We start from the raw sequence: 55712 nt of genomic DNA, 5'->3' as shown, positions 1-55712 counted from the left end.
CCGCCATGCGGCACCACCACCATCGGCAGCGCGCGCTTCGGCGGCCCCGGCGGCACGGTCAGGAACCCATGCAGGGGCCGCCCGTCACGGGCCTGCAGGGTAATGGCGCGTACGTCGGCACTCTGCGCCGGATCGATCCAGTCGCTGCGGCTGATCAGGTGCCGCGCGTGCTTGCCTACGGTGTCATACAGGTAGAAATCACCCGGGTTGCGGCCCGACCAGGATTCCACCAGGACGGTGCTGGCGTCGCGGGTGCTGGAGGTGATGTACACCGGAGCACCCAGCGCGGTTTCCAGGCTGCGATACAGCCGCGCATCCTCCGAGGTCTCATCGAAGAAGCGCGTGCGTGGGGTACTGCCCAGGAACAGCGCGCCCACCGGCACCTGGGTACCGGGGCGGTGGATGATGCGTGCGGGGTCGGCGATCTCATCGCGCAGAACCGTTCGCCGCTCGTTGCTCTGCGGGTCCCAGCTGACGATGACGTCAGGGCCCTCGGCCTGCTCCACCTGCAGATAGGCCAGGCGGCCGTCGGCCGAGAATCCAATGGCCGCTTCGTTGCGCTGGTTCGAAGCCTCGTCGTGCAACAGTACCCATTCGCTGCTGGCACCCGCGCGGTAATACAGCTTCTTTCTGTAGTCAGGTCCGACGCCGTAGGCGAAGCGCACTTCGCCTTGGGCATCGGTGGTAAAGGCAGCCTGAGCGATCGGCGCGCGTGCGACCGCATTGCGGCGACCGGTGCTCACGTCCATGCGTTCGATCTGGGTGGCAGCGTTGTCGGTGAACGGAGTGACCGCCACCAGCACATTGCGATCGTCGTCCTTCAACTCATCGGTGAGGAACGCCGCCACCATTCCCGCAGGCTTGACCTTGATGTTGGTACCCAGACCGGTTTCGGCGGTGCGGTAGCCAACCAGCAGTTCTCCGCCCTTGCCGTTCGCGTTGATGCCGAACAGTTCGCCGGTGGGCGCAGGTCGATCCAGTACACCCAGCTTCTGCGCCATGCCCACCAACAGGCGTTCATTGCTTACCCAATCGAAGGTGTGGGCGTGGTTGTTGCGGGGTGGGCGAAAGGTCCCGACCATCTTCATGTCGGCGATCCGGTAGATCGCCAGCGCGGTGCCCGCCTCGATCGGAACCGTCGCGGCTACGTACTCGCCGCCCGGCGAGATCTTGATGTCGGCGAATGCTTCCTGCCGCAGATAGCGGTCCAGATCGACGACGCCGGTACCCGCCGACGCCCCGCCCACCACCGCGCACAACAGCGCGGCAAGTACAGTCCTGCGCATCCTTCCCCCTTCCCGCCCCGGACACCCCGTCCAGGTCGGCCGATTCTAGACAGGCGAGCGACGCATCCGCCAGATGGGCAGAAAAAACAACGGCACCGTTGCCGGTGCCGTTGTTACCACTACCTTGGAGAGAGAGTCAGGACGTGGGTTCGGGGGGCGTGCGCCGGGTCAATGAACCCCGCGCACCGCCAGAGTGAGGGCCAGGATGCTGAGGATCACCGCGATGGTGCCGTCCAGCACGCGCCAGGTGCTGGGCTTGGTGAACAACGGTGCCAGCAGGCGCGCGCCCAGGCCCTGCGCGGTCAGCCACAGGCAGCTGGCGGTGACCACGCCGGCGGCGAAGGCCATGCGCGCATTGCCGAAGTTCTCGGCGATCGAACCGATGACCATCATGTCCAGCCAGAAGTGCGGGTTGATCAGCGAGAAGCCGACCGCCGCCATCAGCACCGCACGGCGGCTGCCGTCATCGCTGTCGGCTTCGCCCATGCCGCCGCCGCCGGCGATCGCACGGCGTGCCGACTTCATCGCATACCAGGCCAGGAAGGCCACGCCAGTCCAGAGGACGGCGCTGGTCAGCCACGGCAGCGCCGTGGTGAGCGTGCGCAGGCCGGCCACGCTGGCGAAGATGAAGATCGCATCGATGGCCGCGCAGGTGGCCACCACCGGCACGATGTGCTTGCGCAGGATGCCCTGACGCAGGATGAAGGCGCTCTGGGCGCCGACCACGGCAAACAGGCCGATGCCGGTAGCCGCACCACTGAACCAGGCACCGAGGCCGGTGCTGGCGGAGATGACCGAGAACATGGGATTCACTACCTTGTCTTGCTTGGGGGGAGCGGTGCCTCGCGAAGGCGGACAGCACCGGAACGGGCGCCATTGTCGCGCCGCAACATAGAAAAGACGAGCTAAACTTACTAAACCAACATTAGCGGAACTTAATCTCCATGCGCATCGACCATGCCCAGCTGCGGGCCTTGGCTGCGGTGATCCGCGAAGGCAGCTTCGACCGTGCCGCGCAGTCGCTCAACGTCACCCCCTCGGCCATCTCGCAGCGGGTCAAGGCACTGGAAGACCGCATCGGCCGGCTGCTGGTCAAACGTGGCACGCCTGCGACCGCCACCGCCGAAGGCCAGCTGCTGGTGCAGCTGGCCGAGCAGACCGCCCTGCTGGAGCACGACGCCCTGCACCGCATGGGCCTGGCCGACGAGGACCTGCCGCAGGCCAGCATCCCGGTGGCGGTGAACCACGACAGCCTGGAGACCTGGTTCCCGCAGGCCGCGCAGCAGTTCGCGCAGGGAACCGGCACCACCCTGGACCTGCGGGTGGAAGACCAGGACCACACCGTCGAACTGCTGCGCCAAGGCACCGTACTGGGCGCGGTGACCACCCTGGACGAGCCGGTGCAGGGCTGCCAGATCCACGCGCTGGGCAGCATCCGCTACGCCGCGACCTGTACGCCGGAGTTCCGCGAGCGCCATTTCGCCAAGGGCGTGACCGCGCAGGCGCTGGCGCAGGCACCGGTGCTGGTGTTCAACCGCAAGGACGACATGCAGTCGCGATTCGCCCGGCGCATGGCCGGCGCCGACCTGCCCAGCACCGCGCCGACCTGGTGGATTCCCTCCACCCGCGCCTTCGTGCAGGCCAATCTGGGCGGGCTCGGCTGGACGATGAATCCACTGCCGCTGGTGAAGCGGCATCTGGATGCAGGACGGCTGGTCTACGTGCGGCAGCGCGCGTGGGAAGACGTGCCGCTGTACTGGCAGCACTGGAAGGGCGACGTGCAGACCATGGCCCTGCTGACCCGGGCGGTGCTGGACGCCGCCTCGGCACTGGTGCAGCGCAGGCGCTGAGAAGAGGGCACCGAGGGGATCAAGTCCTTCTTGCCACAAACGACTTGATCCCTACGTCCCCTTTTTGTGCAAGCATCGGCGCAACCGACGAGGGGGCTGGCTGATGGAAACCGAACCGGTATTCCTGCATATCCGCGTGGTGATGGGGATCATCCTCGGCCTGTCCATCACCACCCTGCTGAAGGGGTTGGCGCAGATCATCGAACACCCGCAGCGGCGTGGCTGTTCGGCGCTGCACCTGTGCTGGGTGATGTGGACGCTGGTGTCGCTGGTCACCTTCTGGTGGTGGGAATTCCGCCTCGTCGAAGTGCACCGCTGGACGTTTGAAACCTATCTGTTCGTGATCACCTACAGCGCGACCTGGTTCCTGCTGTGCGCGCTGCTGTTTCCCGACGACCTGCGCGACTACGGCAGTTACGGCCACTACCTGATGCAGCGGCGACGCTGGATCTTCGGGGTAATCGCGATATTGACGCTTCTGGACCTTGTGGACACCGCGATCAAGGGAGGAAGCCGATGGCGGCTGCTGGGCGATGCCTACCCGTTGCACACGGCGCTGATGCTCATCGTTGCGGCGCTGGGATGGCATCTGCGCAGCGCGCGCATGCAGCTGGTGCTGGCCGCAGCGACGCTGGCCTATCAACTGGGTTATTTCGCGGCGGAATACTTCACCATCGGCAGTGATTGAAGACCGCCGCCGTCTCCATCCAATCTCCATGCAGGTCGTCCACACTCATGCGGTTCCGTTCGACCCCAGGTTTCCCATATGACGATCCACTACCGCGATGCCCTCCCCGATGATGCCGCTGCCTGCATCGACCTGCGCGGACGCACCCGCGAGAACGCCTTCAGCGCCGCGCAGCTGGCCGAACTGGGCATTACCGGGGAGAGCTGGGCCGCAGGCATCGCCGATGGCGATTCGATTGGCCGCATCGCGTGCGAGGGCGAGCGGATGGCCGGCTACTGCTTTGCCGACCGCGAAAGCGGCGAGGTGCTGGTGCTGGCCCTGCTGCCGGAATTCGAGAACCGCGGCATCGGCCGGCAGCTGCTGCAGGACGTGGTCAGCCTGGCCCGCGATGCCGGCCACACCCGCCTGTTCCTGGCCTGCTCGGCGGACCCGCGTTCGCGCTCGTATGGCTTCTATCGGCATCTGGGCTGGAAGGCGACCGGCGAGATCGACGAGGCCGGTGACGAGATTCTTGAGCTGTCTTGACGCGCGGCGCTGGAAACAGCCGCCGGGCATGGCCCGGCGAGACCGGGGATGGGGTCGAACGCGCAGGACGGATGCTGCGTTGCATCAAAATCGGACCAGAAGCGGTTAAAATTGCCCCTGGAATGCTGCAAGGCGTTGTTTCTTCACGCTCTTTCTCTGCTTCTTGCGCATCCTGACCCCTTCCCCCCGCCAACGATTCCGCCCCCATGAAGAAATTTGGCAAGGCCCTGCTCGCCCTGCTCGTGCTGCTGTTGCTGGTCGCCGCACTGTTCCTGTACTGGCCGCTGACCCAGCGCTCGGTGCCCGCCGCGAGCAACGACAAGCCCGTCGATGTCGTGCTGGTCGGCGCCGGCATCATGAGCATCACCCTGGCCACCTACCTGCAGGAACTGCAGCCGGACTGGAACATCCAGGTCTACGAGCGCCTCGACGGCGTCGCCGGTGAAAGCTCGGACGGCTGGAACAACGCCGGCACCGGCCACTCGGCATTCGCCGAACTGAACTACACCCCGGAACTGCCCGATGGCAGCATCGAGACCAAGCGTGCGGTCGGCATCGCCGAATCGTTCGAGGTCTCGCGCCAGTTCTGGTCGCACCAGGTGAAGGAAGGCCGGCTGAGCCAGCCCAGCGACTTCATCAACCCCACCCCGCACATGAGCTTCGTCTGGGGCGATGACAACATCGCCTACCTGCACAAGCGCCAGCAGGCGCTGGTGAAGAATCCGCTGTTCTACGGCATGCAGTACTCCGAAGACCCGGCGCAGATCAAGCAGTGGGCACCGCTGCTGATGGAAGGCCGCGACCCGAAGCAGAAGGTCGCCGCGACCTGGATGCCGCTGGGCACCGACGTCAACTTCGGCGTCATCACCCGCCAGCTGACCGCCGGCCTGCAGCACAGCCCGAACTTCGGCCTGCACCTCAACCATGAGGTCAGCGCCCTGCGACAGAACGCGGACAAGAGCTGGAACGTGACGGTGAAGGATCTCAAGGCCGGCACCGAGTCCACCACCCACGCCCGCTTCGTGTTCATCGGAGCCGGTGGCGCTGCGCTGAAGCTGCTGCAGATGTCGGGCATCCCGGAATCGAAGGACTACGCCGGCTTCCCGGTGGGCGGCCAGTTCCTCGCCTTCCAGGGCCAGGACGTAACGTCGCGCCATGGGGTGAAAGCCTACGGCATGGCTGAAACCGGTTCGCCGCCGATGTCGGTGCCGCACCTGGATGCGCGCAAGCTGGATGGCAAGCCGGTGGTCCTGTTCGGGCCGTTCGCGCTGTACAGCACCAAGTTCCTCAAGCATGGCTCGTGGTGGGACCTGTATTCGTCGGTCAACCACAACAACGTCGGCCCGATGCTGGAAGTGGGCAAGGACAACCTGGACCTGGTGCAGTACCTGATGGGCCAGGCGCGCCTCAACGACGCCGATCGCCAGGCCGAACTGGTCAAGTACTTCCCCAACGCCAAACCGGGCGACTGGAAGCTGGTCACCGCTGGCCAGCGCGTGCAGATCATCAAGCGTGATCCACTGAAGGGCGCGGTGCTGCAGTTCGGTACCGAGATCGTGACCGACAAGGACCACACCCTCGCTGCGCTGCTGGGCGCCTCGCCGGGTGCCTCGACCTCGCCGCCGATCATGCTCGACCTGATGGCCAAGGCCTTCCCGGAACAGATGAAGGCCGGTTGGGAAGCGCGCCTGCGCGAGATCGTGCCGTCGTACGGCCGCAAGCTCAACGACAGCGCTGCGCTGACCAACGAGATCCGCACGCTGACCAGCCAGACCCTGCACCTGCCCTACCTGGAGGTCCCGGTGGAAGCAGGTACGACGCCGGCCCTGGCACCAACGGCCGCGCCGGCCCCGGCGCCGGCCAAGGAAAAGCGCAACGCCAACGAGGAACTGCAGGCGCTGTAAGCCTGCGCTTCCCATTGGACGGAAACGGACGGCCACCTTCGGGTGGCCGTCTTCGTTTGTGCAGCCCCCACCTGTAGAGCCGAGCCTGCGCTCGGCTACTCCTCGCGGTTGCCGACAGCCGAGCATGGGCTCGGCTCTACAGAAATCCCTTCCACACGTCGCAAAGCCGCTGCGCAATGACGCGAATTGTAATGTTGTTAAGAATTATTTACATTTGCGTCCTGCACAGTGGCCGCGCCGCTCCCAGATGGACCTGATGTGCCCGAAGCCGCCGCCCGGGTGCTGGACGACTGTTGCCGCCCCTTCCCCGCCTTCACGCTTCGAGCCCGCCATGTCCCTGACTCTCCGTACCCGCCTGCCCCGCCGTGCGCTGCTGCCGGCTGCCCTGCTGTCCTCCCTCGCCGTGGCTGCACCGTCGGCGTTCGCCGAGGTCGCCTCCGACGCCTCCGACGCCAAGACCCTGGACCGGGTGAGCGTGCGCGCCGAACTGTCCGCGCCGCCGTCCAGCACCACCCGCCTGCCGATCACCCTGCAGGAAACGCCGCAGTCGTCCACGGTGATCGGTCTGCAGCGCCTGCAGGACGAATCGCTGTTCAGCCTCAACGACGTGATGCGCAATGTCACCGGCGTCAGCGTGTCCTTCTATGACACCCAGCGCCCGCTGTACTACGCGCGCGGCTTTGCCATCACCGATTTCCAGGTGGACGGCATTCCCACCTACAGCGGCTCGACCAACCAGGAATACGACACCGCCTTCTACGACCGGGTGGAAGTGATCCGCGGCGCCAACGGCCTGCTCAGCGGCGCCGGCGTGCCGTCGGCCACGGTGAACCTGCTGCGCAAGCGCCCGGGCAAGGAGTTCGACGCCTCGTTCTCGGTCAGTGCCGGCAGCTGGGACTACCGCCGCATGGAAGCGGACGTGACCGCTCCACTGACCGCCGATGGCCGCTTCCGCAGTCGCGTGGTCGCCGCCTACACCGACCGCGATTTCTATTACGACCGCTACAAAGAGAACAAGATGGCCGGCATGGCCGTGCTGGAAGGCGATGTGACCGACAGCACCACGGTCACCGTCGGCTACCAGACCCAGGACAACAACCCGGTGGGTTCGACCTGGGGCACCGTGCCGTTCTTCGACAGCAAGGGCAACTTCGCGCATCTGCCACGTTCGACCAACCTGGCGCCGAAGTGGAGCTACTGGCAGCGCGAGACCAGCACGGTATTCGCCAACCTGGAACAGCGCTTCGGTGAGAACTGGCTGTTGAAGATCAACACCGCCTACACCCGCGGCAACGTGCAGAACATGCGCCTGTACGGCACCGGCAATCCCGATCCGGTGACCGGCGCGGGCATCTACCTGCGCACCGCCGCCGGCGATTCGGAAGACACCCGCCGCAACGTCGACGCCTACCTGACCGGCACCTTCAACCTGTGGGGCCAGGAGCACGACGTGACCGTGGGCGCACAGTGGGCCGACCTGGAAGGCACCACCAACACGCTTGCGCTGAACTACCCGCGCGACTGGGCGCGCTGCGGCAGCGAACGCTGCTACTACATCCCCAACGTGCACACCTGGGATGGCGACATCTCCGAAGTGACCTACACCCTCACCGGCGCGCGCCGCGTGGCCAAGACCACGCAGAGCGGCTTCTACCTGGCCACCCGCCTGCGCCTGGCCGACCCGCTTGCGCTGATCGCCGGCGCACGCCTGAGCCGCTGGCAGACCCAGACCCGCGCCTACAACGCGGCCGGCGCCTACACCGCCACCAGCGGCGCGTACAAGGTGAGCGATGAAGTGACCCCGTACGTGGGCCTGGTGTACGACATCACGCCGAACGTGGCGGCCTACGCCAGCTACACCGAGATCTTCAACCCGCAGAACTACAAGGACCGCAACGAGAACCTGCTGGCACCGGTGCAGGGCTCCAACCTGGAAGCCGGCCTGAAGACGCAGTGGTTCGACGGCCGTTTGACTGCCAACGCAGCGATCTTCGAGGCCAAGCAGGACAACTACGCGGTGCGTGACATGGGCGTGCCGGAAGGCTCACTGAGCGACGGCAGCTCGGCCTACATCGGTGTCAACGGCACCAAGGCGCGCGGCTGGGAAGTGGACGTCAACGGCGAGATCCTGCCGGGTTGGACGGTCAACGCTGGCTATACCCACGTCAAGGTGACCCGTGCGGCCACCGACCTGCTGTACGCCAACCCTGCCGAAGACCTGCTGCAGCTCAACACCCAACTGCAGCTGCGCGGCGCGCTGGAGCGCCTTAGCGTGGGTGCCGGCGTGCAGTGGCAGAGCAAGGTGCAGGGCTACAACATCCCCTACCCGGTGGGCGCGGGCACCACGGTGACGGTGAACCAGCCGTCCTATGCGCTGGTGCAGTTCAACGCCAACTATCGCATCAGTGACAACTGGACGGCGACGCTGAGCGTGCGCAACGCGCTGGACAAGACCTACTGGGCCAACCTGGACTACAACAACTACGGCGAACCGCGCTTCGTGGCGGCCAGCCTGCGCTGGAAGTTCTGAGGCGCGCAGCGGAAACGGTGGGTGCCGACCGGTGGTCGGCCGACGCTCCGCCGCGACCAACGGTCGTGGCCCACCTGAATGGGCCCGCCTCTGCGCGGGCCTTTTCTTTGTTGCGCTGCGGGTTGCACATGCCTCCATAATTATGGCGTAATTATTCCAACGCCATTCGGAAGTCCGTCGATGAACCCGAGCTGGGACACGCTGGAGCGGGGCCGCCAGGCGCGGCTGGAACGCGCCGCGCCATGGGCCAGGGGCCACGAGGTGGCGGCCGCCGATGTCGCCGAGCTGCTGCACGCACTGCTGGAGCCGGGCGACAAGGTCTGTCTGGAAGGCAACAACCAGAAGCAGGCCGACTTCCTTGCCCAGGCGCTGGCCGACCTCGACCCTGCACGCGTGCATGACCTGCACATGGTGCAGTCGGTGCTGTCGCTGCCCTCGCACCTGGATGTGTTCGAGCGCGGCATCGCCTCCAGGCTGGACTTCTCCTTCTCCGGGCCGCAATCGGTGCGGCTGGCCAACCTGGTGGCCGAAGGGCGCATCCAGATCGGTGCCATCCACACCTACCTGGAACTGTTCGGCCGCTACTTCATCGACCTCACCCCGCGCGTGGCACTGGTCGCGGCGCAGGCCGCCGACCGCCACGGCAATCTCTACACCGGCCCCAACACCGAAGACACACCGGTGATCGTGGAGGCCACCGCATTCGGTGGCGGCATCGTCATCGCCCAGGTCAACGAGATCGTCGACACCCTCCCCCGCGTCGACATTCCTGCCGACTGGGTCAACTTCGTGGTGCAGGCGCCGCGCCCGAACCACATCGAACCGCTGTTCACCCGCGACCCGGCGCAGATCTCCGAGATCCAGGTGCTGATGGCGATGATGGCGATCAAGGGCATCTATGCCGAGTACGGGGTGAACCGGCTCAACCACGGCATCGGTTTCGATACCGCGGCCATCGAACTGCTGCTGCCGACCTACGCCGAATCGCTGGGCCTGAAGGGAAAGATCTGCCAGCACTGGGCGCTCAATCCGCACCCGGCACTGATTCCCGCGATCGAATCGGGCTTCGTCAAATCAGTGCACTCGTTCGGGTCGGAACTGGGCATGGAGAAGTACATCGCCGCGCGCGGGGATGTGTTCTTCACCGGCGCCGACGGTTCGATGCGCTCCAACCGCGCGTTCTCGCAGACTGCAGGACTGTATGCCTGCGACATGTTCATCGGCTCCACGTTGCAGATCGACCTGCAGGGCAACAGTTCCACCGCCACCCGCGACCGTATCGCCGGTTTTGGTGGTGCACCCAACATGGGCTCTGATGCACGCGGCCGCCGCCATGCCAGCGACGCCTGGATCAAGGCGGGGCAGCAGGCCGCGCGGCCGGGCGAGATGCCGCGCGGGCGCAAGCTGGTGGTGCAGATGGTGGAAACCTTCCGCGAGCACATGGCACCGGCCTTCGTCGATCGCCTCGATGCCTGGGAGCTGGCCGAACGCGCGGCCATGCCGCTGCCGCCGGTGATGATCTACGGCGACGACGTCAGCCATGTGCTGACCGAGGAAGGCATCGCCAACCTGCTGCTGTGCCGCAGCCCGGAAGAACGCGAGCAGGCGATCCGCGGCGTGGCCGGCTACACCGCCGTCGGCAGGGGCCGCGATCGCGCGATGGTGGAAAACCTGCGCGACCGTGGAGTGATCCGGCGCCCCGACGATCTCGGCATCAACGTGCGTGACGCCAGCCGCGATCTTCTTGCCGCACGTTCGGTGAAAGACCTGGTGCGCTGGTCCGGCGGTCTGTACGACCCGCCCAAGCGCTTCCGCAACTGGTAAGGGGCACGCGATGGAAACCCTCGACTATCGATTCGACGGCACGACGCCTGTGCACTTCCCCACCGATGCAGTGCTGGTGGGCGTACTGGCCTCGGGCAACCTGGAAATCCTGCTGGAACCGGCCGACCTGGACGGTGCGATGACGGTGCGCATCATCACCGCCGCGCGTGGCTTCGGCACGGTATGGCAGGCGGTGATCGCCGACTTCGCCCAGCGTCACCCCCTGCGCGATGTACGCGTGTCGATCAACGATGCCGGCGCCACACCGGCCGTGGTCAGCCTGCGTCTGGACCAAGCGGTTGAGACCCTGCATGCCGGAGGCCAGCCATGACGCTTGCACAGCGCAACAGCTATTACGAAGCCGATGCCCGCGCGCGCATCGCCGGCCTGCTCGATGCAGGTTCGTTCCACGAATTTCTCGGCCCTGCCCGACGCGCGATCAGTCCGCACTTGGCGCAGCTCGACCAACCGGCCGCCTTCGACGATGGCATCGTCGTCGGCGAGGGTCGCCTGCGCGGCAAACGCGTGCTGGTGGCCGCGCAGCAGGGGGAATTCATGGGCGGCGGCGTGGGCGAGGTGCATGGCGCCAAGCTGACCGGCCTGCTGCGCCGCGCGGCAGACACCCATCCCGATGGCGTGCTGCTGCTGCTCGATACCGGTGGTGTGCGCCTGCACGAAGCCAACGCCGGCCTGATCGCCATTTCCGAGATCATGCGCGCCACCTTGGGTGCGCGTGCGGAGGGGGTACCGGTCGTGGCGCTGATCGGCAGTGGCAATGGCGCCTTCGGCGGCATGGGCATCGTCGCCCGCTGCTGCAGCACGGTGATCATGTCCGAAGAGGGACGGCTGTCGCTGTCCGGTCCGGAGGTGATCGAGACCGTGCGCGGCGTGGAGGAATTCGATTCGCGCGACCGCGCATTGGTGTGGCGGGTGACCGGCGGCAAGCACCGCTATCTGATCGACCAGGCGCAGGTGCTGGTGCCCGATGCGATCAGCGCGTTTGCGCAGGCGGCCTTTGATGCGCTGCAGCCGGACACCGCAAGCACCGACACCGACGCGGCACTGGCCGCGTTGCAGGCACGCCACGCCGCATTGAAAGCGCGCGTGGAGGCATGGGGCGACTGCAACGATGGCCTGCAGATCTGGGCACGCCAGGGCGTAGCGGACCCAGAACGCCTGGCGCTGCTGGAAACCGATGTCTTCCTTGCTGCCACCGCTCACCGGAGCCTGCCATGAGCATGCCATTGACTACTCTGCTGGACGCGCTGTTCCCGCGTGGCCATGCAATCGCGGTGAATGATTCGGTACTGACCGGAACAGCGACCACCGACGACGGCGAGGTGACCGTGATCGGCACCACCGACAAGATCGAAGTAGGCGTGGACCACGCCCTGGTGCTGGCCGATACGGTGCTGGCCAGCACCGCTGCACATCCGCAGCGTCCGATCGTGATGCTGGTCGATACCGCCGGCCAGCGGCTGGCGCGCCGCGATGAACTGCTGGGCATCAACGGCTACTTCGCCCACCTCGCACAGACCCTGGACCTGGCCCGCCGTCGTGGTGCGCGCCTGGTCACGCTGGTCTATGGCGAATCGGTCAGCGGCGGTTTCCTGTCATTCGGGTTGATGGCTGACCACATCCATGCCCTGCCCGATGCGCAGGTGCGGGTGATGGACCTGCGCGCGATGGCAAGGGTGACCAAGCAGCCGCTGGAAAAACTGCAGGCGCTGAGCCTGACCTCGCCTGTGTTCGCGCCGGGCGTGGAGAACTACGTGGCGATGGGCGCAGTGCAATCGCTGTGGGATGGCGACCTGGCGCGTCACCTGCTGGACGCACTGCGCGCACCCGCCGACGGTGACCATCGCGCCGCGCTTGGCGCCGAACGGGGTGGCCGTACATTGGCTGCGCGGGTGGCCACTGCAGTGAGCCAGGGCAATGCCTGAGCGGCCCGCCCGGCATACGCTGGTCTGGCTGTCGGTCGATGCCGATTGGCGGGCCGACGTACCCACGCACGAGCCGCGCCTTGCCGCGTGGCTGGCGCACGGCTTCCCTGCCGTAGTGGCACGTCGTGCGGCGGATGATCCCGATCCGCGCCTGCGACTGGGCGTTCCACTGCCACCGGCCGAAGGCAAGCAGAGGCTGTCATTGCGCGTACCGCTGCACGATGTCGCTCGCATGCACGCACCGCCGGCATTGAGTGAGCTGCTGGCGGCAGGCGACGCCGTGGTTCCGCAGGCGTGGCAGCAATCGCTTCACGACCTGCAGGCACTGGCCCCGGCCCATGTGTTCGGCGCCTTCGCTTGGCAATGGCTGACCACCCTGCCCTACGTGCATGAGCGTTCGGACATCGACCTGCTATGGCAGGTGACCGATGCCGCGCAGGCCGAGGCGCTGATCGCGCAGTTGCTGGCATGGGAGACCCGCCATCCGCATCGCCTTGATGGCGAGCTGTGCCTGCCCGATGGTGGCGCGGTGAACTGGCGCGAACTTGCCGGCCGCAGTCGCCAGGTGTTGGTGAAGCGCTTGGACGGAGCCGCATTGGAAGCGCGCGATACGCTGTTCGCCACGCGCGAGGCGATCGCATGATCGCCGCCCGCAAGCCGTTGCCTGCATGTGGCGCAGTGGTCGACAGCGCACGCCTGGGACGGCTGGCCATTGCCAGCCTGCACACCGAGCTGGCCTGCGCCCCGAAACCTGGCCTGGTCACGCCGTTCAACAGCGGCAGCCATGACGACATGGATGCCAGCACCTTCCTGCGCAGCCTGTTCGCCCTGCGCCACTACTTCACTGCGGTGGCAAGGGCCGGTGCCGCGGGGGCACCCTTCACGGTGCTGCGCGATCACGGTATTGCCGCCGAAACGGCCATGCGGGCCGCCACCGGCGGCATCAACACCCATCGCGGTGCGATCTTCAGCCTTGGCTTGCTGGTGGCCGCCGCGGCTGGGTGCCGGCGCGTGCATGGCCATGCCGTATCCGGCGCGCAGGTGTGCCTGGCGGTCCAGCAATGGAAAGACGCGCTCATCGCGGCGCCACTGGACCCGCACAGCCCGGGACAGCGCGCGCGTGCACGTCATGGGGTCAGCGGCGTACGCGAGCAGGCTGCCGCGGGTTACCCGGTGCTGCGCGAACTGGCCCTGCCCACCCTGCGCCACGCGCTGCACAGCGGCCTGCCGCGCGACGCCGCGCTGTGCCACACGCTGATGCAACTGATGGCGCAGGTGGACGATCTGAACCTGCTGCACCGTGGTGGCGCCGAGGGCCTGCGTTGGGCGCAGCAACAAGCAAGCGCATTCCTTTCCTCGGGCGGCGCCTTCGCGCCGGACTGGCGCATGCGCCTGCAGTCCATGGGCGAAGCCTTCGTGATGCGTCGGCTCAGCCCGGGTGGCAGTGCCGATCTGCTGGCCTGCGCCTGGTTCCTGCTGCAGCAGGAGGGTGCATGAGCCTGGCCCTGCTCTGCCCCGGACAAGGTGCGCAGCATCCGGCGATGTTCGACCGCGTGCGTGGCATCGCCGTTGCACGCGCGGTACTGGACGCGGCGGGCGACGTGCTGGGACGCGACGTGTTCGCTGCCGCGGCCGCCGACGACCGCTTCGACAACGCACAGGCGCAACCACTGCTGTGCGCTGCCACCATCGCGCAATGGCATGTCCTGCGCGACACCCTGCCCAGCCCGATCGTGCTGGCCGGGTACAGCATCGGCGAACTGGCGGCGCATGCCGTCGCCGGTAGCTTCGACGCTACCACCTGTCTTTCGCTGTCGGCCCAGCGCGCGCGCCTGATGGATGCTGCCAGTCCCGCCGGTGCGGGCATGCAGGCCATCCTCGGCCTGGATCGACAGACGCTCCAGCCGCTGTGCGACACGCACGGCGCGCACGTGGCCATCGCCAACGGCGCAGACCACTTCATCGTTGGCGGCACGCAGCAGGCACTGCGGTCGCTGGCCGCTGCCGCGCACGAGCGGGGTGCGGAGGTACGCCTGCTGCCGGTGCATGTGCCGGCGCACACGCCACTGTTGTCGGCGGCAGTCGAACCGTTCGCCGCAGCGCTGCAGGCCACCACCCTGCATGCTCCTCGCCTGCCACTGCTGGCCGGCATCGATGCACGGCCGGTACGCGACACCACGACGACGGTGCATACGCTGTCCGCGCAGCTGGCGCAGACCATCGAATGGGCACAGGTGATGCGCCAGGCATTCGAGCGCGGCGCGCGTGTGTTCCTGCAGCTGGGCCCGGGCAACGCGCTGGCACGCATGATCGCGCCGGCCTATCCGTGCTGCGAGGTGCGCGCGATCGAGGAATTCCAGAGCCTGGACGGCGCGGCGGCGTGGGTCCGCAGCGCGCTGCAGCGGCTGCAGTAACGGGTTTGAGCAGTAGCGGGTTTGAGCAGTACGTAACGCGCAGTACGTAACAGGCCCTACCCCGGGATGGCGGGCTTCCATCCGTGCAGTACGCGAATCAGGTGTCTGGGAGGGCGCATGACTCCACAAATTGCAACGATCATCGGTCTGGTGATCATGTTCATCGTCGCCACCGCGATGCCGATCAACATGGGTGCCGTCGCCTTCGCGCTGGCCTTCATCGTCGGCGGGCTCTGGGTCGACATGGGAGGCAAGGAAGTCCTCGCTGGCTTCCCGGGCGACCTGTTCCTGACCCTGGTCGGCATCACCTACCTGTTCGCCATCGCGCAGAAGAACGGCACCATCGACCTGCTGGTGCACTGGGCGGTGAAAGCGGTACGCGGCCATATCGTCGCCATCCCGTGGGTGATGTTCGTGATCACCGCCGTGCTGACCGCCTTCGGTGCGCTGGGCCCGGCCGCGGTGGCGATCATCGGCCCGGTCGCACTGCGCTTTGCCAAGCAGTACCACATCAACCCGCTGATGATGGGCCTGCTGGTGATCCATGGCGCGCAGGCGGGTGGCTTCTCGCCGATCAGCGTGTACGGCAGCATCACCAATGGCGTGGTGCAGAAGGCCGGGCTGGAAGTCACCGAAATGGCCGTGTTCCTGACCAGCCTCGGCTTCAACTTCATGATGGCGACGATCTGCTTCTTCGCCTTCGGCGGCATCGCGCTGCTGCGTCGCGGTTCGATCACTGCGGCGGGCACGGTCGGCACCGCGGAACTGGCGATGGCCGGTGGTCCGCAGGCCTCATCGCGGCAGTTCGCCATTGAAGGCCACGGTGCGCTGGTCGCGGCCGGTGGTGGCACTCTGTCCAACGATCCGGTGGCACTGGATGCGGTGGGCCTGACCCGCGAGCGCCTGTTCACCCTGATCGGTCTGCTCGGCCTGGGCGTTGCGGCACTGATCTACAACCTCAACGTCGGCCTGGTTTCGATCACCGTTGCCGTGGTGCTGGCACTGCTGTCGCCGCAGAGCCAGAAGGGTGCGGTGGATGGCATCAGCTGGTCCACCGTGCTGCTGATCTGCGGCGTGGTCACCTACATCGGCGTACTCGAACATGCCGGTGCCGTCGACTTCATCGGCCACGGGGTTTCCAGCATCGGCATCCCGCTGCTGGGCGCGCTGCTGGTCTGCTACGTGGGGGGCATCGTCTCCGCATTCGCCTCGTCGGCAGCGGTGCTGGGTGCCACCATTCCGCTGGCCGTGCCGTTCCTGATGCAGGGCCATCTCAGCGCCGCTGGCGTGATCTGCGCGCTGGCCGTGTCCTCCACCATCGTCGATGTCAGCCCGTTCTCGACCAACGGCGCATTGGTAGTGGCCTCGGCCGCGAAGGAAGAACGCGAAACGCTGTTCCGCCGCTTCCTTGTCTACAGCGGCCTGGTGGTGGCATTCGGTCCGCTGCTGGCCTGGCTGGTGTTCGTGGTGCCGGGCTGGATGTAAATGCCTGCGGTAGTGCCGGTCGCTGGCCGGCACTACCTGGCGTTACACTTTGTGCATGGCCATTGCTCCCGCTCCGCGTACTCCGAAGAAGCGCGCCCCTCTGTACGAAGAGGTGGCCGAGCACGTGCGCGAGCGGATCTACGACTACCGCCTGCCCCCGGGCGAGTGGATCGACGAGCCGGCGTTGTGCGAGGAACTGGGTATCAGCCGCACGCCGTTGCGCGAGGCACTGAAGCTGCTCGCCGCCGAAGGCCTGGTGCAGATCGATGCGGGCCGCGGTGCGCGGGTCACCCGATTGACGCTGGAAGACCTCAACCAGCTGTTCCCGGTGATGGCGATGCTGGAAGGACGCTGTGCGCATGAAGCGGTCAAGCACATCGACGACGCCGGCGTGCAGCAGCTGGAAGAGCTGCACGCGGCGATGGAAACGGCGGCCGCAGACGGCAACATCGCCGAGTACTACCGCAACAACTACCTCATTCACGAGACGGTGCAGCATTACGCCGGCAACCCGTGGCTGATCCGCATCACCCACGACCTGCACCGCATCCTGAAGATGCACCGTGGCCGCCAGCTGCTGGCGCCGGGCCGCACCGCGCAGTCGCTGGCCGAACACCGCGAACTGATGGAGTGCTTCCGCCAGCGCGATGCCGCGGCCGCCGAACGCACGATGGAACGGCACCTGCTCAGCCAGGGCCAGGCCCTGGCCGCGTATGTGGCCAGCGGCGGATTGCTGAACGTGCCCGCGCCGTTGCCGACCGAAGGCGGAAGCTGAGTTCATGGGGTTGCCGGCCAGCGGCCGGCACTACCAGGGCGAGGCCAGGTCACGGTAGTGCCGGCCGCTGGCCGGCAACCAGGAACCTTGCGTCAATCGCCACCGCCACAGCTGCCGCCGTCACCGCCCCCACCGCTGTCGCCGCTGCCGCAGTCCGAGCTGCTGTAGCTGTGGTGGCTGTTGCTGTCGCCGGAATAGCCGCCGGAGAAATCGGCGGGTCCACCGCCACTGCCATCGCCCCGCGCGGGTGAGCCATCGGCGGTGGCCATCGCCATGCACACGATCGCGCCGACCAGCGGCAGCAGCCACACCACCAGCAGCTGCCCGGCGCGGCTGCTGACGGGAAGGTCGTCGCGCCCCAGCACCACGAAGCTGGCCACCAGGTTCAGCCCCAGCACCAGGGCAATCAGGACGAGGGTCACAGCCAGCATGGCGCAGCTCCTTGCGACGGGTTTGGGCCCGCAGACGATACCACCGCCGCCGGTTGGCCCTGCCTGTCATGAAGATGGGACAATGTAGGGCGCGCCGGCCTGCCCTAGGGGCCGCCGGCCCCCCTGCACCACACGGAAGAAGAAGAACAACAACATGCTGAAAGTCATTTTCGATACCGACCCGGGCGTCGACGACGCGCTGGCGCTGCTGTACCTGCACAAGCATCCGCAGATCGACCTGATCGGGGTCACCACCACCTTCGGCAATGCCTCGGTGGCGTCGACCACCCACAACGCGCTGTTCCTGAAGCAGGCCTGGGGTTTCACCGCCCCGGTCTCGCGCGGCGCCGAAGGCCCGCTGCAGCCCGAAGCCACCCCGGAAGCCTGGCCGGTGCACATCCATGGCCACAACGGCCTGGGCAACCACCCGGTGCCGGAGGCCCTGGATGTGGCCGCCGACGGCCGCCCGGCCCACCAGCTGATCATCGACCTGGTGCGCGCCCATCCGGGCGAAGTGACCCTGGTGGCGGTCGGCCGCATGACCAACCTGGCGCTGGCCCTGCAGCAGGCTCCGGACATCGCCGGTCTGGTGCGCGGCGTTGTGCTGATGGGCGGTGCGTTCCACGTCAATGGCAACATCACCCCGGCCGCCGAGGCCAACATCTGGGGCGACGCCGAAGCGGCTGACATCGTGTTCACCGCCCATTGGCCGGTCACCGCCATCGGCCTGGACGTGACCACCCGCGTGGAGATGAACCGCGACGGCCTGGACAAGCTGGCCGCCATCGGTGGCGCCGATGCCGAACTGGTCCGCGCCCTGTCGCAGGACTACGTCGACTTCTATCTGCAGGCCGGCCACAAGGGCATGGTCGTGCACGACTGCTGCGCCTGCATCGCCCTGACCCGCCCGGAGCTGTTCCAGTTCGAGCGCGCCAGCGTGCGCGTGGCCACCGACGGCGTCGCCCGGGGCATGACCATTCCCAAGCCGGAAGGCATGGGCTTCGGCCCCAGCGTGTGGGACGGCCACGTGCTGCAGTCGATTGCCATTGGCGTTGATGCGGCTGCGGTGCTGGCCGACATCGAGCAGACCCTGAAGGTCTAAGCGCTCACTGCCCGCCCCGGGACACGGGGCGGGTCTCCGGCAACGTCCACAGCACCGGCAGCACCATCACCGCCACCAGCGCGATCATCGCCCCCGGCGCCGCTGCCCAGCCACTGCGTTCAACCCACCATTGCGCCAGCCACGGCGTCGCCCCGCCAAACACCGCGGTGGCCATGGTTACCCCCAACGCCAGTCCGCTGACCCGGCCCTCGCCCGGGAACTGCTCTGCCGTGGCCGGTGCCGCGACGGCACTGATGCCGCCGGCCACACAGGCCAGCACCACCGCTGCGAGCACGATGCCCAACGGCGCGGCGGACGCCATCCAGCCGAACATCGACAACGGCAGCAGCGCCGCCAGCACCGTCAGCCCCAGCAGCAGCGGGCGCCGCCCGAAGCGGTCGGACAACGCGCCGCACAGCGGGGTAATTGCGATCACCGCCACCGCTGCAATGGTCGACAGCCACAGCGCATCGCCTTCGTCGTGTCCCTGTGCATGCAGGAAAGCCGGCACATAGGTGATGCCCACGTAGTAGGTGATCGACCCCAGCGCGGAAATCGCAAACGTGCGCGCCACCGCACCAGGATGGTTGCGCAGGACATGCCGCAGCGGCGTGGCGGGAATGCTGCCTTCGCGCCGCTGCCGTTCGAATTCCGGCGATTCGTGCATGCCCGAACGCGCGATGAGGATCACCAGTGCCAGCGCCGCGCCGAAGAAGAACGGGATTCGCCAGCCCCAGCTGTCCAGCTGCGGCGCAGGCAACAGCGCCACCGTGAGGGCGGAGATCGCCACCGCCAGCAACGCGCCCACTTCACTGGCCGCCGAGGCCAGCGAAGTGACCAGGCCACGTCGTCGCGCCGGTGCGCTTTCCAGCAGATAGGCGACCACGCCGGTGTATTCGCCGCCCACCGAGAACGCCATCACGCAGCGCAGGACCAACAGCAGCACGCCAGCCGTCGCACCGGCGGTCGCGGCGGTCGGCAGCAACGCGGTGGCCAGCATGGCCGCCGCCATCAGCGCCATCGAGGCCAGCAGCATCCAGCGCCGGCCGAGCCGGTCGCCCAGGTGGCCGAAGCACAGCGCACCGAGCGGACGCATCAGATAGGACACCGCGAAGCCGGCCAAGGTAACCAGCATCGCCTCCTGGCCGCCGCCGAAGAACACCCGCGACAGCACCGTGGCGAAGTACAGGTACAGGGTGAAGTCGTACCACTCCACCACCGTGGACAGGCCGGCCACCCACATCGAGCGCTGCCGCCCCGCCGTCATCGCGTGTTTTCCTTCATGGCTGAAGGGTGTCACGGCGGCAGTGACGAAGCAGTAGATCCACGCCATGCGTGGATGCTCCCCCTCCGTGGCAAACGGGGTCGGATCCCTTTGCCATTCGCAAAGGGATCCGACCCCACTGTGTCACCGCGCCCGGCGCAGGGTGATCAACGTGATCTCCGACGGCACGCCGATGCGGGCCGGGAATCCCGCCCACAGGCCGGCGCCGTTGCTCACGTACAGCGTCATGCCATCCACCGTATAGCGGCCGGAAACGAAGCCGCCGTTGGCACGCTTCACCAGCTGGTCCATGCCGATGATCTGGCCACCATGGGTGTGCCCGGAAAGCTGCAGCTTCACCCCGCGTGCAGCCGCTTCGCGTGCATTGCGTGGCCGATGGTCGAGCAGGATCACCGGCGCGGCAGGATCGGCCCCGGCCAGCGCCGCCTCCAGGTCGGGCAGTGGCAGGCCATAGCGCGAGGCCACCGGATCGGTCACCCCGGCGATGGTCAGCGCGGCATCACCACGGCGCACCTGGGTGTGGCTGTTTTCCAGCACCTGCATGTGCAGCGCGCGGAACGCCTGCATCCATTCGCTGTACTGCGCGTAGTACTCGTGGTTGCCGGTGATGGCGATCACCCCGTCCGGCGCACGCAGGTCAGCCAGTGGGGTGTAATCGTTGCGGCGCGCCTGCACCGTGCCGTCGATCAGGTCGCCGGTGATCACCACCAGATCCGGTTGCAGCGCATTGCTTGCAGCCACGACCTGGCGCACCCAGTCGCCGGTGAGCAGGCGGCTGGCATGGATGTCGGTGAGCTGCAGCACGCGGTAGCCATCGAAGGCCTGCGGCAGGCCGGCGATTGCCACCTCGATCTGCCGCGGCTGGGGTACGGCCATGCCCTGGCTGACACCGAAGGCACTGAGCAGCAGCGCCAGCACCGCGGCAGACGGGCGCAACGTCCTGTTGCGCAGTGCAGAGAGGGCACGCGGTGCGCGCAACAGGCGCGCAGCCAACAGGCCGGCATCCAGCACCAGCAGCGCCAGGGCCAGCAGCAGCACCGCGGTGGAGCCGGTGGCCAGCGTGGCGATGGCCATCTTCGGAATCTCCGGCGAGGCCATCGTGCCCCAGAAGCTGGCGACGATGCGCAGCTGCACGGCAATGCCGACCAGCAGCGCGGACAGCACCACCTTCAACCAGACAGGCAGGCGCAACGGCCAGAACAGGCGCCAGGCCACATACAGGCCCATCAGAAAACCAATAGTACTCAGCACTACGACAATCCAGAACGGCAAACAGGCCCGCCATGGTGACGGCAGAAGATGGCAATGGATAGAGCCGGGCTCAGGCCCGGCCCCGGCGCCATCATGCTTCGGGCAAGCGCTCCACCCGCAATCGTGTGATGCGGCGCTTCTCCATCGCCAGCACGGTGATGCGGATACCGGCCACCTCCAGCGTGTCGTCGATGTCGGGCAGGCGCCCCAGCTGTTCCAGCACCAGCCCGGAGATGGTCATGTAGTCCGGACTGCGCGGCAGCGACACGCCGGCCAGCCGCTGCAGGTCGTCCAAGGTCAGCGCGCCGTCGGCGTCCCAGCAGTCCTCGCCCTGCGCGACCACGCCATAGCGCTCATCCTGGGTGTCGGCGAGGTCACCGGCGATGGCCGCCAGCAGGTCATTGGCGGTCACCAGGCCTTCCACGCTGCCGTACTCGTCCACCGCCACCGCCAGCGGCACCGGGTGCTGGCGGATCAGTTCCAGGGCCTGCAACGCACTGGCGCTGGACAGCACGTACTGCGGCTCGCGCAGGTTGCCTTCGAGCTGCAACGGCTTGCCCTGCAGCAGGTCGGCCAGCAGGTCGCGGCTCTGCACCACGCCACGCAGGCTGTCCAGGTCCCCTTCGCCCACCAGCATCCGCGTATGCGGCGACGCCACCAGGCGGGCGACCACATCATCGTGACCACGCGCCATGTCGATCCACTGCACGTCGGCACGCACGGTCATCACGCTGGACACCGGGCGATCAGCCAAGCCCAGCACGCTGCGGATCATCTCGTGCTCGGCCGGCTGCAGGCGTTCTTCGGTACTGCCGCGCTCGTCGGCTTCTTCCTCATCGTGGCCATTGGCCTGGCGCGCGCCCAGCAGGCGCAGCACGGCGTCGGCGGTACGCTGTCGGAACGGCTGGCGCTGCTCGTTGCGCTCGCGGTTGAAACGTATCCACTGGTTGAACGCCTCCACCAGGATCGAGAACGCGATGGCCGCGTACAGGTACCCCTTCGGAATCCTGTAGCCCAGGCCCTCGGCCACCAGGCTGAAACCGATCATCAGCAGGAAGCCCAGGCACAGCACCACCACGGTCGGGTGCTTGTTGACGAAGCGGGTCAGCGGCTTGCTGGCCAGCAGCATCAGCGCCATCGCGATGGTCACCGCCGCGTACATCACGCCGAGGTTGTCGACCATGCCGACGGCGGTGATCACCGAGTCCAGCGAGAACACTGCATCGAGCACCACGATCTGCGCCACCACCATCGCGAAGCTGGCGTAGACCTTCTTGCCATCTTCGTGATGCTCGCGGCCTTCCAGCCGCTCGTGCAGTTCCATCGTGCCCTTGAACAGCAGGAACAGGCCGCCGCCCAGCAGGATCAGATCACGCCCGGAGAAGCTGTGCTCGAACAGGGTGACCAGCGGTTCGGTCAGTTTCATGATCCAGGCCAGCGCGGCCAGCAGCACCAGCCGCATCAGCAGCGCCAGTGCCAGGCCGATCACCCGCGCGCGGTCACGCTGGTGCGGCGGCAGCTTGTCGGCCAGGATCGCGATGAACACCAGGTTGTCGATGCCGAGAACGATCTCCAGCACGACCAGGGTTGCAAGGCCCATCCATATCGAGGGGTCAGCCAACCATTCCATTTCAGGTCCGTTTCGTCAGTAGGGGGAAAGTAATGCGGTGCAGGTATGCGGCGCAGCGAAGGTCAATCCGCATCCTGCGCCTGCATCGGGTCATGCCCGAGCAGGTCACCGGGGCTGCATTGCAGTTCGCGGCAGATCGCATCGAGCGTGGAAAAGCGGATCGCACGCGCTTTGCCGGTCTTCAGGATCGACAGGTTGGCCAGGGTGATGTCGATGCGACCTGCCAGCTCGGACAGGGTCATACCGCGCTGCTGCAGCATGCGGTCGAGGGTGATGATGATCGCCATCAGATCATGCCCATCAGATCACACCGTCCAGATCGTCGCGCATCGCTGCGCCGACGGTGAACACCCGCGCGAGCACGAACAGCATCAGCACCGCGACCAGGCCGGTGATCGACATGCCACCGCCCACCTCCATCCAGGCGAAGTCCGGACCCATCCAGCTGGCGTATACGCCGATCAGGATGGACAGCACCTCCATCGCCAGCATCAGCCAGGCCATGCGTTGCAGGCGCACGGCATTGGCATGGGTGAAGGGACGTTCGTTGGCCGCAGACCGCAGCAGCCGCGCCAGGTGGCGCAGGAACACCAGGCACAGCACCAGCAGCGCGACGATGGCGGCCAGGCCCACGCAGAAGTGCAGGAACAGATGCGAACCGTGCATGGCCGCCGCCTGCGCATCGTGCACGCTGTCCAGCAGCCAGCTGCGGTCATAGGCCACCAGCGGCACGGCCAGCAGTGCGGCCAGGATGCCCAGCCAGCACATCGCGCGCACCGCCTGCACGGCGGTCTGGGCCAGGGTGAACAAGCCGCGCGCAGGAAGGGCGCGGGCGGGACGAGCGGTCAAGCAGCCTCCGAAGTGGAGCAGCCCTGCCGCCCCGGGGTGGATTTATCGATAAACGATATATCACATCCGCAGGCTGTTGGCTGAATCGCTTCCGCTCCGGCGCCGTTACCGGGCAGGTGCGGATGCCGGCGGCGCGGCCTGTTCGCGCATCGCCTCGCCCGGTGTGGCCGAGGCCATTGCCTGCACTCCCGCCTCGGCGGCCTGCCGGGTGACCAGCCGGAAGCGCACGCGCAGCTTGCTTTCGCCCGGCGTTGCCCAGCCGTACTGGATCGCCACCTGGTCGCCGGACAATGGACCGCGCGAGGGCAGCGAGCGGATCTGCAGTGGCTTCGGTGCAGCCTGCATCAGCCGTGCGAAGCCCTTCTGCACCACCGCCGGGTCGGCCTTCTCGGCATACACGGTGCAGGTGCCATCGTCGGCCCAGCTGACCGCATAGCGGCCACTGGCCAACGGCACCATCCACGCCATGCCCGGCTGGCCCTGCAGCAGCGTAGCGGCCTCGGCCGGCTGCAGCGGGGTCAGGCCGTTGGCCTCCATCAGCGACTGCAGGCGCGCCGGTGCACCGATGTGCTGCATGCAGGCGGTGTCGAACAGTTCGCTGAAGGGATCCTGCGCCGGTGTTTTCGGCGCACGCGCGGGCTGGGCCATCACCACGATCGGCAGCAGCAGGCCAACCATCAGCCAGGGCGCAGGGCGCATTGCAACTCCAGGGAACGGAAAACAGCGGGGAGGATGGCAAAGCCGGGTGGCAGAACGCAACGGGCACGCCCGCGCTTGACATCACCCAGCCGCAGGGAGAACATCAGTTAACGAATTAGTTAACTGACCCCATGGACCGCATCTTCGAAGCCTTGGCCTCCACCGCACGCCGGCAGATCCTGGCCTACCTCAGCGCCGGTGAGCTCAGCGCGGGCGAGCTGGCCGAGCGCTTCGATTTCAGCAAGCCGGCACTGTCCAGCCACCTGCGCATCCTGGAAGACGCCGGCCTGATCGAACGCGAGAAGCGCGGCCAGTTCGTGTACTTCCGGCAGGTGCCCGACCGCTTGGCCAACACGCTGTTTTCCTGGGCCGCCGAAGTCTGTCCGGTCGGTGGTCCGTTGAAGCGCGAAGCGCGCGCGCGCCGCAAGACACCCGCCCGCTGAGGAGCACTGCGATGCCCGGTTCGACCCGCACCAGCTGTTCGTTCCCGAGTATCCAGCTTCCGGCACACGACGGCGGTGGCCCGGTGGAAGTCACCCTGATCGCGCAGCTCGGCATCGGTGCCGGCGATGCGCTGGTGAGCGATGCCAGCCAGCGCCAGCGCCACCATCCGGCCTTCATCGATGCACTGGACGAGCCCTCGGCGCGGCTGGGCGGCATGCATCTGCAGCACGGCGATGCGTCATCGCTGTACAGCTTCGTGGTGGGTGCCGGCGGCCATCCCTTCCATCGCCATGCCGGGCCGCGCATGTTCACCGCCATCGCCGGCAGTGCAGGTGCCGAACTGCGGTTTGCCAGCGCATCCGATCGGCAGCTGGCGGACGATCCCGCGCATTTCCTGCGGTCACTGCGTCGTGTCCGCATCCCGCCCGATTGCCTGTTCACCGTGCGCTTCGGCGGCGGCACCTGGCACCAGTTCGCCTCGAACAGTCCGGCGCACCCTGCCCTGTTCGCGCTTTCGTGCCACAGCAATGAGCTGGCCGGGGCCATGAGCGAGCAGGCACGCGTACAGGCACAGGCCAACGCCGCAGACATTCCCAGCCTGACCGAGGTGCTGCCTGCTGCGCACTGGCCTACCGCAACCACACTGGCGGCCACGCCGTTGCTGCAGCTGTCACTGCAGGCAGCAGCACCCAGCCTGCGCGCGCGCCTGTGTGCACAGACGCGCACATTGCTGGGACCGCTGCGTCGCCTCAGCCTGGAGCCACTGCGCGGATTCGTGGAACGGGCAACGCCGGCGTACCCGGTCTGCAGCAGCGCGGCGCCCACGCAGGGGATGCTCGCCAGCGCACTGCCGCATAGTCACTACAACGACACGACCACGCTGGCGCTGCACGGCGGGCAGATCAGTCACCGCTCCGCCTCCGCCCTCCTGGCCGACGTACTGGATGGTTTCCTGCGCAATCCGCCAGCCGGCGTCGGCCGCTTGATGGCCCTGCGCAATCGTCTGGTCGCGCCGCTGCGTCTACGCACCTCGCCGCTGGGCTGCCCGGTGTCGTCACTGCTGTCCACCGACCGCAGCCGCGTCTTCGGCGGGCGTTTCCCGGTGCTGGATGCGCAGGTGGATGCGGAAGACCGGTGTGCCGAAGTGCTGCTCGGCGCAGACGACCGCCATCTGCGCTTCCGCAGCAGCGTGCGCGTGCAGTTCTGCGAGGACGGCCAGGTCCTCATCAGCCTGGGCTCGCGCGTGCAGACGCTCAATGCGTTTGGCCGCTTCTACATGGCGATGATCGACAGCGCGCATCGTCATTACGTGGCCCCGGCACTGCTGCGCCGCGCCGTTGAACATGCGCTGGCGCCGGAACTGGCAGCATGGTCCAGCGAGCCTGCGCACTCCTGACCGATGGACGCAAGGCACGGGGCCCTGTGCGGTCCCCGCGATCAGACCACGATCTCGCCCTCGTCCTCGCCATCCCAGTAGTGGATGCGGCTGGCGTGCACGTGGATCAGCACCAGCCCCGGTGTTTCCACGCCCTGTTCGAACCACCGCTCCAGGTCCTTCACCCAGTGCTGGGCCATCGTGCCGCGATCGCGGATCAGCGCTGCCCTGCCCTGCACGTGCACGAACAGCGGCGGCTTGCCCAGCAGCGACTTGCTGCCGGTGAGACCCAACGCGACGTTGGGGTCGGCGCTGATCTCGCGCACCATGTCGGTGTCCTCCATGGTGAAGAACCAGCTGTCGCCGTCGTAGTCCACATCGCCGTTGTTGCTCATCGGCCGGCCGGCGATCTGGCCATTGGCGTGGGTCTGCAGCATGGTGAAATCGATGCCGGCCATCTTCTTGGCCAGTTCGGGCAGGGTGAGCGTGGTCATGGGCAGTTCCTTCAACAGGTGGACGGCCAGCGTCTGCCCACTGCGGTGACCGAGGCGTGGATGGCTGCTGCCGCTTTCTTCACGCAGCGAGCGGGGCGGTGTTTCTGCGCTCGCGCTGCAGTGCCCCTCAAGCGTCAACGCGGATAGCGGAACACCAGGTCATCCGGATCGCTGCGCACCGCCTGCGCATCCAACACGCCGCCGAGGCGGATCGCCACGGCCTGCGAAGCGTGGTTGTCCGCTGCCATGTAGCTGACCAGGGTCGGCAGGCCACGCACCACGAACGCCCAATCACGCAGCGCCGAGGCGCCTTCGCTGGCGACCCCCTGTCCTTCCTGCCCGGCATACAGCAACCAGCCCAGTTCCTGTTCCGGGAACAACGGGCCATGGTTGATGCCCACCTGGCCGATGCACTCGCCCGTGTCGCGGCGCTCGATCATCAATGCGCCGTGCCCGAACAGATGCCAGCTGGCAAGATCGTGGCAGAACTGTCCCCACGCGGCGACCTCACCGAACGGTCCGCCCATGCCGCGCGCCCGCGGCGAGGCCAGGAACGCGGCGTACACCGGGAAGTCGTCCAGGCATGGCGCGCGCAGGCGCAGGCGCGGTGTTTCCAGCAGCGGAATGTCGATCATGCGTGGATCGGTCAGTACACGGCCAGGAAGCCACAGCCGCGGCGCTGTGGCTGGCGTTCAACCGTCACCTGCACGCTGGCCGATGTATCCACGCCTTCGGCATTGCGGCAGGGCTCGCGCTTGATTTCGACGATGGTCGGCTGCGTGCCCAGCTCACCGTTGAGCACCGTCAACGAACCAGGCGCACCGGCCGGTTGGCCGAGGTAGCGCAGCGTGCCTGCGCTGCTGCGGCCAGCAACGGTGAGCGTGGCATCGTGATTGCCCTTGCCGGTGGAGGCGATCTCGATGGACCAGCCTTCGCCACCACCGGTAAAGGCTGGCACCGGGCTGGCATCGGCGGCGATCGAAGGATGACGCGGCGCATCGGCGCCCGCATCGGCTTGCGGTGCGCTGCTGGCGCAGCCAGCGAACAGGCCCGCCACCAGCGTGGCAGTCACAACGGAACGCAGAGTCATGGCGTACTCCTCCGGCAGACGAGGCTCCAGTCTAGGCAGCAGCACGTGCGCTGACGATGAACGAGGCTATCCTCAGCGTACCGCACGCCCACCCGTAGCCACCTGCACCCGGTCGCGGCCCAGCGCTTTGGCCGCGTACATGGCCGTGTCAGCAGCACGAACCAGCGCGTGCCAGCCGATCGGGTCAAGCGCGCCCTGGGCGACGCCGAAGCTGGCAGTAACCCGCACGATGTCGCCATTGCTCAACACGACGTCCTTTCCGCGTAGTGCCACCCGCAGCGACTCGGCCAACCGCCGGCCACTGGCCAGACCACCATCGGCCAGCAGCACCAGGAATTCCTCGCCGCCATAACGGGCGACGCTGTCGTTGCGGCGCAGGTGGCTGCGCAGCAACTGCGCCACCTGCACCAGCACATCGTCGCCGGCCGCATGGCCCTGCCCATCGTTGATCGCTTTGAAATGATCCACGTCCAGCAGAATCACCACCGCCTGCGTGCTTCCATCGGCATGCCGCTGTCGTACCTGTTGCTCCAGCGAGCGCCGGTTCAACAGGCCGGTCAGCTGATCGGTATCGGCCAGCTCACGCAGCTCACGGGTCAATGCCGAGCGCTGGTGCGACTTCGCCCGCAGTACCTCGATGGCATCGAACAGGCGCTGCATTTCTGCCATCGGGTGGGTGGCACGCTGCTCCGCACCCGGCGCGTCAGAGGCGATCTGGATCACCTGTGCCTGCGCCTGCAGCAATGGCCGCAGGATCTGCACGTGGGCGATGCGCAGTGCCAGCGCAAGCAGCAGCACTGTCCCCAGCACCGTGGCGGCCAGCACAGCCAGGCGTACCGCTTCCTTGTTGCGGGTGTGCTCGAAGCGCGCGATCGAAACGCCGAGGTAACCATCGCGCAGCGCTTCCAGCGATTGCAGAGTGGGCACGTAGCGCGCGGTGAACTCGGCCGCCGTCCAGGGGGGCGATACGCCGCGCCGGCCATCGTCGATCAGCTGTTCCACCATCGGCAGCGACTGGCCGAAGAACTGCCGGCGCGCCATGTCCCAATGCCAGGACAGCGTCGGCTCGCTGCGGAACACCGATTCGTGGCTGGCGGCCAACCGCCACAGCTCCAGCAGGCGGCCCTCGGTCTGTTGCGCAGCGCGCACCTGCGGCTCGCGCCACGCGCCGGGCACCGCCAGTGGCGCCATCACGTTCGATGCCAGGCGGCCACCGTGCTCGCGCAGGTCGATCAGGATCTGCCCCTGCATGGCAGGAATCGCGGCTTCGCGATCAGCCGCGACCAGGTCGCTGATCTGCACCGAGGTCAGCGCCTGCAGCCGGTCGTACACCGCGAACATGCTGTTGATCGCGTGCTCTACATCCTCTGCCGAGCGCTCGCTCCTGGGCAGTGCGGCCGCCCTGTCCACCGCAGCACGCGCGGTCTGCAGCCGCCGCCGCGCTTCATGCAGGCGCGGTGTTTCGTCCACCACCCGCGGATCGGTCTGGAACACGTTCTGCAGGTGCTGCGTCGCTGCATCCACCCGCTGCCGGGCAACCACCAGCTGCGCGGCCAGCCGGCGCTGCTCCTGCGCATCGGCGCTGTCGGCGCCGAGCAGGCTGTTCGCCGGTCCGCGCTCGGCCGACACCAGATTGGCCAGTTCGAAGGTCTGCCTCAGCTGCCGCAGGCTGACCAGGTTGGCCTCGGCTTCGGTAAAGCGCTGCGTACCCTGCACCAGCGCAATGACCATCAGCGGCAGCGTGCACAGCACGAACAGGCCTGCGAGGATCCAGAGCCAGGTCTGCAGTCCGTTTGGCGATGCCCTGCGGCCCATCGATGTATCCCCTGGCGTGCGGATCAGTGTAGCGCTCTGCCCGGGTGAAAGCGGGTCAGATCCAGCGTTGGTCCACCAGTTCACGCTTCACGTAGGCGTAGAACACCGGCGCGGCTACCAGCCCGGGCAGGCCGAACGCCGCTTCCATCACCAGCATGGCCAGCAGCAGTTCCCAGGCGCGTGCCTGGATCTCGCCGCCGACGATGCGCGCGTTGAGGAAGTACTCCAGCTTGTGGATCACCACCAGGTACAGCAGCGCAGCCACGGCCACATAGAACGACACCGACAGCGCGACGATGGCGATGATGGTGTTGGAGATGATGTTGCCCACCACCGGCAGCAGTCCAGCCAGGAAGGTGATCAGCACCAGCGTCTTCGACAGCGGCAGGTGCACGCCGAACAGCGGCAGCACGCCCAGCAGGAAGATGGCAGTGAACACGGTGTTGAGCAGCGAGATCTTGACCTGGGCAAACACCACCTGGCGGAACGCGGTGGCCAGGCGGCTGGTGCGGCCGATCAGTTCCTGCGCAAGCGGGCCCATCTTCGGCAGCGGCAGTTCGTCGTACAGCGCGATCATCGCGCCCAGCACCATGCCGATCAGTATGCGCACCCCCACCTGCACCACTGACGTGCCGGCCACGCCCAGCTGGCGCTGGTGTTCCGCGGCCCAGTCGTTGACGGCCGCACGCAGTGCCGTCAGGTCTTCGGGGATGTAGGGCTGCAGCAGGGCCGGCACCTGGTGCCGGGAGGTGTTGAGGATGTCCATCAACCGCGCCAGCAGCACGTCAGGGCCACCGGTCTCGTTGCGGAAGAACGCGGCCACGCCGATACCGGCCAGCACCAGCACGCCGATGATCACCGCCGACAGCACGATCACTGCGATCGCCCTCGCCCGCCCGGGACGCAGCTTGCCTTCCACGGTGGAGGCCAGCACATGGGTCAGCTGGAACACCAGCAGGCCCGACAGCAGGGTCACCACCAGGCCAAGCTTCAGTGCCAGCCACATGCCCAGCAGCATCATCAGCCAGGCGGCGATGCGTGCGGCGGGAGGCTCGGGCAGGGTCGGGATGACAAGGGACATCGGGGCACATCCTGTAGGGGTGGCCCATGGTAGTGGATTGAGGTGACGCGCCCGCGCACGCGCGCATCCCTGCGGCCGCCGCCTGCCGTCAACGTGCGACCACCGCCCCTGCCAAGCGCGCCAGTGCGGCCGCTTCCTGATCACCCTTGCGCTCGCTGTAGCGATCCACCAGGTAGTCCGAACGATCCCGCGTGAGCAGGGTGAACTTGACCAGCTCCTCCATCACATCCACCACCCGGTCGTAGTACGCCGAGGGTTTCATCCGCCCGTTCTCGTCGAACTCCTGCCATGCCTTGGCCACCGACGACTGGTTGGGGATGGTCAGCATGCGCATCCATCGCCCCAGCACGCGCAGCGTGTTGACCGTGTTGAACGACTGCGAACCGCCACTGACCTGCATCACCGCCAGCGTCCTGCCCTGCGTCGGGCGCACGCTGCCATCTTCCAGCGGCAGCCAGTCGATCTGGTTCTTGAACACGCCGGTGACCGTGCCGTGGCGCTCCGGGCTGATCCAGACCTGGCCTTCGGACCACTGCGACCACGCGCGCAGGCGCTGCACTTCAGGGTGATCGGCGCCGACGCTGTCGAGCATGGGCAGCGCATGCGGATCGAACACCCGGGTCTCGCAGCCGAGGTGGCGCAGCAGGCGCTCGGCCTCCAACGCCAGCTTGCGGCTGAACGACTGCGGGCGCAGCGAGCCATACAGCAGCAGGATGCGCGGCGGGTGCGCGTGGCCGTCGCCCAGCAGGGTCGGGTCGGGCTGGGGAAGCGAGGCTTCGGCCAGGTTCGGGAGGGCGGCACTTGCGATGGATTCATTCATTCGACTATTCTAGAAATATGGAAACGAAAAATGCAATCGTCGCCCTTGCCGCTCTTGGACATGCCACCCGCCTGGCCGCGTTCCGGTTGCTGGTGGAGGCCGGCCCGGCTGGCCGGATGGCCGGCGACATCGGCAGCGCCCTGCAGGTGCCGCCGGCCACGCTCAGCTTCCACTTGAAGGAGCTGCTGCAGGCCGGGCTGGTCGAGAGCGAGAGCCAGGGCCGCAACGTCTGCTACCGCGCCAACTTCAGTGCCATGACCGGCCTGATCGATTACCTGACCCACAACTGCTGCGCAGGCTCGCCCGACCCGGCCTGCAGCCCGACGTCCCCTGATTGCGCCTGCTGACCGGAGATCCACTTCGTGACCACCCAACGCGTCCTGTTCCTGTGCACGGGCAATTCCGCCCGCAGTGTTCTTGCCGAAGCCACGCTGCGGGCGTGGGCCGGCCACCGCTTCGAGGTGTTCAGCGCCGGCAGCCAGCCGGCCGGCGCGGTCAATCCATTCGCCCTTGCCCAGTTGCAGGCCGAGGGCATCGCCACCGCAGGCCTGCGCAGCAAATCGTGGGACGAGTTTGCTGATGGCGCGCCGATGGACCTGGTGATCACCGTCTGCGATGCCGCGGCCGCCGAGGCGTGCCCGGTGGTGTTCGGCGACTTCGTGCGTACGCACTGGGGCTTGCCCGATCCGGCCGCCGTCGAGGGCAGCGCGGATGACAAGGCGACCGCGTTCGCGCAGGCGCATGCCATCGTCAAGGCACGATTGCTGGCGCTGCTGGCATTGCCCGCAGCCACCTGGTCAGATCGCGGGCAGTTGAAAGACGCGCTGGATCGCATCGGCTTCGTGCAACCCGGGGACGGTCAGGCGTGAGCGCGCCGGCACCGATGGGGTTGTTCGAGCGCTACCTGACGCTGTGGGTGGCGCTGTGCATCGTGGCCGGCACCCTGCTTGGCCACGCGCTGCCGCAGCCATTTGCAGCGCTGGCGTCGGCGGAGGTGGCCAAGGTCAACCTGCCCATCGCGGTGCTGATCTGGTTGATGATCATCCCGATGCTGCTGAAGGTTGATTTCAGTGCGATGCGCCAGCTCGGCCAGCACTGGAAAGGCATCGGCGTGACGTTGTTCATCAACTGGGCGGTCAAGCCGTTCTCGATGGCACTGCTGGGCTGGTTCTTCCTGCGCCACGTGTTTGCCGATGCGCTGCCCGCCGCACAGGTCGACAGCTACATCGCAGGTCTGATCCTGCTGGCAGCGGCGCCCTGCACCGCCATGGTGTTCGTGTGGAGCAACCTGTGCCGTGGTGATGCCAATTTCACCCTCAGCCAGGTGGCATTGAACGACGCGATCATGGTGGTGGCCTATGCACCGGTAGTGGCATTGCTGCTGGGCCTGTCGGCGATCAGCGTGCCGTGGGACACGCTGCTGCTGTCGGTGTCGCTGTACATCATCGCGCCGGTACTGGTGGCGGCACTGCTGCGGCGCTGGCTGCTGGCCCGCAGCGGGCAGACCGGCCTGCAGTCCGCACTACGAAAGCTGGGGCCGGTTTCGCTGCTGGCGCTGCTGCTGACGCTGGTGCTGCTGTTCGGCTTCCAGGGCGAGCAGATCGTGCGGCAGCCACTGGTCATCGCCATCCTCGCGGTGCCGATCCTGATCCAGGTCTACTTCAACTCAGGGCTGGCCTACCTGCTCAATCGACGCCTGGGGGTCGCCCACTGCGTGGCCGGTCCTTCGGCGCTGATTGGTGCCAGCAACTTCTTCGAGCTGGCCGTGGCCACCGCCGTGGGCCTGTTCGGCGTGCATTCCGGTGCGGCGCTGGCGACGGTGGTCGGCGTGCTGATCGAAGTGCCGGTGATGCTGTCGGTGGTGCGCATCGTCAATGCGTCGCGCGGCTGGTATGAGCGCCGCTGAGGCAGGACCGCGCCGTACGCCTGTCCGCGGGCTTCCAGCTCAGCAGGCCTCAACACCGACTTCACCCGTGATGGGCTTCGATGGCCACAGGTTCTCGACGATCCACCCGCCCTGACGACCCCGAGGACGTTGCCGTGAACACATCACTTCACTCTCTTGCGAAGCTGGCCGCCCGCGGTCTGCTGATGCTGCTGTTCCTGGTATCCGGCCTGGGCAAGCTGTCCGACCCGGCGGCGACACAGGGCTACATGACGGCGATGGGTCTTCCCGGCATCCTGCTGTGGCCCACCATCCTGTTCGAGATCGGCACGGCACTGTGCATCCTGTTCGGCTTCCAGACCCGGGCAGTGGCAGCGGTGCTGGCCGCCTTCAGCCTGGTCACGGCCTTCATCTTCCACCACCAGCTGGCAGACCAGGTGCAGCAGATCATGTTCCTGAAGAATCTGGCCATCGCCGGCGGCTTCCTGCTGCTGGCCTGCAGCGGTCCGGGACGCTACAGCGTGGACGCGAAGCGCGGCAAGCCCTGAGGCAGCGAAGGCGCGGCATCATGCCGCGCCGCCATCGCCCTCACCCCTTCTTCGGCGATGCCGTCGAGCCTCGCACCATCAGGCTGAACTCCAGCGTCTGCTGGCGCGGCACATCGACCTGTTCGATGATGGCGAGCAGCAGATTGACTGCGCGCTCGCCGATCTCGCGCATCGGCTGCCTGATGGTCGTCAACGGAGGCGTCAGGTAACGCGATGACGCCAGGTCGTCGAAGCCGACGATGGACAGGTCATCAGGCACGCGGACGCCCAGATCCCGGCAGGCTGCCAGGGTGCCCAGCGCCATCTGGTCGCTGAAGCAGAAGATCGCAGTGGGCGCCGGCGCGACGGCCAACAGTGCCAACGCGGCCGCATGGCCGGACTCCACGGAAAAGTCACCCGGCACGACGCTGAGGTGGCGCAGGCGGCCACGCGCCCTGCCGGCGGCGCGAACCCCTTCCAGCCGTTGCGTGTGCAGCGGATTGTCGGGCGGCCCGCCTACCACGGCGATCCGCTCATGCCCCAGGCCGTACAGGTGCTCCATCACCGCGCGCGCGGCGGCGGCGTTGTCGATGTGGACGCTGGGAATGCCCAGCGCGGGGTCGAACTCGCAGCCGTTGACCACCGGTGCAGCGGCCCCCCGTTGCTCGACGATATCGCGGGCCGTCGGCGGCAGGCGATGCCCCAGCACGATCAGGCCATCGGCCTCGTTGCGCCGGAGCATCTGTGCGTAGCGCTCCTCGCGCTCGGGCAGGTTCTGGGTATCGCCCAGCAGCACGGCGTAACCGATGGCCTGCGCTGCGTCCTCCGCACCCTGCAGGATCTGCGCGAAAAAGGGATTGGCGATATCCGGGACGGTGACCAGGATCTTGCCGCTGCGCTGGGTCTTGAGCGTCCTGGCAACCGTGTTGGGAACATAGCCCAGCGCCGCAGCGGCCTGTTCGATGCGCGTACGCGTGGCGGGCAGGACTTTGTCCGGCCGGGAAAGTGCGCGCGACACCGTCCCGGCAGAGACGCCGACAAGCTTTGCGATGTCGTAGATGGTCGCCATGGCGTTAGTTCTTCTGTCCGCTGTGCAGTGCACAACAGGTCCTGCGTGAGCCCCTGCTAGGATAATGCAATCGATTGCATCGAGGGCGAATCACGTTGAAGACGCTCAAGGGTCCAGCGCTGTTCCTGGCGCAGTTCATCGGCGACACAGCTCCTTTTGATCGGCTGGACACGCTGGCCGGGTGGGCCGCGGGCCTGGGCTATTCTGGCCTACAAGTGCCGACCAGCGCGCCCCACCTGTTCGATCTGGCCGAGGCGGCGCGCAGCCAGGCGTACTGCGACGACATCGCCGGCATGCTGGCCGGACATGGCGTGCAGATCACCGAGCTGTCCACCCACCTCCAGGGGCAGCTGGTCGCCGTCCATCCCGCCTATGACGCGCTGTTCGACGGATTCGCGCCGCCGGACAAACGCGGTGATCCTGCCGCCCGCCAGGCCTGGGCGGTGGAGCAGCTGCTGCTGGCCGCCAAGGCCAGCCAACGCCTGGGGCTGACCGCGCATGCCACGTTCTCCGGGGCGCTGGCCTGGCCCTACTTCTACCCCTGGCCGCAACGCCCGCCTGGTCTTGTGGAAGAAGCCTTTGCCGAACTCGGCCGCCGCTGGCGCCCCATCCTGGATGCGTTCGACGCCTGCGGCGTGGACCTGTGCTTCGAGATCCATCCGGGCGAAGACCTGCACGATGGCGCGACCTTCGAGCGCTTCCTCGACACGGTGGACCACCATCCCCGCGCAAAGATCCTGTACGACCCCAGCCATCTATTGCTGCAGCAGATGGACTACCTCGGCTTCATCGACCGCTACCACGCGCGCATCGGCATCTTCCACGTCAAGGACGCCGAGTACCACGCCAGTGCCAGCAGTGGCGTGTATGGCGGCTACCAGGACTGGATCGATCGTCCCGGCCGATTCCGCTCGCTCGGCGATGGCCAGATCGATTTCAAGGCGATCTTCTCGAAGTTCGCGCAGTACGACTTTCCCGGCTGGGCAGTGCTGGAGTGGGAGTGCTGCCTGAAGCACCCGGAAGACGGCGCGCGCGAGGGTGCACCCTTCATCCGTGACCACATCATCCGCGTGACCGAACGCGCCTTTGATGATTTCGCCGACAGCGGCACGGACCCGCAATCACTGCACCGCATGCTGGGAATCTGAGCCATTACCGCCCCGGGAGGGCAAGCCATGACGCACGCGATGTCGCGCTTGGGCGCGATGATGTTTCTGCAGTTCTTCATCTGGGGCGCGTGGTTCGTGACCCTTGGCACCTACCTGGTGCAGGGCCCGTTGCAGGCCAGCGCAAGCCAGGTGGCGACGGCCTTCCTCAGCCAATCGATCGGCGCCATCGTGGCCCCCTTCCTGGTCGGCCTGATCGCCGATCGCTACTTCGCGGCGCAGCGCATCCTCGCGATACTTCACCTGGCCGGCGCGGCGCTGATGTGGCTGGCGTCCACGGCGACGGACTTCAACACGTTCTTCGCCTGCGTGATGGGCTACATGTTGCTGTTCATGCCGACGCTGGCATTGGCCAACAGCGTGGCGATGCGGCACATGCAATCGCCCGAGAAACAATTTCCCCCGGTGCGCGTGGCCGGCAGCATCGGCTGGATCGTGGCTGGTGTGCTGATCGGCTGGCTGGGCTGGGAGCAGGCGCACCGGCTTGAGTTGACCTTCCGGATGGCGGCGATGGCGTCGCTGGCCCTCGGTCTGTACGCGTTCACCCTGCCGCACACACCGCCGTTGGCGCAGCAGCGCGACGCCGGGCTGGGGCAGATCCTCGGGCTGGATTCGCTGCGGCTGTTGAAGTCGCGCTCCTACCTGGTGTTCTTCCTGGCCTCCATCGCCATCTGCATCCCGCTGTCGTTCTACTACAACTTCACCAACCCGTACCTCAACGACCTGGGCGTGCGCGGCGCGGCCGGCCTGCAATCCCTGGGGCAGGTCTCCGAAGTGCTGCTGATGCTGGCCATGCCGTTCCTGTTCGTGCGGCTGGGGGTGAAGACGATGCTGGCGGTAGGCATGGCCGCGTGGGTGGTGCGCTATGCCATGTTCGCCTTTGGCGATGCGGGCGGCGGCTTCTCCCTGCTGGTGATCGGCATCGTGCTGCACGGCATCTGCTACGACTTCTTCTTCGTCACCGGCCAGATCTACACCGATGCGCATGCCGGCCCGGCCGCGCGCAGCAGCGCGCAGGGCTTCATCACCCTGGCCACGTACGGCGTGGGCATGTTGATCGGCACGTTCCTGTCCGGCGCGGTGGTGGAGCACTACACCACCGCCGCGGGCCCGGACTGGCAACGGATCTGGCTGTTCCCCGCAGGCGTCGCGCTGGTCGTGCTGATCGCCTTCCTGTTGCTGTTCCGCGACCAGCCGGTGGTCGCGGCCGCGCCTTCCACCCGCTGAGGATCTCAACCGATGCCCACACCTGGAATCGCCATCGTCGGCACGGGCATGATCGGTGCCGTGCATCGTCGCGCGGCACTGCTGGCCGGCGCCGATATCCGTGGCGTGGCCTCCTCCTCCCCGCAACGCGCGCTTGAGGTGGCGCAGTCGTGGGGTGTTCCGCGTGCCTATCGGGACATCGAGGAGGTGGTCGCCGATCCACAGGTGCAGGTCGTGCACGTCTGCACGCCCAACCACCTGCACCGCTCCTTGGCCCAGGCCGCGCTGGAAGCCGGCAAGCATGTCATCTGCGAGAAGCCGCTGGCGACCACGCTGGAGGATGCGCAGGCGCTGGCGGCACTGGCTGCCTCGACCGGACTGATCGCCACGGTGCCCTTCGTCTACCGCTACCACCCGGTGGTCCGCGAGGCGCGCGCACGCATCGCGCAGGGCGAACTGGGGCCACTGCACCTGATCCATGGGAGCTACCTGCAGGACTGGCTGCTGGACCCGGCCAGCAACAACTGGCGCGTGGACCCGGCACTGGGCGGTACATCGCGCGTGTTTGCCGACATCGGCTCGCACTGGTGCGACCTGGTGGAATGGGTCAGCGGCGAGCGATTCACTGAGGTCAGCGCGGCGTTCGACACGGTGATCGCCGAACGTAGCACCGACACCGGGCAGAGCTTCACCACAGCGGTTGCCGGCGGCGCGATGCAGGCGGTGGCGAGTGAGGACGTGGCGGCGGCCATGTTCAAGACCGGCGCCGGCACGCTGGCGTCGTTGACGGTCAGCCAGGTATCGGCCGGACGCCACAACCGCCTCTGGTTCGAGATCGATGGTGCCAGGGCCAGTGTTGCGTTCAACCAGGAGGACGCCGAGCGGCTGTGGATCGGCCTGCCCGACCAGCGCGAGGAAATCTTCGTGCGTGGTCCCGGCGCCGGCAGTGCCGAACAGCGCCGGCTGTCGCTGTTGCCGGCCGGGCATGCGCAGGGCTACGGCCATTGTTTCGAAGCATTTGTTGCTGATACCTATCGCGCCATCGAAGGCGAACGGCCTGAGGGCCTGCCCACCTTCGAAGACGGCGTTCGCTCGGCGCAGATTGTCGATCGTGTCATTGCATCGGCCAGGACGCGCGCCTGGACTGCCATCGGTTGAATCCCCGGAGGATCTTTTGATGAACACCCCTGTTCGTAGAGCCGCAACCCTCGCACTGCTGCTGCTTGCTGCCCTGCCCGGCTTCGCACGCGAAGCAGCAAGCCCGCAGCAGCCTATCGCGGTGCAGATGTACACCCTGCGCAACGCCGGCCCGCTCGACCAGCAGTTGAAGATCGTCCACGACGCCGGCGTGCACGCGGTGGAAACAGTGGGCACGCAGGGGGTCAGCGCCACCGAACTCAAGCAGTTGCTGGACCGGTATTCGATCAAGGCGATTTCCTCCCACGTGCAACTGGCCGAGCTGCGCAAGGACCTGGCCGGCGTGGTGGCCTTCAACCGGTCGATCGGCAACACCACCCTGGTGGTGCCTTACCTGGACGCGAAGGATCGGCCGACAGACGCCGCGGGCTGGACCGCGCTGGGCCAGGAACTGGGCCGGATCGCCAAACAGGTACGCGCCAAGGGCATGCGCCTGGCGTACCACAACCATGACTTCGAACTGGTCGACTTCAATGGCCGGACCGGGCTGGAACTGCTGTTCGCAGCGGCCGGGCCGGACCTGCAGACTGAGCTGGACCTGGCCTGGGTCGCGCGTGCGGGTCTCGACCCGGCGGTGATGCTCGGCAAGTTCCGCGGCCGACTGTTCGCGGTACACGCCAAGGACAATGCAGCCAAGGGCCAGGCCGAAGACGAGGGCGGCTTCGCTGCCGTCGGCCAGGGTGTGCTGGACTGGCGCGCGATCCTGCCAGCCGCCGCAGCGGCCGGCGTGCACTGGTACATCCTCGAGCACGACCAGCCACGCGATCCGGCCAAGGTCATCCAGACCGGCGCGGACTACCTACGTGAACACCTGTCCCCCCGCCTGCCAGCCAGCGCGCAGCGCTAGTACGCGAAGGAGTCCTGATTGAAAACGATGCTGAAAGTGGCTGTGATTCTCTGTGGGGCGACGCTGGCAACCACGGCATGGTGCAAGGACGACCCTGCCGCCGGTGCAAAGCTCTACACCGCGAACTGCACGGCCTGCCATGGCGCGGACCGTGCGGGCATGCCGGGCGCGTTCCCCGCGCTGACTGACGTCAGCAAGCGGCTGCAGCCGGCACAGATCAAGGACAAGATCAGGAAGGGCGGCGGACTGATGCCGCCCTTCTCCCAGCTGTCGCAGCAGGAGATCGACGACATCACCAGTTTCCTGGCGAAGTAGAACGCCAGCGCTACAGTTCGCGCACCCATATGTTGCGGTAGCTGACCTTGGAATCATGCTCCTGCAGATGGATCGGCGCACACGCATGTGGCGAGTACGAGGGTGCGCCGATGTACTCGGTCTTGCCCGCCAGCACGGTATCGTCCTGCACCAGCACGCCGTTGTGCAGCACGGTGATGCGCGCGGGCGAGATGAGCCCGCCGCCCGGCGAGAAGCGCGGCGCCTTCCAGAGGATGTCGTAGGCCTGCCACTGCCCCGGTGCACGCGAAGCGTTCACCAGTGGCATGGCCTGCTTGTAGATCGAGCCCGCCTGGCCGTTGGCATAGGTCGGGTTGTTGTAACTGTCGAGCACCTGCAGCTCATACAGCTCCTGCAGGAAGATACCGCTGTTGCCCCGGTTCTGGCCGTCGAAGCCCTTCGTATCGGTGGGCGTGCGCCATTCGACATGCAACTGTATGTCGCAGAAACGTTGCCTGGTGCGGATGCCCTTGCTGCCCGGCACGATGGTCAGCGCGCCATCGGCAACCTTCCAAGGCACACGCCCGCCCTGCTCCGCCTCCCAGGCGGAAACATCCTTGCCATCGAACAGCACGATCGCGTCGGACGGGGCCTTGCCCGCAGGCGTAGCCACGGTTGCAGGCACGGGCGTCCACACCTCGGTCTTCGCTGGATCGCGCGCGGGATCGGTGTTGGCCTGCGCGAACGCCGGTGCAGCGGCCAGCACGCCGGCGGCGATCAAGAGAGGCGCGATCTTCATGGTGTTATCCATCAGCCGGTCCCCCATGCGGGCGTGCCGGGAACATAGGCGAGGTCGCCGTCATAGCGGCCCGGCACCGCGACGTAACGCAGCACTTCGGTCGCGCCGACCTTGGAGGTGAAGAAACCGAAGATGGTGAGCTGCTTGAACATCGTGAAGTAATGCGGCATCGGCTCTCCTGCCTCGGCCGTGCCGGTTTCGGTCACCTCGACCGCGTGCTTCCTGGCCTCTGCATCCAGCGCGCGCAGCAGCTCGGTTCGGGCCTCCGGCGCAAGTGAAACGAAGCGGCCACCGGCGCGTTTGTCGATATCGGCCAGGCCGGCGCGGAATGTCGCCTGCTGCCGGGCGGTGTAGCAGTCGCTGACGAAGGTCGCCATGAACGCACCGGCGCCTACGTCCTTCGCCCCCGGCGTTTTCGTCCGCGGCAGGATGGTCTCGGCGATCTCGTCCAGCGTGCCGACATCGGCGTCGGAGAAGTGGCGCTTCGTACCGGCAGCAGGCGCCTGCCCATGGACAAGCGCAGGCAGGCCGACCATCGCCGCACCGGTTGCGGCAACGATCATCTTCAGCAGTTCGCGGCGGTCCATCAGAGATTCCCCGCTTTCAGTTCACGCACGGCGTGGTCGGCGGCCCGTGCGGTCAGCGCCATGTAGGTCAGCGAGGGATTCACGCAGGCGCTGGAGGTCATGCAGGCACCGTCGGTCACATAGACGTTGGGCGCATCCCATACCTGGTTGTGCTGGTTCAGCACGGACGTCCTGCGGTCACGGCCCATGCGCGCGGTCCCCATCTCATGGATGCCCTTGCCCGGGGCGTAGTCGTTGTCGTGCATCTCCACGTCCTTGACGCCAGCCGCCTCCAGCATCTCGGCGGCATCGGCGGCCATGTCCTTGCGCATCGCCAGTTCGTTGGCGCGCATGGCTACGTCCATCGCCAGCACCGGCAGCCCCCACTTGTCCTTGCGGTCGTGGTCCAGGCGGATCGTGTTGCCGTGGTGCGGCAGCATTTCACCGAAGCCGGTCATGCCGATGCGCCAGTCACCAGGAACGGTCAGCGCCTCCTTCAGGTCGGCACCGATGTTCAGCTCGGCGATCTCGCGCGACCACCCCGTGCGGCTGGCGCCGCCCTGGTAGCCAAAACCACGCAGGTAACCGCGCTTGTCAGCGGCCACGTTGCGGAAGCGGGGAATGTAGAAGCCGCAGGGGCGACGACCGAAGTAGTACTTGTCCTCGAAGCCTTCGACCCGGCCGGACGCGCCCGCACCGAAATGATGGTCCATCACGTTGTGCCCCAGCTCGCCGGACGAAGAGCCCAGCCCGCCTTCCCACACGTCGGTGGCCGAGTTCATCAGCAGCCAGGTCGAGTTGAAGGAGGACGCGTTGAGGAAGATGACCTTGGCCGTGTACTGGTAGGTCTGGCCGGTCTCTGCGTCGATGATCTCCACGCCACGCGCTCGCTTGCGGTCCTTGTCGTAGAGCACTTCCTTGACGATCGAGAACGGCCGCAAGGTCAGGTTGCCGGTCTTCATCGCCGCCGGCAGTGTCGCCGCCTGGGTGGAGAAATAGGCGCCGAAGGGACAGCCGAGGATGCACTTGTTGCGGTACTGGCAGTTGACGCGGCCCTGCTCGGGCATGGGCTTGGTGATGTTCGCTGTGCGCGAGTGGATCATATGCCGCGTTCCGCCGAAGGCTTTCTGTATCCGCGCGGCCACGTCCTTTTCGACGATGTTCAACGGGATCGGCGGCAGGAACTCGCCATCCGGCAACACATCCAACCCTTCGCGCGTGCCGGCGATGCCGGCGAACTTCTCCACATGGTCGTACCAGGGGGCGATGTCGGCGTAGCGGATGGGCCAATCGGTGGCGATGCCGTCCTTGAGGTTCGCCTCAAAATCCAAGTCGGAGAAACGATAGCTCTGTCGGCCCCACATCAGCGAACGGCCACCCACGTGGTAGCCGCGGAACCAGTCGAATCGTTTCGTCTCGATGTAGGGCGATTCCTGTTCGTCGGCCCACATCCCCTGCAGGTTCTCGGCCAGCGCGTAGTCGCGCATCAATACCGGGAAGGCAGCCTTCATCGCCTGTGTAGGACGGTTGCGATGCGGGAAATCCCACGGCTCCTTCATCGCATTGACGTAGTCCTTGACGTGCTCGATGTTGCGTCCGCGTTCCAGCATCAGGACCTTCAGGCCCTTCTCGGTCAGTTCCTTCGCCGCCCAACCGCCACTGATTCCCGAGCCAACAACGATGGCGTCGTAATGATTGTCTGCCATGGATCTCTCACCTGGTGGATATCGTTTCAGACGTCGCAGAGGCGGATCGCCTCGCGCAGCGAGCCGACGGGATCCGGCGCTGCAGGCATGAATTCCTGCGCCAGATAACCATCGAAACCGGTGTCGCGGATCGCGCGACAGATGGCGGGGTAATTGAGCTCCTGCTGGTCCCCGATCTCATGCCGTCCAGGCACGCCGGCGGTGTGGTAGTGCTTGAAGCAGGCATGGTGTTTGCCGATGGTGGCGATGATGTCGCCCTCCATGATCTGCATGTGGTAGATGTCGTACAGCAGGCCGAAGTTGTCCGAGCCAAGCCGCTTGCACAGCTCCACGCCCCAGGCGGAGTGGTCGCACAGGTAATCGTGATGATCGACCCTGGAGTTGAGCAGCTCCATCACCAGCACCACGCCACGTTTCTCGGCATGCCCGAGAATGCGCTTGAGGCCAGCCTCGGCGTTGGCCATGCCCTCCTGCGGGTCCATGCCGTTGCGGTTGCCGGAAAAGCAGATGAGATTGCGATGGCCGGCATCGGCGACCAGATCGATATGCCGCGTATAGCGCTCCACCAGCTGATCGTGGAACTCGCGGCCGGCAAAGCCCTTGGTGAGACCCAGCTCGGCGCCGTTGCACATCGAGCTGTTTACGCCATGGACCTTCAGCGTGGGCCAGTCCTCCGGGCCCACCAGATCGATGGCAGCAAACCCGATGCCCTTCACCGTCTGGCAAAGCTGGGCGATCGACAGCTGCGGGAAGGTCCAGCGGGCCACGGAATGCTTCAGGTTGCCCTTGAGCGGCGCAGTGGCTGCAAACGCAGGCAGAACGCCCGCGGCGCCGAGGCCGAGACTGCCGGCAACCGCGATGCGCAGCGCATCGCGCCGCGTGAGCCCCGGGCCCGGTCTGATCGAATGGATGGACATCCACTTTCCGGCCTCCCAACCGGTATCAAACGCAACGATTTCGCCGCAATGCAATCGATTGCACCATAGGGGAGGAAATTGTTTTTTTGCAAGACGCAGTGCAAGAAAGCGGATGCTGCGGGGCACAACGTCGGCAGGGGACCCTGGAAAAAAGAAAAGCCCCGCATACGCGGGGCTTTCGCTCTTCCTGCTGACGAGCGTTCGATCAGAACGGAATATCGTCATCAGCGAAGTCGTCCATCGGCGGCGCCGACTGCTGCGGCTGCTGCTGCGGACGCTGCTGGCCGTAGCCGCCGCCTTGGTTGCCGCCCTGGTTGTAACCACCGCCCTGGCCGCCACGCGCGTTGCCACCGCCACCGCCGCCGTACTCCTGGCGCGGGGCCTGCTGGCGCTGCGGACGCTCGCCGCCGCTGAAATTGCCACCGCCGCCGCCACCGCCGCCTTCACCGCGGCCGCCCAGCATCTGCATTTCGTCGGCGATGATGTCGGTGGAGTACTTCTCCACGCCGTCCTGGCCGGTGTACTTGTCGTAACGCAGGCTGCCTTCGACGTAGACCGAGCTGCCCTTGCGCAGGTACTCGCCGGCGATCTCGCCGAGCTTGCCGAAGAACACCACGCGGTGCCACTCGGTACGCTCCTGCTGGTTGCCATCCTTGTCCTTGCGGACGCTGGTGGTGGCCAGGCTGATGCGGGTGATCGCCATGCCGCCCTGGGTGTACTTCACGTCCGGGTCGTTGCCGAGGTTGCCGACCAGGATGACTTTGTTGATGCCGCGCGCCATAGGTACCTTCGTCCGTTGTCCAGGGGCAGGCCGCCAGTGATAGCACGTCCCCGGCCGGGGGTGCAGAGCGCTGGGGTCGCCCCCGGGAAATTTGGGGGATGCAAGAACGGGGCATCTTACCATCCCCTTGGCCGACACCTGGGTCAGGAAAGCGCCCGGACGGGGCCGGAATCGGGCCCGAAGCCCTGTCGCAGGGTCCTGCGCTCACCCTGCCCTGGCGCCGGCGCCAGCCCAACGGCGCCGCATGGCATCATTCCCCGATCATCCCCCTTCCGGCCCCCATGACCATCAAAGGCAAAGCCACCTCCCTGGACATCGCCCACCTGGCCGGGGTCTCCCAGCCCACGGTGTCGCGGGCCCTGCGCGGCAGCCCGATGGTCAACGCCGAGACCCGCGAGCGCATCCTGCGCATCGCCCGCGAGCTGAACTACAAGGTCGACAAGAACGCCTCCAGCCTGCGCCTGCGCAATGCCGGCACCCTGGCCTTGCTGTTCTTCGAGGACCCGACCAATGACGACTCGCTGATCAACCCGTTCTTCCACTCGATGCTGGGCTCGATCACCCGCGCTTGCGCGCTGCACGGGCAGGACCTGCTGGTGTCCTTCCAGCAGCTGTCCACCGACTGGCAGGCCGATTACGAAGACAGCAACAAGGCCGATGGCATCATCCTGCTCGGCTACGGCGACTACCACGAGTCGCGCGACCGCCTGCAACGTCTGGTGGAACAGGGCACGCACTTCGTGCGCTGGGGCGCGGCCCTGCCTGGCCAGCCCGGCGTGTCGATCGGCAGCGACAATTTCCAGGGCGGACATGACATCACTGCCCACCTGCTGCAACAGGGCTGCCGCCGCATCGCGTTCCTCGGCCACGCGTCCAGCCACTACCCGGAATTCCAGGAGCGCTATCGCGGCCACGTCGAAGCGCTGCGTGCGCATGGGCTGGCCGCCGACCCGGCGCTGCAGCACGATGCGATCACCACCGAGGCATCCGGTCATGAGGCCTGCCTGGCACTGCTGGCCCAGCACCGTTCCATCGATGCGATCTGCGCGGCCAGCGACCTGATTGCGATCGGCGCGGTGCGCGCCCTGCGCGAGCAGGGATTGCGGGTGCCGCAGGACGTGGCGGTGACCGGCTTTGATGACATCCCGCTGGCGGCCTCGGTGTCGCCGCCGCTGACCACCGTGCAGCAGGACACCAAGCAGGCCGGCCAGCTGCTGGTGGAGAAGCTGCTGGCGCTGATCGGCCGGCAGCCGGTGGAAGGCCAGAGCATTCCGGTGAAGCTGGTGGTGCGCGAGTCGTCGCTGCGCGCGTAGCCTCCTGTAGTGCCGAGCCATGCTCGGCAAAATGCATGAGAAGCAAAGCCAACCGCAGCCGAGCATGGGCTCGGCTCTACAAGGCCTGGAGCGCTACGCGCCGCCGGGCATCGCTGTGCGTACCGCCATGCTGAACTCATCCAGCAGGAAAGGCTTGGCGATCATCGCCATGCCCTCATCGAGGAAGGCCGCGCGCTCCTGCGCCTTTTCCGCATAGCCGGTCATGAACAGGATCGGCAACGCTGGCCGCGATTGGCGCGCGATTTCCGCGAGCTGGCGGCCGTTGAGCCCCGGCAGCCCGACATCGGTGACCAGCAGGTCGATGGTCTGCGCCGAGGCCAGGATCGGGATGGCCGCATCGGCATCGCCCACCACCTGAGCGTGATACCCCAGGTCCTCCAGCACCACCGTCACCAGCATCCGTACCTGCTCGTCATCCTCCACCACCAGGATGGACTGGCCGGCACCACGCCGGATCGGCTGCGCGGCCGCAGGCTCGTCCTCCGCCACGGCTTCCGACAACGGAATGAACAACAGCACCGTCGTGCCCTCGCCCAGGTTGGACTGGATGGCGATATGGCCACCGGACTGCTGCATGAAGCCGTACACCATGGACATGCCCAGGCCCGTGCCCTTGCCGATGGGCTTGGTGGTGAAGAAGGGCTCGAACGCGCGTTCCACCACTTCCGGCGCCATGCCGGCGCCGGTGTCGGCCACCGCCACCATCGCGTAGTCGCCTGCGGGCACGGCCGTGTATTGACCTTCGCGAACGCTGACCGCCGATGCGCGCAGGGTCAGATCCCCCCCGTGCGGCATCGCATCGCGTGCATTGATGGCCAGGTTCAACAGCGCACTCTCGAACTGGTTGGCATCCAGCGTGGCGTGCAACGGCAGCGGTGAGGGCTCGGCGCGGATACGCACCGCTTCCCCCAGGGTGCTGTGCAGCAGGTGCTGCACCGAAACCAGCAGCGTGTTGATCTCCACCGGCCGCGCATCCAGCGACTGCCGCCGGGAGAACGCCAGCAGGCGCTGGGTCAGTGCCGCGGCACGCTGGGCCGAGGCGGTGGCAGTGTCGAGGAAACGTTCGAGGTCGTCGACCCGGCCCATGTCCAGGCGCAGCCGAACGATGTCCAACGCGGACAGGATGCCGGTCAGCATGTTGTTGAAGTCGTGGGCGATGCCGCCGGTCAGCTGACCGATCGCTTCCATCTTCTGCGACTGCCGCAGTGCGGCGTCGCTGGCCTCGCGCGCCGCCATCTGCGCTTCCAGCTCACGGGTACGCTCGGCCACCATCGCCTCCAGCGCGTGCGCGTGCTGTTGGCTGCTGGCAAGGGCCAGCTTGGCAGCGGTGATATCGGTGACGAACACATGGAAGCCGTCGATGCGACCATCGGCATCCCGGCGCGGCGAGTAACGCACTTCACAGTCCCGGCGACCGTACACACGATGCGGCCAGACGATCTCGAACACCGCCTCGCGGCCGACCAATGCCGCTTCCATCGCCGGCCGACGCTGCTGCCATACCGGCTCGCCGATGACCTCGCGCACATGCCTGCCGATCACGTCGCCCGTAGCCAGTTCGAACCAGCTTTCGTAAGCCTTGTTGGCAAAGCGGAAGCACAGCGCGCGGTCCACGAACGCGATCAGCACCGGCATCGCGTCGGCGATCAGGCGCAGCTCCGATTCGCTGCGCGCCAGCGCCGCGCGGCCATCAGCCAATGCGGTGACCTGGTCGCGCACCACGAACTGCTTCGCGCGTGCACGCAGCGCACCCTGCACTGCGCTGAGCAGCGACATGCTGCCCAGCGGCCGGTCCATCTCCACCACGTTGATCGAGCCGGGCAGCAGCGGTTCGCGGGTGGAACGCCGGTAGGAACGCGCCGAGCGCAGCAGAATGAACGGAATGTCCGACCAGGCCGGCTGCTGCTGCAGCGCCTGCAGCAGCGCTTCGCTGTCGCGCGCCACTGCTTCCTGGGTCACCACCACCAGCCCGGTGCAGTCATCGAGCTGGCGGGCCAATGCCTCCAGACCGGGGGCGATGTGCGGTTTCAGACCCGCGTTGGCCAGCACCGCCGCAATGCTGTCGGCATCGCGGCCGAAGGGAGCAACGATGCGGACAACCGTGCCGCCATCATCGCTATCGGACATTGGACTGGCCCAGCAGCGCCGCGCTGTCGCCGACAAATTCGGGGGTGCCGGTGAGGATGCCCTGGAAATCGGCCAGCGCGGCGCTGACCGTGATGCCGCGCCCGTCGATCTTCAATTCGCGGATGGTGTCTTCGTGCGCACCGCCGCGGTTCTTGATCACCGAGATCGCCTTGCGGATGCGTCCCTTGGCTTCGAAGAAGCGGAACAGCACCACCGCATCCGCGATGTAGGACACGTTGAGGCTGCCGGTGGACATGGTGCCAACCAGCCCATGCTGCGGGTTGATCATGAAGGTCGCCACGCCTTTCTGGTTCAGGTAGGACAGCATCTCGTGCAGCTGCAGCATCAGCTGTTTTTCCTGCGGCATGGCGGTCACATAACCGTTGAGGCTGTCGATCACCAGCACGCTGCAGTCGCGTTCTTCCACGGCCTTGCGCAGGTTCCAGGAGAACTCGCCGGGCGATATTTCCGCAGGATCGATCTGCAGGATTTCCAGCAGGCCCGAACGCAGGTGCTTGTCCAGGTCGATGTCCAGCGCGGACGCGCGTGCCAGCAGCGTGCCGACCCGCTCGTCGAATTCGAAGATGCAGCTGCGCTCACCACGCTCGCAGGCGGCCCAGACGTATTGCAGTGCCACGTTGGTCTTGCCGCTGCCGGCAGGACCGGTCAACAGCGTGGAGGTACCGCGCAGCGGTCCACCGCCCAACAACCGATCGATCTCGGCCACGCCGCTGCTGATGGGCGTTCCGACGAACCGGCCGTGATGCTCGGAGGCGATCAGGCGCGGGAAAATCTGCACGCCGCCACGACGGATCACCATGTCGTGGTAACCGGCCACGAAATCGACGCCACGCAGCTTCTGCACCTGCATCCGCCGCCGCGCAGGGCCGAAGTCCAGGGTCAGGCGTTCCAGCGACAGCACGCCGTGGCACAGGCTGTGCAGCTGGCCATCGCGCTCATCGCCGGTGGACGTCAGGTCGTCCACCAGGAACACCGTCGCGCTTTTGGGCGCGAAGAACTGCTTGAGTGCGAGGATCTGCCGGCGATAGCGCAGCGAATCCTGTGCCAGCAGGCGCAGTTCCGACAACGAATCGAACACGACGCGCGTCGGCCCGATGCTGTCCACCTTGGACATGATCAGGTTGACCGTCTCGTCCAGCTCCATTTCCCACGAGTGCAGCACCGACTGCAGGCGGCCGTTGCCCATCGCCCCTTCGGCCGTACCCAGCTCGAACAGGTGCAGGCCGTCCAGCGACCAACCGTGGGCCAACGCGACTTCGCGCAGCTCCTCGGCCGTTTCCGAGAGCGTGATGTACAGGCAGCGCTCGCCGCGTCGCAGGCCTTCCAGCAGGAACTGCAGGGACAGCGTGGTCTTGCCGGAGCCCGGTGGCCCTTCAAGCAGGTACAGCCTCGCCTGCGGCAGCCCGCCGCCAATGATGCTGTCCAGTCCTTCGATTCCGGTTGTGATCCGCATGCGCGCTCGCATTGACTTCGCTGTATGAGGGGCAGAGCGTATCGGCGCCCCTGTCGACGCATTGTGTGATCCAGCGCACCGATGCCAACGCATTCAGGAAGATTTCACGACTCCGCCCCGGCCCGCCACCAAGCGCGTCCCCGGTGCCAGCTCCACGCCAGCATCAGCACCGCGTACAGCGCCAGCAGCAGCTGCAGCCCCTGCTTGGCGAAGAACAGCAGCGGCAGCCAACCATAGTCGGCGTCGGCCATTTTCATCTGCAGGCCCGGCGCCAGGCCCAGTGTCGCGGTTTCTCCGCGCAGGCCAGGCCCAGCCTCCACCACGGTGATCTTCAGGCGCACGGTGCCAGCACCCAGCGCAAGTGGCGGGGCCGGTGGCGGCCATCGGAAATCAGTGGGCGACGCGCCGGGTTCGTCCGGCGTGAATTCGCGAGTCACCTCGCCCGTGCCATGCGAACTGACCGGCATCGCCCGATAGAGCGCGTGCCGACCGTCATGCTCGACCTTCAGCCTGATCGGCTCGCCGGGTGTGCGGAAGCGCAGGAAACCGTCGTGCTGACTGTTCTGCCAGTTGCCAAGCACCGGGTCCGGCTGGTCGTAGTCGGGCGGGGGCCGTCGGAACGTCAACGACAACTGCGGCCTGCCCGGCAACAGGCGCTCGGTTTCCAGCGTCAGCTGCGTGCCCGGCTGCAGCAGAAGCGGTGCCGATACGTAGTGCGTGGCAGTACGGAAATGGGCCAGCGACAGTGCCAACCCGATACTGAGCGAGATCAGCAGCAACCAGTTGAACCAGAATGCGATGCGCACCGGATGTCCTTTTCCGCGTCGGGGCTGAACGAGTATATCCAGCCCCCTGCGCTGCGCTGACGCCCCCGCCTGACGGCACCATGACCAAAGGGGCATGACGCGCCCCCCGTTCAGCGCGATAAACAGCAGATCAACACACGGAAAGGTGTACGTCGCATGCTGAAGATCGATTCGCTGTCCAAGACGTACGCCAACGGCGTGCACGCGTTGAACGGGGTCACCCTGGATATTCCGCGCGGCATGTTCGGCCTGCTCGGGCCCAACGGCGCGGGGAAATCCTCGCTGATGCGCACGCTGGCCACGCTGCAGGAGGCCGACAGCGGCAGTGCCACCCTGAGCATTCCCGGAGAAGCACCCATCGACGTGCTGCGCGACAAGGACGCCGTGCGCCGTCGTCTGGGCTACCTGCCGCAGGATTTCGGGGTGTACCCGAAAGTCAGCGCGCTGGACCTGCTGGAACACTTTGCCGTGCTGAAGGGCCTGACCCAGCGTGGCCAGCGCCGCGAAGTGGTTGACGCCCTGCTGCAGCAGGTGAACCTGTGGGATGCACGCAAGCGAAAGCTGGGCACCTATTCCGGCGGCATGCGCCAGCGCTTCGGCATCGCCCAGGCGCTGCTGGGCGACCCCCGCCTGGTGATCGTCGACGAACCCACCGCCGGGCTTGATCCGGAAGAACGCAACCGCTTCCTCAACCTGCTGGCGGCCATCGGCGAGAACGTGGCGGTGATCCTGTCCACCCACATCGTCGAGGACGTGACCGACCTGTGCCCGACCATGGCGATCATGAACAAGGGCCAGGTACTGCTGACCGGGCGCCCCACCGATGCGATCGAGGCGCTGCAGCAGCAGGTCTGGCGCAAGCAGGTAGACCCGTCCGAACTGGCTGACCATGAAGCGCGCTACACGGTGCTGTCCTCGCGCCTGGTGGGTGGCCGTCCGGTGATCCACGTGCACAGCGCCAGCGACCCGGGCGATGGCTTCGCGCCGGTCGCACCCGATCTCGAGGATGTGTACTTCCAGCGCCTGCGCCTGCAGGCGCGTACCCGTGCAGCCTGAGCGGAGTACGCCATGACCCTCGACTTCTTCCGGTTCGAGCTGCGCGAGCAGCTGCGTTCCCCGCTGCTGTGGCTGTTTGCCGGTCTGTTCGCTCTGCTCGCCTTCGGCGCCGCGTCCAGCGATGCGGTGCAGATCGGGGGCGGCAGCGGCAACGTGCACAGCAATGCACCCACCGTCGTCGCCTCGATGCTGGGCATCTTCACCCTGCTCGGCATGTTGGTGTCCACCCTGTTTGTCAGCAATGCGCTGCTGCGTGACTTCGAACTGGGCACGGCCGAACTGATCTTCGCCAGCCCGATCAAACGCCGCCACTATCTGGCCGGGCGCATCGGCGCGGCGCTGGTGTCGGGCCTGCTGGTATACGTGCTGATCGCCGTTGGCATACTGGTGGCGCAGTTCATGCCCTGGGTCGATGCCGAGCGCCTGGGGCCCACCCACTGGGCGGGCTATGCCTGGACCTTCGCTGTTGTGGTCATTCCCAACCTGCTGTTCACCACGGCACTGCTGTCGCTGCTGGCGGTGACCACCCGTTCGATCCTGTGGGTGTACATCGGCGTGGTCGGTTACTTCGTGCTGTACGGCGTCAGCGCCGCCCTGCTGCGCGACATCGACAATACCTGGATCGCGGTGCTGACCGAGCCATTGGGCATGCGTGCGCTGTCGCGCACCATCCGCTACTGGTCCACCGAAGAGCGCAACAGCGGCATTCCGGAACTGGCCGGCTACCTGCTGGCCAACCGGGTGCTGTGGCTGGCCGTGGCCGCCGCGCTGTTCGCCGCCACCTTTGCCCTGTTCCGTACCGAGCGCAGCGGCAGCGGCCGCCGGCGCTGGGGGCGTGGCAAGGCGGTGGCAGCAGCCGATCCCGCGCCACTGCGACCGGCAACGACCACGCTACCGCGGGTGACGCCGGTGTTCAGTACAGGCACCGCGTGGCGGCAGTTCCTGCGCCAGGTGCGCTTCGATACACGCGGCGTGCTGCGCAGCGTGCCCTTCATCGTGCTGCTGGTGCTGGGCCTGGCCAATTTCCTGCCGTCCGCGCTGTTCCGGCAGACGCTGTACGGCACCTCCATCTGGCCGGTCACCTCGCAGATGATCATGGCCCTGCAGGGCGCCTTCAGCTGGCTGCTGATCATCATCGTGCTGTTCTTCGCTGGTGAGCTGGTGTGGAAGGAGCGTGGCGCACGCATCAACGAGGTGAACGATGCGATGCCAGTACCCAACTGGGTGCCGTTGCTGGCCAAGTTCGTCGCACTGCTGGCGGTGATCGCCTGCTTCCAGGCGGCCGGCGCACTGGCTGCCATGGCCGTGCAGCTGGCCAAGGGCTACACCCATCTCGAACCGCTGCTGTACCTGCGCAGCCTTGCGCTGGATTCGGTGGTGTACGTGCTGATGGGCGGCCTGGCGCTGGTGCTGCAGGTGCTGACCAACAACAAGTTCTTCGGCTACGCGCTGCTGATCGTGGTGATGATCGGCCAAGGCGTGCTGGGCATGCTCGACTACACCCAGAACATCTACAACTTCGGCAGTTGGCCGATCGCCCCCTATTCGGACATGAACGGCTACGGCCACTTCCTGACCGGGCAGTTGGCCTTCCAGGGCTACTGGGCGCTGTTCCTGCTGGCATTGATGTGCCTGGCGTCGGCGTTCTGGGTACGCGGCGTCAGCCAAGGCCTGCGCCAGCGGCTTGCCCTGGCCGGGCGACGCCTGCGTGGCCCGACCGGCGCGATGGCAGCGCTGGCCGCCGTCGCGTTCATCGCGGTAGGCGGCTGGCTGTACTGGAGCACCAACATCCGCAACGACTTCCTTTCGCCGGACCAGCAGCTGGACCTGCAGGCCCGTTACGAACGCGAACTGTCGAAGTACCGCAACCTGCCGCAGCCGCGCATCATCGCCGTGGACAACCGGGTGGACCTGCATCCCGAGACCCAGTCGATGGTGATCGACGCCAACTGGACGATCCGCAACACCCATGCCGCGCCCATCCAGGAGGTGCACGTGGCCATGGCCGACGATAAACAGCTGGTGGCCGTCGACCTGGGTGGACAGACGCTGTCGATGCACGACGCCGACCTCGGCTACCGCATCTATCGCCTGGCTGCACCGTTGCAGCCGGGCGAAGAGCGCCGCGTCCATTTCCGTGTGGTGCAGCAGCCCCATGGCATCACCGCAGATCAGGCGCCGAGCAACATCGTCGACAACGGCAGCTTCTTCAACAGCCGCGTACTGCCGTCCTTCGGCTACGACGAACGCATTGAGATCAGCGACCGCAACGAGCGTCGCAAGCGTGACCTCGGCGAGCCACGGCGCATGCCCAAGCTGGAAGATGAAGCCGCACGCGCGAACACCTACGTCGCCAACGATGCCGACTGGCTCGACTTCCGCAGCACCATCTGCACGGCACCGGACCAGGTGGCGCTGGCGCCGGGCTACCTGCAGCACGAGACCACGGTGAACGGCCGACGCTGCTTCAGCTATGCGATGGACCGGCCGATGCTGAACTTCTACGCCTACCTGTCGGCACGCTGGGAAGTTCGCCGTGCCAGCTACAAGGACATCCCGATCGAGGTGTATTTCGATCCCGCCCATGGCTACAACGTGGACCGCATGATCGACGCGGTACAGAAGTCGCTGGCCTACTACGAAGCCAACTTCACCCCGTACCAGCATCGCCAGGTACGCATCATCGAGTTCCCGGGCTACCAGCGTTTCGCCCAGTCCTTCGCCAACACCATTCCCTATTCGGAGTCGATCGGCTTCATCGCCGACCTGCGCGACCCGGACAAGGTGGACTATGTGTTCTACGTGACCGCCCACGAAGTCGCGCACCAGTGGTGGGCACACCAGGTGATCGGCGCCAACGTGCAGGGTGCAACCGTGTTGTCCGAGTCGCTGTCGCAGTATTCGGCACTGATGGTGATGGAGCAGGAGTACGGTCGCCAGCACATGCGCCAGTTCCTCAAGCGCGAGCTGGATGGCTACCTGTCCGGGCGCGGCGGTGAGGCCATCGAAGAGCTGCCGCTGGAGCGTGTGGAGAACCAGCAGTACATCCACTACCAGAAGGGCTCGCTGGTGTTCTACCGCCTGCGCGAGGAAATCGGCGAGAAGGCGCTGAACCGCGCCCTGAAGCGTTTCCTGCAGGACAAGGGCTACCAGCAGCCGCCGTACACTACGTCACGGGAGCTGCTGTCCTACATCCGCGCCGAAACGCCCGCCGACCGCCAGCAGCTGGTCACCGATCTGTTCGAGAAGATGAGCTTCTACGACAACCGGTTGTTGGCCGCCAGCGCGCGCAAGCGTGCCGACGGACGCTACGACGTGACCCTGGACCTGCATGCCAGCAAGCAGTACGCCGATGGCAAGGGCAAGGAGACCGCCGGCACGATGGATGACTGGGTGGAGATCGGTGTGTTCGCCAATGGTCCGTCAGGCAAGGAACATGACCAGAAGGTGCTGTACCTGCAGCGCCACCACATCACCACGGGCGAGCCGAAGATCACGGTGACGGTGGATGCCAGGCCGGATGAGGCGGGCTTCGATCCGTACAACAAGCTGATCGACCGGGTAAGCGAGGACAACCGGCGCAAGGTGACGATGTGATGTGAGCGACGGTGCCCGCCCGTGGGCCGGCATCGTTTGCGGAAGCATCCACGCATGGCGTGGATCTACTGGAACGCATCCACGCCATGCGTGGATGCCGTACTGGCTGGTTGACGCCCTCGGCTACGCTGCGGTGCTCTGCGAACCGGCCTTCGGCCCCAGCACCGCCAGCAGCACGTAGATCACGATCGACGCCACGGTGCCGAGTGCCGCCAGCAACATGAAGGCGAACTCCGAACGGCCCTGCTGCCGCGCCCACTGCCCCAGATGCCAGGCCGCCCCCAGGTTGATCAGCCAGGCGATGACGAACACCGGCCACTGCACGATGCCGACCGCGCGCAGCAGGGGCATGGCGATGAGTGCTGCGACGATGGCACCGATCAGGAAGACCAGGGCCAGGCGGGAATGGCGTACCGAAGCGGTAGTCATGCGCCCAGCTCCCGTACCATCACCAGCACGCGATATCCGTGGCTGTCGGCCTCTTGCACGGGCGTCCAACCCAACCGCGCGTAAAGGCCACCATCCAGGGCTTCGGTCTGCAGATAAAGGTGCGAGACGCCCATCCGCACCGCCTGCGCCGCAGCCTGTTCGACCAATCCGCTGGCCAACCCGCGGCCACGATGACTGTCGGCCACGAACACACTGCCCAGCCAATGCTCGTACTGCGGGAATGCCTGCATCTCCCGGCGCTTGAGCTGCACCGCGCCTGCCACCTGGCCGCCATCGAATGCAGTGATCAGGTGCGGGAAGCCTTCCGCGTCCTGCGGCTGGTTGAGCCGCTGCAGTTCC

55 protein-coding genes (2 of these 55 running past the window's edge) are annotated in these 55712 nt (G+C 66.7%); 29 read left to right on the top strand and 26 right to left on the bottom strand.

Annotation, left to right across the window (positions count from 1 at the left end):
• Positions 1-1286, bottom strand: the 5' portion of a protein-coding gene (locus MRBLST15_RS18345) for an alpha/beta hydrolase family protein (protein ID WP_312704473.1). The gene continues 703 nt to the left of window position 1, outside the view; the window shows 1286 of its 1989 coding nt (coding positions 1-1286); its start codon is at positions 1284-1286; the stop codon falls past the left edge of the window.
• A 168-nt stretch (positions 1287-1454) separates the two neighbouring features.
• Positions 1455-2090 carry a LysE/ArgO family amino acid transporter gene (locus MRBLST15_RS18340; protein WP_367787238.1) on the bottom strand — a complete coding sequence of 212 codons (636 nt, stop codon included), beginning with the start codon at positions 2088-2090 and terminating at the stop codon, positions 1455-1457.
• Between the two features lie 140 nt (positions 2091-2230).
• Between MRBLST15_RS18340 and MRBLST15_RS18335 the strand changes: the two genes are divergently transcribed.
• From MRBLST15_RS18335 to MRBLST15_RS18270, 14 genes are all read left to right on the top strand, one after another.
• The gene (locus tag MRBLST15_RS18335) at positions 2231-3136 is read left to right on the top strand and encodes a LysR family transcriptional regulator ArgP (RefSeq protein WP_100551831.1); all 906 of its coding nucleotides are present in this window, start codon (positions 2231-2233) and stop codon (positions 3134-3136) included.
• Between the two features lie 103 nt (positions 3137-3239).
• On the top strand, positions 3240-3824 hold the full coding sequence (locus MRBLST15_RS18330) for a hypothetical protein (protein WP_346559524.1): 585 nt from the start codon (positions 3240-3242) through the stop codon (positions 3822-3824).
• Between the two features lie 78 nt (positions 3825-3902).
• Positions 3903-4349 carry a GNAT family N-acetyltransferase gene (locus MRBLST15_RS18325; RefSeq protein WP_265953364.1) on the top strand — a complete coding sequence of 149 codons (447 nt, stop codon included), beginning with the start codon at positions 3903-3905 and terminating at the stop codon, positions 4347-4349.
• 206 nt (positions 4350-4555) lie between these two features.
• Positions 4556-6253 (top strand): malate dehydrogenase (quinone), encoded by a 1698-nt coding sequence (mqo, locus tag MRBLST15_RS18320; RefSeq protein ID WP_367787235.1) that lies wholly within the window; start codon positions 4556-4558, stop codon positions 6251-6253.
• Positions 6254-6584: 331 nt separating this feature from the next.
• Positions 6585-8783, top strand: coding sequence for a TonB-dependent siderophore receptor (locus MRBLST15_RS18315; RefSeq protein ID WP_367787233.1), 2199 nt, complete (start codon positions 6585-6587; stop codon positions 8781-8783).
• 180 nt (positions 8784-8963) lie between these two features.
• Positions 8964-10607, top strand: a complete 1644-nt coding sequence (gene mdcA / locus MRBLST15_RS18310) for a malonate decarboxylase subunit alpha (RefSeq protein ID WP_265953361.1) — start codon at positions 8964-8966, stop codon at positions 10605-10607.
• Between the two features lie 10 nt (positions 10608-10617).
• Positions 10618-10938: a malonate decarboxylase acyl carrier protein gene (gene mdcC, locus MRBLST15_RS18305; RefSeq protein WP_367787231.1), complete on the top strand. Its 321-nt coding sequence runs from the start codon at positions 10618-10620 to the stop codon at positions 10936-10938.
• A complete protein-coding gene (locus MRBLST15_RS18300; RefSeq protein ID WP_367787229.1) occupies positions 10935-11843 on the top strand; it encodes a biotin-independent malonate decarboxylase subunit beta in 909 nt (302 codons plus the stop codon). The genes mdcC and MRBLST15_RS18300 overlap by 4 nt, the downstream gene beginning before the upstream one ends.
• 2 nt (positions 11844-11845) lie before the next feature.
• Complete coding sequence (mdcE, locus tag MRBLST15_RS18295; protein WP_265953367.1) at positions 11846-12550, top strand: biotin-independent malonate decarboxylase subunit gamma; 705 nt, start codon at positions 11846-11848, stop codon at positions 12548-12550.
• On the top strand, positions 12543-13193 hold the full coding sequence (mdcG, locus tag MRBLST15_RS18290; protein WP_367787227.1) for a malonate decarboxylase holo-[acyl-carrier-protein] synthase: 651 nt from the start codon (positions 12543-12545) through the stop codon (positions 13191-13193). Before mdcE ends, mdcG begins: the two co-directional genes overlap by 8 nt.
• The gene (mdcB, locus tag MRBLST15_RS18285; RefSeq protein ID WP_265953358.1) at positions 13190-14047 is read left to right on the top strand and encodes a triphosphoribosyl-dephospho-CoA synthase MdcB; all 858 of its coding nucleotides are present in this window, start codon (positions 13190-13192) and stop codon (positions 14045-14047) included. The genes mdcG and mdcB overlap by 4 nt, the downstream gene beginning before the upstream one ends.
• On the top strand, positions 14044-14964 hold the full coding sequence (gene mdcH, locus MRBLST15_RS18280; protein ID WP_367787225.1) for a malonate decarboxylase subunit epsilon: 921 nt from the start codon (positions 14044-14046) through the stop codon (positions 14962-14964). The genes mdcB and mdcH overlap by 4 nt, the downstream gene beginning before the upstream one ends.
• Before the next feature lie 117 nt (positions 14965-15081).
• The gene (locus MRBLST15_RS18275; RefSeq protein WP_100551821.1) at positions 15082-16449 is read left to right on the top strand and encodes an SLC13 family permease; all 1368 of its coding nucleotides are present in this window, start codon (positions 15082-15084) and stop codon (positions 16447-16449) included.
• A gap of 55 nt (positions 16450-16504) precedes the next feature.
• Entirely contained in the window at positions 16505-17224 is a 720-nt protein-coding gene (locus tag MRBLST15_RS18270) for a GntR family transcriptional regulator (RefSeq protein ID WP_099819348.1), read from the top strand.
• A gap of 92 nt (positions 17225-17316) precedes the next feature.
• On the opposite strand, the gene MRBLST15_RS18265 is transcribed toward MRBLST15_RS18270, so the two are convergent.
• A complete protein-coding gene (locus MRBLST15_RS18265) occupies positions 17317-17655 on the bottom strand; it encodes a hypothetical protein (protein WP_265953355.1) in 339 nt (112 codons plus the stop codon).
• 154 nt (positions 17656-17809) lie between these two features.
• Here MRBLST15_RS18265 and MRBLST15_RS18260 point away from each other — a divergent pair, with 154 nt between their 5' ends.
• Positions 17810-18757 (top strand): nucleoside hydrolase, encoded by a 948-nt coding sequence (locus MRBLST15_RS18260; protein WP_265953354.1) that lies wholly within the window; start codon positions 17810-17812, stop codon positions 18755-18757.
• Positions 18758-18761: 4 nt separating this feature from the next.
• On the opposite strand, the gene MRBLST15_RS18255 is transcribed toward MRBLST15_RS18260, so the two are convergent.
• From MRBLST15_RS18255 to MRBLST15_RS18230, 6 genes are all read right to left on the bottom strand, one after another.
• Positions 18762-20024 carry an MFS transporter gene (locus MRBLST15_RS18255; protein ID WP_367787343.1) on the bottom strand — a complete coding sequence of 421 codons (1263 nt, stop codon included), beginning with the start codon at positions 20022-20024 and terminating at the stop codon, positions 18762-18764.
• A 141-nt stretch (positions 20025-20165) separates the two neighbouring features.
• The gene (locus MRBLST15_RS18250; protein ID WP_367787341.1) at positions 20166-21302 is read right to left on the bottom strand and encodes a metallophosphoesterase; all 1137 of its coding nucleotides are present in this window, start codon (positions 21300-21302) and stop codon (positions 20166-20168) included.
• 82 nt (positions 21303-21384) lie between these two features.
• Positions 21385-22923, bottom strand: a complete 1539-nt coding sequence (locus MRBLST15_RS18245; protein WP_367787221.1) for a TerC family protein — start codon at positions 22921-22923, stop codon at positions 21385-21387.
• A 62-nt stretch (positions 22924-22985) separates the two neighbouring features.
• On the bottom strand, positions 22986-23210 hold the full coding sequence (locus tag MRBLST15_RS18240) for a helix-turn-helix domain-containing protein (protein WP_265953079.1): 225 nt from the start codon (positions 23208-23210) through the stop codon (positions 22986-22988).
• A 13-nt stretch (positions 23211-23223) separates the two neighbouring features.
• Positions 23224-23691 carry a DUF2975 domain-containing protein gene (locus MRBLST15_RS18235; protein ID WP_265953084.1) on the bottom strand — a complete coding sequence of 156 codons (468 nt, stop codon included), beginning with the start codon at positions 23689-23691 and terminating at the stop codon, positions 23224-23226.
• 186 nt (positions 23692-23877) lie between these two features.
• The gene (locus MRBLST15_RS18230) at positions 23878-24471 is read right to left on the bottom strand and encodes an NMCC_0638 family (lipo)protein (RefSeq protein ID WP_367787219.1); all 594 of its coding nucleotides are present in this window, start codon (positions 24469-24471) and stop codon (positions 23878-23880) included.
• 131 nt (positions 24472-24602) lie between these two features.
• Here MRBLST15_RS18230 and MRBLST15_RS18225 point away from each other — a divergent pair, with 131 nt between their 5' ends.
• Entirely contained in the window at positions 24603-24914 is a 312-nt protein-coding gene (locus MRBLST15_RS18225; protein ID WP_025873922.1) for a metalloregulator ArsR/SmtB family transcription factor, read from the top strand.
• An 11-nt stretch (positions 24915-24925) separates the two neighbouring features.
• Complete coding sequence (locus MRBLST15_RS18220; RefSeq protein ID WP_265953075.1) at positions 24926-26311, top strand: DUF2867 domain-containing protein; 1386 nt, start codon at positions 24926-24928, stop codon at positions 26309-26311.
• Between the two features lie 41 nt (positions 26312-26352).
• Here MRBLST15_RS18220 and MRBLST15_RS18215 read toward each other — a convergent pair whose 3' ends face one another.
• The 6 genes from MRBLST15_RS18215 to arsH all read right to left on the bottom strand — a co-directional run bounded on the left by MRBLST15_RS18215 (position 26353) and on the right by arsH (position 31590).
• Positions 26353-26784: a pyridoxamine 5'-phosphate oxidase family protein gene (locus tag MRBLST15_RS18215; RefSeq protein ID WP_312704485.1), complete on the bottom strand. Its 432-nt coding sequence runs from the start codon at positions 26782-26784 to the stop codon at positions 26353-26355.
• Positions 26785-26918: 134 nt separating this feature from the next.
• On the bottom strand, positions 26919-27419 hold the full coding sequence (locus tag MRBLST15_RS18210; RefSeq protein ID WP_367787216.1) for a GNAT family N-acetyltransferase: 501 nt from the start codon (positions 27417-27419) through the stop codon (positions 26919-26921).
• An 11-nt stretch (positions 27420-27430) separates the two neighbouring features.
• Complete coding sequence (locus MRBLST15_RS18205; RefSeq protein WP_265953069.1) at positions 27431-27874, bottom strand: hypothetical protein; 444 nt, start codon at positions 27872-27874, stop codon at positions 27431-27433.
• A 72-nt stretch (positions 27875-27946) separates the two neighbouring features.
• Entirely contained in the window at positions 27947-29689 is a 1743-nt protein-coding gene (locus MRBLST15_RS18200) for a GGDEF domain-containing protein (RefSeq protein WP_367787214.1), read from the bottom strand.
• A gap of 55 nt (positions 29690-29744) precedes the next feature.
• Positions 29745-30770, bottom strand: a complete 1026-nt coding sequence (locus tag MRBLST15_RS18195) for an AI-2E family transporter (RefSeq protein WP_367787212.1) — start codon at positions 30768-30770, stop codon at positions 29745-29747.
• An 88-nt stretch (positions 30771-30858) separates the two neighbouring features.
• Complete coding sequence (arsH, locus tag MRBLST15_RS18190; protein WP_367787210.1) at positions 30859-31590, bottom strand: arsenical resistance protein ArsH; 732 nt, start codon at positions 31588-31590, stop codon at positions 30859-30861.
• Between the two features lie 17 nt (positions 31591-31607).
• On the opposite strand from arsH, the gene MRBLST15_RS18185 reads away from it, so the two are divergent.
• The 4 genes from MRBLST15_RS18185 (at position 31608) to MRBLST15_RS18170 (ending at position 34023) form a co-directional block, all read left to right on the top strand.
• Positions 31608-31937 carry an ArsR/SmtB family transcription factor gene (locus MRBLST15_RS18185; RefSeq protein ID WP_367787208.1) on the top strand — a complete coding sequence of 110 codons (330 nt, stop codon included), beginning with the start codon at positions 31608-31610 and terminating at the stop codon, positions 31935-31937.
• 15 nt (positions 31938-31952) lie between these two features.
• Positions 31953-32459 (top strand): arsenate reductase ArsC, encoded by a 507-nt coding sequence (locus MRBLST15_RS18180; protein ID WP_265953060.1) that lies wholly within the window; start codon positions 31953-31955, stop codon positions 32457-32459.
• A gap of 14 nt (positions 32460-32473) precedes the next feature.
• Complete coding sequence (gene arsB / locus MRBLST15_RS18175) at positions 32474-33496, top strand: ACR3 family arsenite efflux transporter (RefSeq protein WP_265953082.1); 1023 nt, start codon at positions 32474-32476, stop codon at positions 33494-33496.
• 134 nt (positions 33497-33630) lie between these two features.
• On the top strand, positions 33631-34023 hold the full coding sequence (locus MRBLST15_RS18170) for a DoxX family protein (RefSeq protein WP_367787206.1): 393 nt from the start codon (positions 33631-33633) through the stop codon (positions 34021-34023).
• Between the two features lie 40 nt (positions 34024-34063).
• Here the strand turns inward: MRBLST15_RS18170 and MRBLST15_RS18165 are convergent, their stop codons facing one another.
• Positions 34064-35071: a LacI family DNA-binding transcriptional regulator gene (locus tag MRBLST15_RS18165; RefSeq protein WP_367787204.1), complete on the bottom strand. Its 1008-nt coding sequence runs from the start codon at positions 35069-35071 to the stop codon at positions 34064-34066.
• Between the two features lie 95 nt (positions 35072-35166).
• On the opposite strand from MRBLST15_RS18165, the gene MRBLST15_RS18160 reads away from it, so the two are divergent.
• Genes MRBLST15_RS18160 through MRBLST15_RS18140 form a run of 5 tightly spaced genes read left to right on the top strand, consistent with a single transcriptional unit; the run spans position 35167 to position 39802 of the window.
• Positions 35167-36219, top strand: a complete 1053-nt coding sequence (locus MRBLST15_RS18160; protein ID WP_367787202.1) for a sugar phosphate isomerase/epimerase family protein — start codon at positions 35167-35169, stop codon at positions 36217-36219.
• Between the two features lie 27 nt (positions 36220-36246).
• A complete protein-coding gene (locus MRBLST15_RS18155; RefSeq protein ID WP_367787200.1) occupies positions 36247-37464 on the top strand; it encodes a nucleoside permease in 1218 nt (405 codons plus the stop codon).
• 12 nt (positions 37465-37476) lie between these two features.
• Positions 37477-38601 (top strand): Gfo/Idh/MocA family protein, encoded by a 1125-nt coding sequence (locus MRBLST15_RS18150; RefSeq protein ID WP_367787198.1) that lies wholly within the window; start codon positions 37477-37479, stop codon positions 38599-38601.
• Between the two features lie 19 nt (positions 38602-38620).
• Entirely contained in the window at positions 38621-39487 is an 867-nt protein-coding gene (locus MRBLST15_RS18145; RefSeq protein WP_265953049.1) for a sugar phosphate isomerase/epimerase family protein, read from the top strand.
• A 27-nt stretch (positions 39488-39514) separates the two neighbouring features.
• Complete coding sequence (locus tag MRBLST15_RS18140) at positions 39515-39802, top strand: c-type cytochrome (protein ID WP_414716163.1); 288 nt, start codon at positions 39515-39517, stop codon at positions 39800-39802.
• Positions 39803-39812: 10 nt separating this feature from the next.
• On the opposite strand, the gene MRBLST15_RS18135 is transcribed toward MRBLST15_RS18140, so the two are convergent.
• From MRBLST15_RS18135 to MRBLST15_RS18115, 5 genes are all read right to left on the bottom strand, one after another.
• Complete coding sequence (locus MRBLST15_RS18135; protein WP_367787196.1) at positions 39813-40586, bottom strand: 3-keto-disaccharide hydrolase; 774 nt, start codon at positions 40584-40586, stop codon at positions 39813-39815.
• Positions 40571-41146: a gluconate 2-dehydrogenase subunit 3 family protein gene (locus MRBLST15_RS18130; protein ID WP_367787194.1), complete on the bottom strand. Its 576-nt coding sequence runs from the start codon at positions 41144-41146 to the stop codon at positions 40571-40573. Before MRBLST15_RS18130 ends, MRBLST15_RS18135 begins: the two co-directional genes overlap by 16 nt.
• Entirely contained in the window at positions 41146-42831 is a 1686-nt protein-coding gene (locus tag MRBLST15_RS18125; protein ID WP_312704497.1) for a GMC family oxidoreductase, read from the bottom strand. The genes MRBLST15_RS18130 and MRBLST15_RS18125 overlap by 1 nt, the downstream gene beginning before the upstream one ends.
• Positions 42832-42857: 26 nt before the next feature.
• Positions 42858-43748, bottom strand: coding sequence for a hydroxypyruvate isomerase family protein (locus MRBLST15_RS18120; protein WP_265953081.1), 891 nt, complete (start codon positions 43746-43748; stop codon positions 42858-42860).
• A 205-nt stretch (positions 43749-43953) separates the two neighbouring features.
• Entirely contained in the window at positions 43954-44529 is a 576-nt protein-coding gene (locus MRBLST15_RS18115; protein ID WP_265953039.1) for a single-stranded DNA-binding protein, read from the bottom strand.
• Between the two features lie 281 nt (positions 44530-44810).
• On the opposite strand from MRBLST15_RS18115, the gene MRBLST15_RS18110 reads away from it, so the two are divergent.
• Positions 44811-45842, top strand: a complete 1032-nt coding sequence (locus tag MRBLST15_RS18110) for a LacI family DNA-binding transcriptional regulator (RefSeq protein WP_100551788.1) — start codon at positions 44811-44813, stop codon at positions 45840-45842.
• A gap of 93 nt (positions 45843-45935) precedes the next feature.
• Here MRBLST15_RS18110 and MRBLST15_RS18105 read toward each other — a convergent pair whose 3' ends face one another.
• The 3 genes from MRBLST15_RS18105 to MRBLST15_RS18095 form a co-directional block, all read right to left on the bottom strand.
• Positions 45936-47990, bottom strand: a complete 2055-nt coding sequence (locus tag MRBLST15_RS18105) for a PAS domain-containing protein (RefSeq protein ID WP_367787191.1) — start codon at positions 47988-47990, stop codon at positions 45936-45938.
• A complete protein-coding gene (locus tag MRBLST15_RS18100) occupies positions 47980-49476 on the bottom strand; it encodes an ATPase domain-containing protein (RefSeq protein WP_265953780.1) in 1497 nt (498 codons plus the stop codon). The genes MRBLST15_RS18105 and MRBLST15_RS18100 overlap by 11 nt, the downstream gene beginning before the upstream one ends.
• Positions 49477-49568: 92 nt before the next feature.
• Positions 49569-50270 carry a hypothetical protein gene (locus MRBLST15_RS18095; protein WP_265953778.1) on the bottom strand — a complete coding sequence of 234 codons (702 nt, stop codon included), beginning with the start codon at positions 50268-50270 and terminating at the stop codon, positions 49569-49571.
• Positions 50271-50426: 156 nt separating this feature from the next.
• On the opposite strand from MRBLST15_RS18095, the gene MRBLST15_RS18090 reads away from it, so the two are divergent.
• On the top strand, positions 50427-51326 hold the full coding sequence (locus MRBLST15_RS18090; RefSeq protein WP_265953777.1) for an ABC transporter ATP-binding protein: 900 nt from the start codon (positions 50427-50429) through the stop codon (positions 51324-51326).
• 12 nt (positions 51327-51338) lie between these two features.
• Entirely contained in the window at positions 51339-54923 is a 3585-nt protein-coding gene (locus MRBLST15_RS18085) for an ABC transporter permease/M1 family aminopeptidase (protein ID WP_367787188.1), read from the top strand.
• Between the two features lie 123 nt (positions 54924-55046).
• Here the strand turns inward: MRBLST15_RS18085 and MRBLST15_RS18080 are convergent, their stop codons facing one another.
• Together MRBLST15_RS18080 and MRBLST15_RS18075 are read right to left on the bottom strand one after the other, a co-directional pair.
• Positions 55047-55352: a hypothetical protein gene (locus tag MRBLST15_RS18080; RefSeq protein ID WP_312704501.1), complete on the bottom strand. Its 306-nt coding sequence runs from the start codon at positions 55350-55352 to the stop codon at positions 55047-55049.
• Positions 55349-55712 carry the 3' portion of a GNAT family N-acetyltransferase gene (locus tag MRBLST15_RS18075; RefSeq protein ID WP_367787186.1) on the bottom strand. Its footprint extends 101 nt past the window's final position, so only the last 364 of its 465 coding nucleotides appear in the window; its start codon lies off the right edge, out of view; the stop codon is at positions 55349-55351. Before MRBLST15_RS18075 ends, MRBLST15_RS18080 begins: the two co-directional genes overlap by 4 nt.

It is taken from the genome of Stenotrophomonas sp. LST15-1-1.1, from assembly GCF_040815575.1.
GTDB lineage: Bacteria > Pseudomonadota > Gammaproteobacteria > Xanthomonadales > Xanthomonadaceae > Stenotrophomonas > Stenotrophomonas lactitubi_B.
Note: the sequence above shows the minus strand (reverse complement) of the source record. Positions and strands in the feature narration are given on the sequence as shown.

What these genes read in the sequence shown, in the direction of transcription:
- MRBLST15_RS18340 (WP_367787238.1), bottom strand. Translation starts at nt 2,090, where the DNA reads ATGTTCTCGGTCATCTCCGCCAGCACCGGCCTCGGTGCCTGGTTCAGT.
- MRBLST15_RS18335 (WP_100551831.1), top strand. Translation starts at nt 2,231, where the DNA reads ATGCGCATCGACCATGCCCAGCTGCGGGCCTTGGCTGCGGTGATCCGC.
- MRBLST15_RS18330 (WP_346559524.1), top strand. Translation starts at nt 3,240, where the DNA reads ATGGAAACCGAACCGGTATTCCTGCATATCCGCGTGGTGATGGGGATC.
- MRBLST15_RS18325 (WP_265953364.1), top strand. Translation starts at nt 3,903, where the DNA reads ATGACGATCCACTACCGCGATGCCCTCCCCGATGATGCCGCTGCCTGC.
- mqo (WP_367787235.1), top strand. Translation starts at nt 4,556, where the DNA reads ATGAAGAAATTTGGCAAGGCCCTGCTCGCCCTGCTCGTGCTGCTGTTG.
- MRBLST15_RS18315 (WP_367787233.1), top strand. Translation starts at nt 6,585, where the DNA reads ATGTCCCTGACTCTCCGTACCCGCCTGCCCCGCCGTGCGCTGCTGCCG.
- mdcA (WP_265953361.1), top strand. Translation starts at nt 8,964, where the DNA reads ATGAACCCGAGCTGGGACACGCTGGAGCGGGGCCGCCAGGCGCGGCTG.
- mdcC (WP_367787231.1), top strand. Translation starts at nt 10,618, where the DNA reads ATGGAAACCCTCGACTATCGATTCGACGGCACGACGCCTGTGCACTTC.
- MRBLST15_RS18300 (WP_367787229.1), top strand. Translation starts at nt 10,935, where the DNA reads ATGACGCTTGCACAGCGCAACAGCTATTACGAAGCCGATGCCCGCGCG.
- mdcE (WP_265953367.1), top strand. Translation starts at nt 11,846, where the DNA reads ATGCCATTGACTACTCTGCTGGACGCGCTGTTCCCGCGTGGCCATGCA.
- mdcG (WP_367787227.1), top strand. Translation starts at nt 12,543, where the DNA reads ATGCCTGAGCGGCCCGCCCGGCATACGCTGGTCTGGCTGTCGGTCGAT.
- mdcB (WP_265953358.1), top strand. Translation starts at nt 13,190, where the DNA reads ATGATCGCCGCCCGCAAGCCGTTGCCTGCATGTGGCGCAGTGGTCGAC.
- mdcH (WP_367787225.1), top strand. Translation starts at nt 14,044, where the DNA reads ATGAGCCTGGCCCTGCTCTGCCCCGGACAAGGTGCGCAGCATCCGGCG.
- MRBLST15_RS18275 (WP_100551821.1), top strand. Translation starts at nt 15,082, where the DNA reads ATGACTCCACAAATTGCAACGATCATCGGTCTGGTGATCATGTTCATC.
- MRBLST15_RS18270 (WP_099819348.1), top strand. Translation starts at nt 16,505, where the DNA reads ATGGCCATTGCTCCCGCTCCGCGTACTCCGAAGAAGCGCGCCCCTCTG.
- MRBLST15_RS18265 (WP_265953355.1), bottom strand. Translation starts at nt 17,655, where the DNA reads ATGCTGGCTGTGACCCTCGTCCTGATTGCCCTGGTGCTGGGGCTGAAC.
- MRBLST15_RS18260 (WP_265953354.1), top strand. Translation starts at nt 17,810, where the DNA reads ATGCTGAAAGTCATTTTCGATACCGACCCGGGCGTCGACGACGCGCTG.
- MRBLST15_RS18255 (WP_367787343.1), bottom strand. Translation starts at nt 20,024, where the DNA reads ATGACGGCGGGGCGGCAGCGCTCGATGTGGGTGGCCGGCCTGTCCACG.
- MRBLST15_RS18245 (WP_367787221.1), bottom strand. Translation starts at nt 22,923, where the DNA reads ATGGAATGGTTGGCTGACCCCTCGATATGGATGGGCCTTGCAACCCTG.
- MRBLST15_RS18240 (WP_265953079.1), bottom strand. Translation starts at nt 23,210, where the DNA reads ATGGCGATCATCATCACCCTCGACCGCATGCTGCAGCAGCGCGGTATG.
- MRBLST15_RS18235 (WP_265953084.1), bottom strand. Translation starts at nt 23,691, where the DNA reads ATGTGCTGGCTGGGCATCCTGGCCGCACTGCTGGCCGTGCCGCTGGTG.
- MRBLST15_RS18230 (WP_367787219.1), bottom strand. Translation starts at nt 24,471, where the DNA reads ATGCGCCCTGCGCCCTGGCTGATGGTTGGCCTGCTGCTGCCGATCGTG.
- MRBLST15_RS18225 (WP_025873922.1), top strand. Translation starts at nt 24,603, where the DNA reads ATGGACCGCATCTTCGAAGCCTTGGCCTCCACCGCACGCCGGCAGATC.
- MRBLST15_RS18220 (WP_265953075.1), top strand. Translation starts at nt 24,926, where the DNA reads ATGCCCGGTTCGACCCGCACCAGCTGTTCGTTCCCGAGTATCCAGCTT.
- MRBLST15_RS18215 (WP_312704485.1), bottom strand. Translation starts at nt 26,784, where the DNA reads ATGACCACGCTCACCCTGCCCGAACTGGCCAAGAAGATGGCCGGCATC.
- MRBLST15_RS18210 (WP_367787216.1), bottom strand. Translation starts at nt 27,419, where the DNA reads ATGATCGACATTCCGCTGCTGGAAACACCGCGCCTGCGCCTGCGCGCG.
- MRBLST15_RS18205 (WP_265953069.1), bottom strand. Translation starts at nt 27,874, where the DNA reads ATGACTCTGCGTTCCGTTGTGACTGCCACGCTGGTGGCGGGCCTGTTC.
- MRBLST15_RS18200 (WP_367787214.1), bottom strand. Translation starts at nt 29,689, where the DNA reads ATGGGCCGCAGGGCATCGCCAAACGGACTGCAGACCTGGCTCTGGATC.
- MRBLST15_RS18195 (WP_367787212.1), bottom strand. Translation starts at nt 30,770, where the DNA reads ATGTCCCTTGTCATCCCGACCCTGCCCGAGCCTCCCGCCGCACGCATC.
- arsH (WP_367787210.1), bottom strand. Translation starts at nt 31,590, where the DNA reads ATGAATGAATCCATCGCAAGTGCCGCCCTCCCGAACCTGGCCGAAGCC.
- MRBLST15_RS18185 (WP_367787208.1), top strand. Translation starts at nt 31,608, where the DNA reads ATGGAAACGAAAAATGCAATCGTCGCCCTTGCCGCTCTTGGACATGCC.
- arsB (WP_265953082.1), top strand. Translation starts at nt 32,474, where the DNA reads ATGGGGTTGTTCGAGCGCTACCTGACGCTGTGGGTGGCGCTGTGCATC.
- MRBLST15_RS18165 (WP_367787204.1), bottom strand. Translation starts at nt 35,071, where the DNA reads ATGGCGACCATCTACGACATCGCAAAGCTTGTCGGCGTCTCTGCCGGG.
- MRBLST15_RS18155 (WP_367787200.1), top strand. Translation starts at nt 36,247, where the DNA reads ATGACGCACGCGATGTCGCGCTTGGGCGCGATGATGTTTCTGCAGTTC.
- MRBLST15_RS18150 (WP_367787198.1), top strand. Translation starts at nt 37,477, where the DNA reads ATGCCCACACCTGGAATCGCCATCGTCGGCACGGGCATGATCGGTGCC.
- MRBLST15_RS18145 (WP_265953049.1), top strand. Translation starts at nt 38,621, where the DNA reads ATGAACACCCCTGTTCGTAGAGCCGCAACCCTCGCACTGCTGCTGCTT.
- MRBLST15_RS18140 (WP_414716163.1), top strand. Translation starts at nt 39,515, where the DNA reads ATGCTGAAAGTGGCTGTGATTCTCTGTGGGGCGACGCTGGCAACCACG.
- MRBLST15_RS18135 (WP_367787196.1), bottom strand. Translation starts at nt 40,586, where the DNA reads ATGGGGGACCGGCTGATGGATAACACCATGAAGATCGCGCCTCTCTTG.
- MRBLST15_RS18130 (WP_367787194.1), bottom strand. Translation starts at nt 41,146, where the DNA reads ATGGACCGCCGCGAACTGCTGAAGATGATCGTTGCCGCAACCGGTGCG.
- MRBLST15_RS18125 (WP_312704497.1), bottom strand. Translation starts at nt 42,831, where the DNA reads ATGGCAGACAATCATTACGACGCCATCGTTGTTGGCTCGGGAATCAGT.
- MRBLST15_RS18120 (WP_265953081.1), bottom strand. Translation starts at nt 43,748, where the DNA reads ATGTCCATCCATTCGATCAGACCGGGCCCGGGGCTCACGCGGCGCGAT.
- MRBLST15_RS18115 (WP_265953039.1), bottom strand. Translation starts at nt 44,529, where the DNA reads ATGGCGCGCGGCATCAACAAAGTCATCCTGGTCGGCAACCTCGGCAAC.
- MRBLST15_RS18110 (WP_100551788.1), top strand. Translation starts at nt 44,811, where the DNA reads ATGACCATCAAAGGCAAAGCCACCTCCCTGGACATCGCCCACCTGGCC.
- MRBLST15_RS18105 (WP_367787191.1), bottom strand. Translation starts at nt 47,990, where the DNA reads ATGTCCGATAGCGATGATGGCGGCACGGTTGTCCGCATCGTTGCTCCC.
- MRBLST15_RS18100 (WP_265953780.1), bottom strand. Translation starts at nt 49,476, where the DNA reads ATGCGAGCGCGCATGCGGATCACAACCGGAATCGAAGGACTGGACAGC.
- MRBLST15_RS18090 (WP_265953777.1), top strand. Translation starts at nt 50,427, where the DNA reads ATGCTGAAGATCGATTCGCTGTCCAAGACGTACGCCAACGGCGTGCAC.
- MRBLST15_RS18085 (WP_367787188.1), top strand. Translation starts at nt 51,339, where the DNA reads ATGACCCTCGACTTCTTCCGGTTCGAGCTGCGCGAGCAGCTGCGTTCC.
- MRBLST15_RS18080 (WP_312704501.1), bottom strand. Translation starts at nt 55,352, where the DNA reads ATGACTACCGCTTCGGTACGCCATTCCCGCCTGGCCCTGGTCTTCCTG.